Below are 57,671 nucleotides of genomic sequence, written 5' to 3' on the forward strand. Positions count from 1 at the left end.
CCTTTTTTTAATGTTTGTTCACTGTCAGGCGCTTTTTGCATGACAAAAACGTAAGGCGTTGTTATGAAGGCTTCAGCAAATAAAACATTATTTTCTCTATCTTCACTATAAATAGCGGCGGGCAATATATCCCATCCACCGGGGTTAAGCTGTGTCCCCGCATGAATATTGTGTGAAACGGTGATCGGAGAAAAATTTAAACCTGTTTGCAAGGTAATAATATTAAGAATATCACCCATCACGCCCCGAACTGAGCCAGTTTCATCTGTCATAGAATAGGGTGGCGAGTAAGGATTTTCCAGCACCTTTAAATCGGGATGCTGCTTAATCCACTGTTTTTCATGTTCAGTGAGTTCTAATGGTTTGTTCAGAAAGGCCAGGTTTCCTGTATCAAGCCAATTTTGTGATACTTCATAGCGAACTTCATTTGTTAAAGCATCAACAAACCGATTGAGTACTTCATTAAGAACGACTGAATCTTTTCTGGTTAAGAAAAAGTTATATTGACGCGGCGAGTTATAATATTTCACTACATTTAAGGAGTGAGTGAAATAGCGGGAAATCATACTGCTGGTAATAATGTTACTACCAATAAAGTAATCATTCTGTCCGGCTGAGACGGATGCTAATGCCTGATATAAATTTGTAAAAGAGATAATTGTTGCTTTTGGAAATGATTGATGAATTACCTCATCTGGAGGGTAATTTGCTACCCGAGCAATATTTACTGGTTTTGATGAGGTAAGCGGTCTCATTGAATCGTGAAGGGTGGTGACCAGCGCCGGAAAGGTAATTATCAGCGGTTTGGTTGCAGCAATGTCATCATTAAGAGGCGGCGAAGCAACTAAATGTGATAACACTATATCGACTTCCCCTTCTGTAAGCGCGTCCATTGCTTTTTGATGATCTGCGTATTCCCGGAGTGTTAATTTGATATTTAACGCTCTTTTTAAAAGATTTAAATAATCAGCATTAATACCACGAACCCGTTGCTGCGAATCGGTATGCAACAAAGTAGCCGTTTGGGACTTGTGTACTGCAATCACAAGATTTTTTTTGCTCGCTAACCAACGTAATTCCTTGTTGCTCAGACGTAGTGGATCAAGCGTGACACGGTTGTTACTACTGATGCCACGATATTCGATGTAATCTTCGTCTGCGAAACTTATGGTCGACCAAAGACCACAACAGAGAAGAATAATATAGGGTAAAAACTTCATGTGGTTAGCCGATTTTGTTACGTTGTGCGAATGTGTAAAGATCCATCAGTGATTTACATTCTAATTTTTCCATCAGGCGACTTTTATAAGTGCTGACAGTTTTGTTGCTGATGAACATTTTTTCCGCAATGTCATTATTATCCTTGCCATCAAGAATATATCGCATGACACTAATTTCTTGTTTCGATAAGGAGTCGAGTTTTTGCTGGTCGGACGTTAAACTTCCAACAAACCGGTTGAGAGAGAAGGGGAAATAGCAGTAGCCATTTTTTGCAGCTTCAATAGCCGCAATGATATTGTTCATGCCTTCTTTTTTACTCACGAATCCATTAGCGCCAGCATCAGCACAATGTTTCCCGTAAAAATGGTCATTTTTAGCGGAGACGATAATAATAATTCCGCTATATTGGCGCTTCCTCAGCGTTTCTAACACCTGGATACCGTTAACTCCGGGGATATCGACATCAATGATGACGATATCAGGTTTAAGTGTTTCCACCCGCTGAACGGCACTTCCCCCTTCAGTCAACTCCGCTAAGATTTCAATATCGTTTTTGATCAATAAATTACGAATTGCTGCGATAGCAAGAGGATGGTCATCAATAATTATTGCGTTCATAGATTATTCCCTTTGCAATGAAGCATCTCCCTTCTCCCTGTAGTAATACAGACATAAGGCATCATCTCATTTTCTCAATAAAAATAAGAAAATTAGAGCTTCCTTTAAGATAATTCGACAAGTATACCATATAAATAGTCGGCATAAATGAAATGTCAACAATAAAATCAGGGATTGTACCGATGATTTATAGTTTCACATTAGCACTATAAGTCTTCTCACTAATCCTACATGCGTAAGAATTGTATTGCAAAAGCCACGGTTTAGTCCTCTGTTGTTTTTTTTGCACCTCATTTAAATTAGGCCTCCAACGTTCCTGGGACAATGTGCAACACATGCACTGTGTTTGATATGAAGAATGAATACTCTTTTCATTCAATTCATAAATTTCATCTATGCGAAATGAGAGATAATAGTGGAACAGATTAATTCAAATAAAAAACATTCTAACAGAAGAAAATACTTTTCTTTATTGGCGGTAGTTTTATTTATTGCGTTTTCAGGTGCCTATGCCTATTGGTCAATGGAATTAGAAGACATGATTAGTACAGATGATGCCTATGTCACGGGGAATGCAGATCCAATTTCTGCACAAGTTTCAGGCAGCGTCACTGTCGTTAATCATAAAGATACGAACTACGTTCGACAGGGTGACATTTTAGTCTCACTGGATAAGACTGATGCCACTATCGCACTCAATAAAGCTAAAAATAATCTGGCAAATATTGTTCGGCAAACGAATAAACTGTACTTACAGGATAAACAATACAGTGCCGAAGTCGCTTCAGCACGTATTCAGTATCAACAATCTTTAGAAGATTATAACCGTCGTGTACCTTTAGCGAAGCAGGGGGTTATTTCAAAAGAAACGCTGGAGCATACCAAAGATACGTTAATAAGTAGCAAAGCGGCATTGAATGCTGCTATTCAGGCTTATAAAGCGAATAAAGCTTTAGTAATGAACACACCATTAAACCGTCAGCCACAAGTCGTTGAAGCTGCGGATGCAACCAAAGAAGCCTGGTTGGCGCTTAAACGTACGGATATTAAGAGTCCGGTTACCGGCTACATTGCCCAGCGAAGTGTTCAGGTCGGCGAAACAGTGAGTCCCGGACAATCGTTAATGGCTGTCGTACCGGCACGTCAAATGTGGGTTAATGCTAACTTTAAAGAAACACAACTCACGGATGTACGGATTGGTCAATCGGTCAATATTATCAGCGATCTTTATGGTGAAAATGTTGTGTTTCATGGTCGGGTGACAGGGATCAATATGGGAACCGGCAATGCGTTCTCCTTATTACCTGCACAAAATGCGACAGGGAACTGGATCAAAATCGTTCAGCGTGTACCGGTTGAAGTTTCTCTTGATCCAAAAGAACTCATGGAACATCCCTTACGTATTGGTTTATCGATGACAGCAACTATTGATACGAAGAACGAAGACATTGCCGAGATGCCTGAGCTGGCTTCAACCGTGACGTCCATGCCTGCTTATACCAGTAAGGCTTTAGTTATCGATACCAGTCCGATAGAAAAAGAAATTAGCAACATTATTTCGCATAATGGACAACTTTAATGGCAATCACTAAATCAACTCCGGCACCATTAACCGGTGGGACGTTATGGTGCGTCACTATTGCATTGTCATTAGCGACGTTTATGCAAATGTTGGATTCCACTATTTCTAACGTCGCAATACCGACAATATCTGGCTTTCTGGGAGCATCAACAGACGAAGGCACCTGGGTTATCACTTCGTTTGGCGTAGCAAATGCCATTGCGATCCCTGTTACCGGCAGGCTGGCACAAAGAATAGGCGAATTAAGATTATTTTTACTTTCAGTCACTTTTTTTTCGCTGTCTTCCTTAATGTGTAGTTTATCGACCAATCTTGATGTGCTGATATTTTTTAGAGTCGTTCAGGGATTAATGGCGGGGCCGTTAATTCCACTGTCACAGAGTTTATTATTAAGGAATTATCCACCAGAAAAAAGAACATTTGCTCTGGCATTATGGTCTATGACCGTGATTATCGCGCCGATATGTGGGCCGATATTGGGCGGTTATATTTGTGATAACTTTAGCTGGGGTTGGATATTTTTAATCAATGTCCCTATGGGGATTATCGTTCTGACATTATGCTTAACCTTACTTAAAGGAAGAGAAACTGAGACTTCACCGGTCAAAATGAATCTACCAGGACTGACCCTGTTAGTGCTCGGTGTTGGTGGCTTGCAGATAATGCTTGATAAAGGGCGCGATCTGGATTGGTTCAACTCGAGTACAATAATAATACTAACAGTAATGTCAGTTATTTCTCTGATTTCTTTAGTCATTTGGGAGTCGACCTCAGAGAACCCGATTCTTGATCTCAGTTTGTTTAAGTCCCGTAATTTCACCATTGGTATTGTGAGTATCACATGCGCATATTTATTTTACTCTGGGGCGATAGTCCTTATGCCGCAGTTACTCCAGGAAACGATGGGGTATAATGCGATATGGGCCGGACTTGCCTATGCGCCCATCGGCATCATGCCGCTATTAATATCACCTTTGATAGGACGTTATGGCAACAAAATTGATATGCGGTTGTTGGTGACATTTAGTTTTTTAATGTATGCGGTTTGCTATTACTGGCGTTCTGTGACATTTATGCCAACGATTGATTTTACAGGCATCATTTTGCCACAGTTTTTTCAGGGATTCGCCGTCGCCTGTTTCTTTTTACCCTTAACAACGATTTCGTTTTCAGGTTTGCCAGATAATAAATTTGCCAATGCCTCGAGTATGAGTAATTTTTTTCGTACCTTGTCAGGATCAGTTGGTACGTCGTTGACAATGACGCTGTGGGGACGACGCGAATCGTTACACCATAGTCAGTTGACAGCAACCATCGATCAATTTAACCCCGTGTTTAATTCATCGTCACAAATTATGGATAAATACTATGGTTCGCTTTCAGGGGTTCTTAATGAAATTAATAATGAAATAACTCAGCAGTCACTTTCAATTTCTGCAAATGAGATTTTCCGTATGGCGGCTATTGCTTTTATCTTACTTACAGTTTTGGTTTGGTTTGCGAAACCGCCGTTTACAGCGAAAGGCGTTGGGGGATGATAAAAGGAGGGGGTTATAGCAGGTAAGACCAGGGACCTTAAGTCTGCGCCATCGGCAGCATCGCTCACCCAGGGAAAGGATGGCGATGCTGAATTGAAAATTAATTAGCGGCCTTTTGCCAGATATTGCTCCATCTCTTCTTCCGGCACCATTCCACCTCCCGTCGCCCACACCAGATGAGTGGCATTACGCAGTTGTTCTGCGCTGAAACCGTGCATCTGTTGGTAACTTACTGATGCGCACACGCGCTGAGGCCCGGCCATACCCGCCAGTGCCGAAGGTTCAAGACGAATGCCTTCTTCCTGCGCCAGCCAGCCAAGCATGTCATACATGGTTTGATCGCTAAGGGTATAGAAGCCATCCAGTAGACGCTCCATTGCCCGCCCGACAAAGCCTGATGCGCGACCAACTGCAAGGCCATCCGCTGCGGTAAGGTTGTCGATACCAATATCCTGAACAGAAATCTGATCGTGTAATCCTGTATGGACGCCTAACAGCATACAAGGGGAGTGCGTTGGTTCGGCAAAAAAGCAGTGAACATGATCGCCAAATGCCAGTTTAAGCCCGAATGCGACGCCACCAGGACCACCGCCAACACCACACGGCAGATAGACAAACAGAGGGTTATCAGCATCGACGATACGACCTTGCTCGGCAAATTGCGCTTTAAGACGCTGGCCTGCGACGGAATACCCAAGGAACAACGTGCGGGAATTCTCGTCATCAATAAAGAAACAGTTCGGGTCAGACTGCGCTGCGTTACGTCCTTCCTCGACTGCAACACCATAATCTTGCTCATATTCCACGACCGTAACGCCATGGCTGCGCAGTTTCGCTTTTTTCCATGCCCGGGCATCAGCAGACATATGTACTGTCACCTTAAAGCCAATGCGGGCGCTCATAATGCCGATTGATAACCCCAGATTTCCGGTTGAGCCCACAGCAATGCTGTATTGGCTAAAGAACTGTTTAAACTCCGGAGAAAGCAGTTTGCTGTAGTCATCTTCAAGCGTCAGCAACCCCGCTTCCAGAGCCAGTTTTTCTGCATGTGCCAGGACTTCATAAATCCCGCCGCGTGCTTTTATGGAGCCGGAAATGGGCAAATGGCTATCTTTTTTCAGTAGCAGTTGCCCGCTGATCGGTTGTTGATATTCCTTTTCCAGCCGTTTTTGCATAGCCGGAATGGCAACCAGTTCTGATTCAATAATCCCCCCAGTAGCAGCAGTTTCAGGAAATGCTTTTGCCAGATAGGGTGCAAAACGGGATAAGCGCGCATGGGCGTCCTGAACATCCTGTTCGGTCAGGCCAACATAAGGTAAACCTTCAGCCAATGAGGTCGTGCCAGGATTAAACCAGGTGGTTTCTTTAAGAGCAACCAGATCCTTTACCAATGGATACTGGGCGATGAGCGAATTCATTTTAGCGTTTTCCATAGTACGTCTCTTTGCGCTTAGATGATAAATGACAGCAGGAATGTGCCCGCCAGAGCGACGACTGAAGCGATAAATGTCGCTGTCGTATAGTATTTAAATGTTTCATTGAGCGTAGCGCCGCAATATTGCTTCGCCAGCCAGAAAAGCGAGTCCGTAACGATCGTGCAGCCAATCGCACCTGAACCGATAGCAATCGCAATAATTTCCGGGCTGATGTCGGGATACAGCGGCAGCACAATGATCCATATTTATATTTTCTTCTCCAGATTGGCGATGCCAGTTGGCATGTTTTACCTACTTGCCTACATGGTTACTCGTTGGCGAGAACAGAGGCGGAATTGGGTACAATTGTCCGGGAATTATTGTTATTTTTTATTGTATTGCCGTGTCGGGTGATAGGGCGTCGAGAATATCGTTGGATCTCGCCAGTGACGTCTGTTTCTGCTACAGTGCCCGTTTTACGGCAAACGGCTTGGGTATGGCTTCATTAAAGGATGTCGCACGCCTGGCGGGAGTGTCGATGATGACAGTCTCCCGGGTGATGCATAATGCAGAATCTGTGCGTCCTGCAACGCGTGATCGCGTATTGCAGGCAATCCAGACCCTGAATTATGTTCCTGATCTTTCCGCCCGTAAGATGCGCGCTCAAGGACGTAAGCCGTCGACTCTCGCCGTGCTGGCGCAGGACACTGCTACCACTCCTTTCTCTGTTGATATTCTGCTTGCCATTGAGCAAACCGCCAGCGAGTTCGGCTGGAATAGTTTTTTAATCAATATTTTTTCTGAAGATGACGCTGCCCGCGCGGCACGTCAGCTGCTTGCCCACCGTCCGGATGGCATTATCTATACTACAATGGGGCTGCGACATATCACGCTGCCTGAGTCTCTGTATGGTGAAAATATTGTATTGGCGAACTGTGTGGCGGATGACCCAGCGTTACCCAGTTATATCCCTGATGATTACACTGCACAATATGAATCAACACAGCATTTGCTCGCGGCGGGCTATCGTCAACCGTTATGCTTCTGGCTACCGGAAAGTGCGTTGGCAACAGGGTATCGTCGGCAGGGATTTGAGCAGGCCTGGCGTGATGCTGGACGAGATCTGGCTGAGGTGAAACAATTTCACATGGCAACAGGTGATGATCACTACACCGATCTCGCAAGTTTACTCAATGACCACTTCAAATCGGGCAAACCAGATTTTGATGTTCTGATATGTGGTAACGATCGCGCAGCCTTTGTGGCTTATCAGGTTCTTTTGGCGAAGGGGGTACGTATCCCGAAGGATGTCGCCGTAATGGGCTTTGATAATCTGGTTGGCGTCGGGCATCTGTTTTTACCGCCGCTGACCACAATTCAGCTTCCACATGACATTATCGGGCGGGAAGCTGCATTGCATATTATTGAAGGTCGTGAAGGGGGAAGAGTGACGCGGATCCCTTGCCCGCTGTTGATCCGTTGTTCCACCTGATATTATGTTAACCCAGTTGCCAGAGTGCTCCATGTTGCAGCACAGCCACTCCGTGGGAGGCATAGAGCGACAGTTCCCGTTCTTCTGGCTGCGGATATATTCGGCTACTCATCACCGCCTCCCCGTCGTTAATAAATACTTCCACGGATGATGTATCGATAAATATCCTTAGGGCGAGCATGTCACCCTGCGGGAGGGGAATACTACGGTAGCCATCTAAATTCTCGTGTGGGTAATACCGCCACAAAACAAGTCGCTCAGATTGGTTATCAATATACAGCCGCATTCCAGTGCCGAGCTGTAATCCGTAATGTTCGGCATCACTGTTCTTCAGCGCCCACTGCAACTGAATCTCAACTGCTTGCGCGTTTTCCTGCAAAACATATTTATTGCTGATTGTGCGGGGAGAGATAGATTGATGCTGCTGGCGTAACGACTCAGCTTCGTGTACCGGGCGTTGTAGAAGTTTGCCATTGCTCTCTGATAGCTCGCGCGCCAGCGTCATGCAGCCTGCCCAGCCTTCACGTTTTGAGGGCATTGGCGATTCCCACATATCCATCCAGCCGATAACAATACGCCGACCATCCTTCGCTACAAAGCTTTGTGGTGCATAAAAGTCATGCCCGTTATCAAGTTCAGTAAAATGCCCGGATTGTGCAAAAAGTCGTCCTGGCGACCACATTCCGGGTATTACGCCACTTTGAAAGCGATTTCGATAACTGTATCCCTCGGCATTCATTCCCTGCGGGGAAAACATCAGATAATGCTGATCGCCAAGGCTGAAAAAGTCCGGACATTCCCACATATAGCTTTCACCCGCATCAGCGTGGGCCAGTACGCGATCGAAGGTCCATTCACGCAATGAACTGCCGCGATAAAGCAGGATCTGCCCCGTGTTGCCTGGATCTTTCGCCCCGACAACCATCCACCATGTGTCGGCTTCACGCCACACTTTAGGATCGCGGAAGTGCATGATGCCTTCTGGTGGAGTGAGGATCACACCCTGTTTCTCGAAATGAATACCATCCCGACTGGTAGCCAGACATTGTACTTCGCGAATTGCATCGTCATTACCTGCACCATCGAGCCAGACGTGTCCGGTGTAGATAAGTGAGAGGACACCATTGTCATCGACAGCACTACCTGAAAAACACCCGTCTTTGTCATTCTCGTCTCCTGGCGCTAGCGCAATAGGCTCATGCTGCCAGTGGATCATATCGTCGCTGGTGGCATGTCCCCAGTGCATTGGCCCCCAGTGTTCGCTCATCGGGTGATGTTGATAAAACGCGTGATAACGATCGTTAAACCAGATCAGGCCGTTTGGATCGTTCATCCACCCGGCAGGAGGCGCGAGGTGAAAATGGGGATAGAAAGTGTTACCTCGGCGCTCGTGAAGTTTTGCTAGTGCGTTTTGCGCCGCATGTAATCGAGATTGCGTCATTTTTATCATCCTGGTTAAGCAAATTTGGTGAATTGTTAACGTTAACTTTTATAAAAATAAAGTCCCTTACTTTCATAAATGCGATGAATATCACAAATGTTAACGTTAACTATGACGTTTTGTGATCGAATATGCATGTTTTAGTAAATCCATGACGATTTTGCGAAAAAGAGGTTTATCACTATGCGTAAGTCAGATGAATTTAAGGGAAAAAAATGTCAGCCAAAGTATGGGTTTTAGGGGATGCGGTCGTAGATCTCTTGCCAGAATCAGACGGGCGGCTACTGCCTTGTCCTGGCGGCGCGCCAGCTAACGTTGCGGTGGGAATCGCCAGATTAGGCGGAACAAGTGGGTTTATAGGTCGGGTCGGTGATGATCCTTTTGGTGCGTTAATGCAAAGAACGCTGCTAACTGAGGGTGTCGATATCACGTATCTGAAGCAAGATGAATGGCACCGGACATCCACGGTGCTTGTCGATCTGAACGATCAAGGAGAACGTTCATTTACGTTTATGGTCCGCCCCAGTGCCGATCTTTTTTTAGAGACGACAGACTTGCCCTGCTGGCGACATGCCGAATGGTTACATCTCTGTTCAATTGCGTTGTCTGCCGAGCCTTCGCGTACCAGCGCATTTACTGCGATGACGGCGATCCGGCATGCCGGAGGTTTTGTCAGCTTCGATCCCAATATTCGTGAAGATCTATGGCAAGACGAGCATTTGCTCCGCTTGTGTTTGCGGCAGGCGCTACAACTGGCGGATGTCGTCAAGCTCTCGGAAGAAGAATGGCGACTTATCAGTGGAAAAACACAGAACGATCGGGATATATGCGCCCTGGCAAAAGAGTATGAGATCGCCATGCTGTTGGTGACTAAAGGTGCAGAAGGGGTGGTGGTCTGTTATCGAGGACAAGTTCACCATTTTGCTGGAATGTCTGTGAATTGTGTCGATAGCACTGGGGCGGGAGATGCGTTCGTTGCCGGGTTACTCACAGGTCTGTCCTCTACGGGGTTATCTACAGATGAGAGAGAAATGCGACGAATTATCGATCTCGCTCAACGTTGCGGAGCGCTTGCAGTAACAGCGAAAGGGGCAATGACAGCGCTGCCATGTCGACAAGAACTGGAAAGTGAGAAGTAAACGGCGAGGCCGCTCTTATCTCTAAATAGGACATGAATTTTTTAACGACAGGCAGGTAATTATGGCACTGAATATTCCATTCAGAAATGCGTACTATCGTTTTGCATCCAGTTACTCATTTCTCTTTTTTATTTCCTGGTCGCTGTGGTGGTCGTTATACGCTATTTGGCTGAAAGGACATCTAGGATTAACAGGGACGGAATTAGGTACACTTTATTCGGTCAACCAGTTTACCAGCATTCTATTTATGATGTTCTACGGCATCGTTCAGGATAAACTCGGTCTGAAGAAACCGCTCATCTGGTGTATGAGTTTCATTCTGGTCTTGACCGGACCGTTTATGATTTACGTTTATGAACCGTTACTGCAAAGCAATTTTTCTGTAGGTCTAATTCTGGGGGCGCTCTTTTTTGGCCTGGGGTATCTGGCGGGATGCGGTTTGCTTGACAGCTTCACCGAAAAAATGGCGCGAAATTTTCATTTCGAATATGGAACAGCGCGCGCCTGGGGATCTTTTGGCTATGCTATTGGCGCGTTCTTTGCCGGTATATTTTTTAGTATCAGTCCCCATATCAACTTCTGGTTGGTCTCGCTATTTGGCGCTGTATTTATGATGATCAACATGCGTTTTAAAGATAAGGATCACCAGTGCATAGCGGCGGATGCGGGAGGGGTAAAAAAAGAGGATTTTATCGCAGTTTTCAAGGATCGAAACTTCTGGGTTTTTGTCATATTTATTGTGGGGACGTGGTCTTTCTATAACATTTTTGATCAACAACTCTTTCCTGTCTTTTATGCAGGTTTATTCGAATCACACGATGTAGGAACGCGCCTGTATGGTTATCTCAACTCATTCCAGGTGGTACTCGAAGCGCTGTGCATGGCGATTATTCCTTTCTTTGTGAATCGGGTAGGGCCAAAAAATGCATTACTTATCGGTGTTGTGATTATGGCGTTGCGTATCCTTTCCTGCGCGTTGTTCGTTAACCCCTGGATTATTTCATTAGTGAAGCTGTTACATGCCATTGAGGTTCCACTTTGTGTCATATCCGTCTTCAAATACAGCGTGGCAAACTTTGATAAGCGCCTGTCGTCGACGATCTTTCTGATTGGTTTTCAAATTGCCAGTTCGCTTGGGATTGTGCTGCTTTCAACGCCGACTGGGATACTCTTTGACCACGCAGGCTACCAGACAGTTTTCTTCGCAATTTCGGGTATTGTCTGCCTGATGTTGCTATTTGGCATTTTCTTCCTGAGTAAAAAACGCGAGCAAATAGTTATGGAAACGCCTGTACCTTCAGCAATATAGACGTAAACTTTTTCCGGTTGTTGTCGATATCTCCATATCCCTCAACCGGAAAATAATAATACAAAAATGCTTAGCCCAACTAATAATCACCTAATCCAAACGCCTCATTCATGTTCTGGTACAGTCGCTCAAATGTACTCCGGATACGCGGTTCGCTGATTTCCAGGACATTGTCGTCATTCAGCGACCTGTCCCGAGTATCACGGGCCTGCGAATTCATCAAGGAATGCATTGCAGAGTGAAGTATCGAGTCACGCCATATTTCGCTATCAGGATTCTGTATGATGGTTACATCGCCCGGCCCAGGGCTGTTTAGTCATCAGCGCTTTCTGACAGTGCTGAGATTTCAACCTGTTGCAGTAAAAATGAGTAGATATAGGGCAAGTGTGCTGCCAAACCCATCTTTTACGGGGTGAAGGTAGATATTGTTAGAAGGGTATCTGGTGTCCCCTGCAGGAATCGAACCTGCAATTAGCCCTTAGGAGGGGCTCGTTATATCCATTTAACTAAGAGGACAATGCGGCATGAGTATACCCGCTAATGGACTGCGGGGTAAGTACGCTGCCGCTCGATTGCTTAAACCCTCGCCATTTATGCCGGGTTTTTATCATTTTTCTTAATGTTTTCCGCACGTTCTGCTTTTTGGCGTGCTTCTGCTTTGCGCTTGTTGCTCATGTCGTTACGAATCTGTGCATGACTCATTAACGCGAAGATAAAGGTGCCGCCGCAGATGTTCCCCGCTAAAGTAGGTAGTGCGAAGGGCCAGATGAAATCGCTCCAGTGCAGCGTGCCGTTAAACACCAGATAGAGGATTTCTACAGAACCGACAACGATGTGAGTGGTGTCACCCAGTGCAATAAGCCAGGTCATCAATATAATCACCACAATCTTTGCCGCACCCGCTGCAGGAAACATCCATACCATAGTGGCGATCAGCCAGCCGGAAATGATCGCGTTGGCAAACATCTCGCTGGGGGTGTTCTTCATCACATCCATGCCGATTTTGACAAATGCATCGCGAGTTTCTTCATTGAAGATTGGCATATATTCAAATGCCCACGCCGCAATACCTGTCCCGAGAATATTACCCAGCAGCACGACGCCCCATAACCGCATAAGTAAGCCAACGTTGCTCATTGTCGGTTTTTGCATGACGGGTAGTACCGCAGTCACGGTGTTTTCGGTAAATAATTGCTGGCGGGCCATAATGACGATAATAAAACCAAAGGTATAACCGAGATTCTCCAGCAAGAAGCTGCCCGGCACGCCTTCCAGTTCGACATGAAATATCCCTTTTGCCAGTAGCGAAGCGCCCATCGACAGACCCGCCGCAATGGCTGACCACAGTAGCGCCATTGCGTCGCGTTCCAGCTCTTTTTCACCATCCTGGCGGATATGCTCATGAATTGCCATCGCCCGGGAGGGGAGTCGATCTTCATCTATTTCTATTTTTTTGCCGCGCTCTTTTTCTTCGCTCTCAACTTCAATTTCGTCGCTGTGTTGATCAATTTTGTCGTTGTCCATGGTCTCTTCTCTTGAATTAGCACGTATAGCTAAAGCGTAGCGGCTTTTTTGCTCGCAACTGGCGGGAGTTACTCTGAAAATGTAGAAAAGGCCGCGTTTGCCTTTTTCTGTTTCTATAGAATCAAGTAGCCTACAGGGCGGCGATTACCAGGCTATGATCAAATCAGCAAATCAGGGCGTCTGGACATCAGTTGACGTGCTGTTACAATCGCCCACACCTAAACAGGCGGATACGGTATCGTTCCGTCATGGATGGCAAACTGCATAAGCCATAAAAAAACAGGGAGACATTTATGAAGCTTCGCCTGTCGGCGCTTGCTCTGGGAACTACGCTTCTGGTGGGGTGTGCGAGTTCCGGTACAGATCAGCAAGGGCGTTCTGACCCGTTAGAAGGGTTCAACCGCACCATGTACAACTTCAACTTCAATGTATTAGACCCGTATATTGTTCGACCAGTCGCTGTCGCCTGGCGTGATTATGTTCCGCAACCGGCGCGTAACGGTTTGAGCAACTTTACTGGCAACCTTGAAGAACCTGCGGTGATGGTTAACTACTTCTTGCAGGGCGACCCTTATCAGGGGATGGTCCACTTTACCCGCTTTTTCCTGAACACCATTTTGGGGATGGGCGGCTTTATTGATGTTGCAGGGATGGCGAACCCGAAACTGCAACGGACTGAACCTCACCGCTTCGGTAGTACGCTTGGTCATTATGGTGTGGGTTATGGGCCATACGTTCAGTTACCGTTCTACGGTAGCTTCACGCTGCGTGATGACGGTGGTGATATGGCGGATGGTCTTTACCCGGTTCTTTCCTGGTTGACCTGGCCGATGTCTGTGGGTAAATGGACGCTTGAAGGTATCGAAACCCGCGCACAGCTGCTGGATTCCGACGGTCTGCTGCGTCAGTCGTCCGATCCTTACATTATGGTGCGCGAAGCGTACTTCCAGCGTCATGATTTCATCGCTAATGGCGGCGAACTCAAACCGCAGGAAAATCCGAACGCGCAAGCGATTCAGGATGATTTAAAAGATATCGATTCTGAATAAGAAACAAATAAAAAAGGTGAGTCGCAAAACTCACCTTTTTTGTTGTTATCCCTCAATTACCACAAGTAAAAGGAGATAAACCGACAATGACCCGGACGTAATGATGTAAAAATACTGATGTTCGTCATTGACTATTTCAGATATTCAGTCGTTGAAAAATCAAAAAACTGGAAAAATAATTTTAAACATCATCAAAATTAACACCTAACGCAGATAGTTGATTAATTTCATTTTGATATTCCGTCTGGCAATTTTGAAGCCTTTCTTCAATTTTACCTTCGAGTTTCTTATAGTGCACATATATATTTTGAGAATGGTCAGTGTTAACTTCGTTATCGAATAAAGTAGAAACTATTTCTTTTACATTATTGCGTCTATATTTTGCATTGTCCACTTGAAAATTATATCTTATTGCTCGACCATAACGTTTAAAAACTTCGTTTGGTTCTTTCAGTCTTTCCCCGTTGAGTTCGTTTACAACTTGATGATTTATACCTGTTGCAAATAATTCTGCCATGAGAGCTTTATTGCTTTCAAATGACGCTGAAGCATTCCTGGCGTTTTCACTACAATATTGTGTGAGACTATCACCATTAATACGAATTCCTCTTTTAATATGGTAGTTGTCCTGATCGTAGTAACCGAGAGATAAATAATCGTTTCCGTTTGTATTTTTAATTACAATGGCGAGAGTGTTGTATTTTTTATCTTTACCGTGCCAGGTAAATAAGTCCGTTGGTTTGCTTATCCCGTTCTCATCGGATTTTGTTACCGTATGTATGAGGTTACGTGATATTTTATCGAAAATAAAATCAGGATCTCCATTATATATTTCTTTTATTGCGCTGAAGATCATTTTCTTGTTATTGATATCATGAGTATTCTCTACTACATTTTCATTGATGAGGGTTTGGCCGAGTTTTTTTTCATCGTTCGTAGGTGATTTTATTGGTTCTTGATTTTCAATATCAATATCAATATCAAAAGTAATATCGTCTGTATCATTGGAGTCAATGCCAATATCACTACGATCATCAATACCACTAACAATAATACCATCAGTAAATTCAGCATTATTTATATCATCATGAGCCTTCTCAACTATGTTCTCATTAATGATAGTACGGACGAGTTCTTTGTCTTTATAGCTCGCAAGTAATTTTATTGGTTCTTGGTTATCGATACCAATAGTAATATAGTCTGTATCATTGGAATCAATATTAATATAAGTAACTGAGGAATTATTAATATTAAATCTATCAGGATTGTCGTTTACTCGCATGGCGTTTTTTATAAGCTCAAGCAAATGTTTAATACAGGTGCTTATTCCTTCCTTACCATTAAAAAGGTTTTTGAACTCTTGTACTAATCCATTAACTTCATCATTGTTATTTTCATTGATGGATTCTGGGTAAGCTGCGCTGGTATTGTTGATTGAAATAGATGGTAGCATGATTTTATTCCATGTTGATTGATTTGTTACAAATATATATTACCTAATAAAATAGACTATCAAAAAACGCTCATTTATTTAGAGCCTATCTTTAATTTGAGTGTATGAGCGCACAATAGCCAGGGAGGTTGAGTATCCTGGAAATGCAGAAAAGTAAACTCTTTGAGAAGGACGAGCAGAACGCCTGAAAATATGCGTTTCCCTTCAGGTTTGTCTGTGGATACCACTTACTGATTTGAAAGGGCAAGCTGCCATCAGGCTGTTTGCAAAACTCAGGAGGCAAGCAATGAGGAAACTACTTTCGGTGAAGTGGGGGAGTTAAAGTCACCTGCATAGCAGGTGACTTTATCCAGGCGAACGCGTTATCAGAACGCGTAGTTAAAGTTAGTACCGAACAGCCAGGCTTTACCTTCAGACTCGAAGGAATAAGCTGCCGGTCCTTCACCTTCAGTAAACTTCACTTTCTGACCATGCATATAAGATGCGCCAACGTCAATGGATGCATCTTCATTAAATGCGTAGGTTAACCCAGCACTTAACCACAAGCGATCCTGGTCAGGAATGGAAATAGAACGTTTATCTGCCGGAACTGGGCTATCGTCATAGGCGATACCGGTACGGAAGGTCCAGTTTTTATCGTAATAGTAGGTTGTGCCCAACGCGATACGATATGCGTCACGGAATCCTTCATCTTTATAGAACAGAGTCTGGCCACTATCGCCTTTCGCTTTCAACTCCTGGAACTGGCTCCAACTGGTATAGGCCATGCTGTAGTGAATTGCCCACTGCGGCGCAACACGGTTATAACCAGAAATCTCCCACATCTCAGGCAGGTTGAGCGTCAGGGAGCCATTTTGTGTTGCACCCATCGTGCCATACGGTAAGCCCATGCTACCCAAAATATTGTTCAGATTTGGGTTAATGGAACTTTTGTAATCCCCTTCGAAGTCGATTTTAACTTCTGAACGATATGTCAGGCCCCAACGGTTATCTTTATCCAGTTCATAAAGAATACCCGCGTTCCAGCCGAAGCCCCATTCGTCACCTTTCAGATGGGCAATTTGAGAGTCCGGAGTATTAATACCATTGGTTAATGAAGCGGGTACACCCCGGGCAATCAACTGCTGAGACAACATAGGCCCCAGCGAACCGGCGTAACGCTCAATTTTTGCTTTGGCGTAAACCGCATCAAAACCAAGACCAAAACTCCAGCTATTGTTAAGGCGATAAGCCCCGCTAAGGTTAAGGTTGATTGTCTGCAGATCGGTTTTACCGCCATAGATACCAGCAGCGTAGTTGTCGGTAAATTCCGTAGCCAGGCCGTAGTTGGAAGTTATTGACGCTCCCCAACCAAACTGATCGTTGATAGGCGCGACAAAGTGCAGGTTAGGTACCCACGCTGTCGGTGCGATATTTTTAGCATTTGCACTCTGACCGGTTAAATCAGAATGTCCGGTAATATCTACATCCGGATCAATATAAACCGCACCCGCAGAAAATGTCGGGCGGTCAAACATGGTAATCAATGCGGGGTTACGGCTAACGTTACCTGCATCATCGGCAATTGCACCTTCCCCTGAATAAGCCCGGCCCAGGCCAGAGGAAGAAAATTCGTTTAACTGAAAGCCTGCCGACCAGGCCTGGGTGGAGATAAGTGCCACTGCGACTGCGAGAGCAGACTTTGTAAACAGGGTTTTCTGGCTCATGACCATAACCTCAATGATTTATTTTTATACAAACTATGTTACGTGCTGTAACAGGAGCGCGAAGTGTAGGGTCTGAGGTACATCTTAGAAATCAGACCAGTGGCGAGAGTATAGGTCGGACCAGCTGGAATGTTGCAAGTATGTTTCTATCTTTTTTCAAATATGATCTAAGAAACGCGATCCAGCTGGCAAAATTTGGAGGTGGCGCACTCATGGATTCGGGTGAATTTTGTTTTAGATCATTTTTAAGTGTGATTTCGGTCACTTATCCGATTTTGCAGAATTAACAACTGGAGCAGCACTTTCCGGAAGCGTAAAATATCCACAACGTTTATCTGGCACCTTGGGTGCACATACAGAGGAAATCAACGATGAGTAAATGTAGTGCTGATGAAACCCCGGTTTGCTGCTGTATGGATGTTGGCACCATTATGGACAACTCCGACTGCACCGCGTCTTACAGCCGCGTGTTTGCAAACCGCGCAGAAGCAGAACAAACGCTGGCGGCGCTGACTGAAAAAGCCCGTAGCGTGGAATCCGAACCGTGCAAAATCACCCCGACTTTCACTGAAGAGTCTGACGGTGTGCGCCTGGATATCGATTTCACTTTTGCCTGCGAAGCTGAAATGCTGATCTTCCAGCTGGGTCTGCGTTAATTCCTCTCGGGTACGTACGCCCCTGTCAGTTGTTGGCAGGGGCGTTTTATTTTCTCTTCTACTTTTCTCTCTGTGTCATAGCTCCCACTTTCCCTTTTCTCCGCTTGGCTAAATGTAAAAAAATGGTTAAGACTATGATCAGGTCAGACCACTTTATTTATTTTTTTACAGGGGAGTGTTATGGGTCAGGTTTTACCGCTGGTTACCCGCCAGGGCGATCGTATCGCCATTGTTAGCGGTTTACGTACGCCTTTTGCCCGCCAGGCGACGGCTTTTCATGGCATTCCCGCGGTTGATTTAGGGAAGATGGTGGTAGGCGAATTGCTGGCACGCAGCGAGATCCCCGCCGAAGTGATTGAACAACTGGTTTTTGGTCAGGTCGTACAAATGCCGGAAGCCCCCAACATTGCGCGTGAAATTGTTCTCGGTACTGGAATGAATGTGCATACCGATGCTTACAGCGTCAGCCGCGCTTGCGCTACCAGTTTCCAGGCGATTGCAAACGTCGCAGAAAGCCTAATGGCGGGAACTATTCGCGCGGGGATTGCCGGTGGGGCCGATTCCTCTTCCGTATTGCCAATTGGCGTCAGTAAAAAACTGGCGCGCGTGCTGGTTGATGTCAACAAAGCTCGAACCATGAGCCAGCGCCTGAAACTCTTCTCTCGCCTGCGTTTGCGCGACTTAATGCCGGTGCCTCCGGCAGTGGCGGAATACTCTACTGGCTTGCGGATGGGCGACACCGCTGAACAAATGGCGAAAACCTACGGTATTACTCGCGAACAGCAAGATGCATTAGCGCACCGTTCGCATCAGCGAGCCGCTCAGGCGTGGTCAGACGGTAAACTCAAAGAAGAGGTGATGACTGCCTTTATCCCTCCTTATAAACAACCGCTTGTCGAAGACAACAATATTCGCGGTAATTCCTCGCTTGCTGATTACGCAAAGTTGCGTCCGGCGTTTGATCGTAAACACGGGACGGTAACGGCAGCAAACAGTACGCCGCTGACCGATGGCGCAGCGGCGGTGATCCTGATGACCGAATCGCGGGCGAAAGAATTAGGGCTGGTACCGCTGGGGTATCTGCGCAGTTACGCATTTACTGCGATAGATGTCTGGCAGGACATGTTGCTCGGTCCGGCCTGGTCAACGCCGCTGGCGCTGGAACGTGCCGGTTTGACAATGAGCGATCTGACATTGATCGATATGCACGAAGCCTTTGCAGCTCAGACACTGGCGAATATTCAGTTGCTGGGTAGCGAACGTTTTGCTCGTGATGTACTGGGGCGTGCACATGCCACTGGCGAAGTGGACGATAGCAAATTTAACGTGCTTGGCGGTTCGATTGCTTACGGGCATCCCTTCGCGGCGACCGGCGCGCGGATGATTACCCAGACATTGCATGAACTTCGGCGTCGCGGCGGTGGATTTGGATTAGTGACCGCCTGTGCTGCGGGTGGGCTTGGCGCGGCAATGGTTGTGGAGGCGGAATAATGGAAATGGCATCAGCGTTTACCCTTAATGTCCGTCTGGACAACATTGCTGTTATCACCATCGACGTACCGGGTGAGAAAATGAATACCCTGAAGGCGGAGTTTGCCTCGCAGGTGCGCGCCATTATTAAGCAACTCCGTGAAAACAAAGAGTTGCGCGGCGTGGTGTTTATCTCCGCGAAACCAGACAACTTCATTGCTGGCGCAGACATCAACATGATCGCCAACTGCAAAACGGCGCAAGAAGCGGAAGCACTGGCGCGGCAGGGTCAACAGTTAATGGCGGAGATTCATGCTTTGCCCGTTCCGGTTATCGCGGCTATTCATGGCGCTTGCCTGGGCGGTGGGCTGGAGTTGGCGCTGGCGTGCCACGGTCGCATGTGTACTGACGATCCTAAAACGGTGCTCGGTTTGCCTGAAGTACAACTTGGATTATTACCCGGTTCAGGCGGCACCCAGCGTTTACCGCGTCTGATAGGCGTCAGCACAGCATTAGAGATGATCCTCACCGGAAAACAACTTCGGGCGAAACAGGCATTAAAGCTGGGGCTGGTGGATGACGTCGTTCCGCAATCCATTTTACTGGAAGCCGCTGTTGAGCTGGCAAAGCAGGATCGTCCATCTTCACGCCCTCTACCTGTACGCGAGCGTATTCTGGCGGGGCCGTTAGGTCGTGCGCTGCTGTTCAAAATGGTCGGCAAGAAAACAGAACACAAAACTCAGGGTAACTATCCGGCGACAGAACGCATCCTGGAGGTTGTCGAAACGGGATTAGCGCAAGGCACCAGTAGCGGCTATGACGCTGAAGCCCGTGCTTTTGGCGAACTGGCGATGACGCCGCAATCGCAGGCGCTGCGTAGTATCTTTTTTGCCAGTACGGAAGTGAAGAAAGACCCCGGCAGTGATGCGCCGCCTGCGCCATTAAACAGCGTGGGAATTTTAGGTGGTGGCTTGATGGGCGGCGGTATTGCTTACGTCACTGCTTGTAAAGCGGGGCTTCCGGTCAGAATTAAAGATATTAACCCGCAGGGCATAAATCATGCGCTGAAGTACAGTTGGGATCAGCTGGAGGGCAAAGTTCGCCGTCGTCATCTCAAAGCCAGCGAACGTGACAGACAGCTGGCATTAATCTCCGGAACGACGGACTATCGCGGCTTTGCCCATCGCGATCTGATTATTGAAGCGGTGTTTGAAAATCTCGAATTAAAACAACAAATGGTGGCGGAAGTTGAGCAAAATTGCGCCGCTCATACCATCTTTGCTTCGAATACGTCATCTTTACCAATTGGTGATATCGCCGCTCACGCTACGCGACCTGAGCAAGTTATTGGCCTGCATTTCTTCAGTCCGGTGGAAAAAATGCCGCTGGTGGAGATTATTCCTCATGCGGGGACATCGGCGCAAACCATCGCTACCACAGTAAAACTGGCGAAAAAACAGGGTAAAACGGCAATTGTCGTGCGTGACAAAGCCGGGTTTTACGTCAATCGCATTTTAGCGCCTTACATTAATGAAGCTATCCGCATGTTGACCGAAGGTGAACGGGTAGAGCACATTGATGCCGCGCTGGTGAAATTTGGTTTTCCGGTAGGCCCAATCCAACTTTTGGATGAGGTAGGAATCGACACCGGGACTAAAATTATTCCTGTACTGGAAGCCGCTTATGGAGAACGTTTTAGCGCGCCTGCAAATGTTGTTTCTTCAATTTTGAACGACGATCGCAAAGGCAGAAAAAATGGCCGGGGTTTCTATCTTTATGGTCAGAAAGGGCGTAAAAGCAAAAAACAGGTCGATCCCGCCATTTACCCGCTGATTGGCACACAAGGGCAGGGGCGACTCTCCGCACCGCAGGTAGCTGAACGGTGTGTGATGTTGATGCTGAATGAAGCAGTACGTTGTCTGGACGAGCAGGTTATCCGTAGCGTGCGTGACGGAGATATTGGCGCGGTATTTGGCATTGGTTTTCCGCCATTTCTCGGTGGTCCGTTCCGCTACATCGATTCTCTCGGTGCGGGTGAAGTGGTTGCAATAATGCAACGACTGGCCACGCAGTATGGTTCCCGTTTTACCCCTTGCGAGCGTTTAGTCGAGATGAGCAAGCGTGGGGAAAGTTTTTGGAAAACAACTGCAACTGACCTGCAATAAGAAGGTCAAAGCTATATGAATCCGCGCTGAATGGCGGAGTATTGCTCAAAATGTAAACGCATATTGACTATACTTACGCCATTGAGGTAAAAAACAGCGTTTCATTCGGTGAATGGATAAGGCACAATGCCGGCCACCGTTTTCTTTCTCTGGTTTCAGATGAAAGAAAACGGGCGAATCTGGTTAACAAAAGCGGTGCAATATGCAAGTTTTTATCATGCGTCACGGCGACGCAGCCCTCGATGCCGCCAGTGATTCGGTTCGTCCTCTGACTACTAACGGTTGTGACGAATCTCGCCTGATGGCGAACTGGCTGAAAGGTCAAAAAGTGGAAATCGAACGCGTTCTGGTGAGCCCGTTCCTGCGAGCCGAGCAAACACTGGAAGAAGTAGGGGATTGTCTGAACCTGCCTTCCAGTGCAGAAGTTCTGCCGGAGTTAACGCCCTGCGGCGATGTTGGTCTGGTCAGTGCCTATTTACAGGCGTTGACCAATGAAGGTGTTGCTTCGGTACTGGTGATCTCCCACTTACCCTTAGTCGGGTATCTGGTTGCTGAGTTATGTCCGGGCGAAACGCCGCCTATGTTTACCACCTCGGCCATTGCCAGCGTAACGCTTGATGAAAGCGGAAACGGCACATTCAACTGGCAGATGAGCCCGTGTAATCTGAAGATGGCAAAAGCGATTTAATACGCATGCACAAGGCCCGCTGGTGTAATCTATCGGGCCTTTATTTTTTTCTGGCAATGTTGAATTTATGCAATCTTATTGTACTAACAATGATCCGCTTGTGATCGAATGGTCTTTATTTTATACGGCATGACGCTTTTATTTGTAAAAATTTACATATTGAAAGAGAATTTACTTTTATTCATAAATTATTTTTCTGGAAGCATTTTTAGGTAAATAATGACTAAAGTGAAAAATATTATTGGGTCTTGATTTTATATTAATTATAGTGTTTTAATATTATATCGTTGCGAAATTAATATCACAAGATAGTCATCGCCATGTGATTGTTTTTGACTTTAATTTATTCACTGGATTTTTGCATTTGCCGTTTTTTTGAACTTATTCTTCATTATTGAGATGAAAAGTTTCAGTAATTATTATCCCCGCCTATTAATTAAGTTTTTCTAACTTTGAATGTTAGAAAATCTAAATTGCATCAGTCATATTAAAATATCAACATGTTCGGCACGCCAAAGAATATTATATCAAGGAACCTGTTTTTTCAGGAGCTGACAATCTGTTCATTGGCTGCTTAAAAGTCGCTGTAAAAATTGAAGAAGCTCTGTGTCAATATTTCAGTTGGCTTATATTCTAATTATTTATGATTTAAGGACAAATAATGAGTAAGTTTGTAAAAGCAGCAGTTGCCACGGCAATGCTCATGGGGGCGCTGACTTCAGCATCAGTCGTTGCCGCAGGGAACAACGGTACAGTGAGATTTTACGGCACAATTGAAGACTCCCCGTGCTCAATTGTTCCTGACGATCATAAACTGGAAGTGGATATGGGCAGCATCGGTACGGGTTCTTTAACCGGCGGCAAAACAACCACACCAAAAGATTTCCAGATTCGTTTACAGGACTGTAATTTCAATACAGAAACGACAATGGCTACCACATTCACCGGTAATCCGTACTCCACTAACGCAGATAACTATTCTCTGTCTAACATGGATAATGGAACTGAAATTCCAAACGTTAGCCTGGTTATCGGTGACCAGCACGGTACAGGTTATGCACTGGGAGCAGAGATTAAGCAACCTATCGTGAAGGACAGTTCAACGGGAAAAGGCAAGCCTAAACAAACTCTGAACTTTAAAGCATGGTTAGTGGGTGAAACGGATGCTGTAACACCAACACCGGCACCGTTTGAAACGCTGACGACGTTCCAGATCACGTATCTCTAATGTATTTCCCCCATAGCTGCAAAGTTATGGGGTTTATAACTACCAAATAACTAAATTATAAAAAATCATGGATGGATACGCCGATGCCAGAACATTCTTTTCTCCGTTTACGGGGGCTTTCGTGGTGGATTGCTCTGGCAATTTCTGGAAGTCCATTTAATGCCCTGGCAGACGATACCATTCAGTTTGATGGCCGATTTCTTGATTTAAAAGGCAATACCAAAATTGATTTGGGCCGTTTTTCGCAAAAAGGCTATGTAGAACCGGGAAAATATAACTTACGCGTTCATGTAAATAATCAGCCGTTACCTGACGACTACGATATCTACTGGTACGCAACTGAAAACGATCCGAATAAATCATATGCCTGCTTATCGCCAGAGCTGGTTGCCCAGTTTGGTCTGAAGGAAGATATTGCAAAGAATTTGCAATGGATCCGCGATGGTCAGTGTCTGAATACGGCACTTTTAGCAGGTACAGAAATTAGCGGCGATTTAGGCCAGTCTGCACTCCTTGTTTCTGTACCGCAGGCTTATCTGGAATATACCGACAGCGAGTGGGACCCGCCTTCGCGCTGGGATGACGGTATCCCTGGGCTTATTGCCGATTACAGTATCAACGCGCAAACCCGACATGAAAATGGGGGTGATGACACTAACGACATCAGCGGTAATGGTACGGTCGGCGTTAACGTTGGGCCGTGGCGCTTACGAGCTGACTGGCAGAGCGATTATCAGCATACCCGCAGTAACGATGACGGCGACACTGACGATAGCGGTACGCAAAAAAACTGGGAGTGGAGTCGTTACTACGCCTGGCGCGCCTTGCCGTCATTAAAAGCCAAACTTTCGCTGGGCGAAGATTATCTCAACTCCGATATTTTTGATGGCTTCAGTTACATTGGCGGCAGCATCAGTACCGATGATCAAATGTTACCGCCAAACCTGCGCGGCTACGCCCCCGATATTTCAGGTGTTGCACACACTACCGCTAAAGTGACTGTAACCCAAATGGGCCGTGTCATTTACGAAACCCAGGTACCCGCAGGTCCATTCCGCATTCAGGATATTGGCGACTCCGTCTCTGGCACGCTGCATGTCCGCATTGAAGAACAAAACGGCCAGGTACAAGAATACGACGTCAGCACGGCGTCCATGCCGTTCCTGACTCGCCCCGGCCAGGTGCGTTATAAAGTGACAATGGGGCGTCCACAAAACTGGGACCATCAGGTTGCAGGTAGCTTCTTCTCGGGCGGCGAGGCGTCGTGGGGGATAGCCAATGGCTGGTCGCTCTACGGCGGTGCGTTAGCCGATGAAAACTACCAGTCGGCGGCGCTGGGCCTCGGTCGTGACCTGGCGCTGTTAGGCGCGTTAGCGTTTGATGTCACTCACTCTCGTGTTCAACTCGACGATAACAGCGTGTATGGCAACAAAACGCTGGACGGCAACTCTTATCGCGTCAGCTATGCCAAAGATTTTGATGAACTCAACAGTCGGGTGACGTTTGCTGGATACCGCTTCTCTGAAAAAAACTACATGACCATGAGCGAGTATCTGGATGCGAACGACGACGACCGGGCGCGCACCGGTAACGACAAAGAGATGTATACGGTCACCTATAACCAGAACTTCACGGATGCGCGCGTTTCGGTCTATCTCAATTATTCCCACCATACCTACTGGGATCGCCAGGATCAAACCAACTACAACATGATGCTTTCTCATTATTTCAATTTAGGAAGCCTTCGTAACTTGAGCGTTTCTCTGACTGGTTATCGCTACGAATACGATAAAAGTGCCGACAAGGGTGTTTATCTGTCCTTAAGTTTGCCGTGGGGCGACAACAGCACCATCAGTTACAACGGCAACTATGGCAGCGGTGCCGACAGCAATCAGGTGAGCCTGTACCACCGCATTGATGACGCCAGCCACTACACGTTAAGCGCCGGAACCAGCGAAAACCACAGCAGCGTGGATGGCTACTACAGCCACGATGGCACTCTGGCAAAAGTTGATCTCAGTGCTAACTACCATGAAGGGCAATACACCTCAGCAGGGATCTCTTTACAGGGCGGGGCAACGTTGACCGCTCATGGCGGGGCACTGCATCGTACACAAAATATGGGCGGCACACGTCTGTTAATCGACGCTGATGGTGTTGCTAATGTACCGGTTGAAGGTAATGGTTCCGCCGTTTATACCAACATGTTCGGCAAAGCGGTGGTGGCAGATGTGAATGATTACTACCGCAACCAGGCTTATATCGATTTGAACAAACTGCCGGAAAACGCCGAAGCTACAAAATCAGTGGTTCAGGCAACGCTGACGGAAGGCGCTATTGGCTACCGTAAATTTGCGGTAATCAGCGGTGAGAAGGCGATGGCAGTGCTGCGCTTGCAGGATGGCAGCCATCCGCCATTTGGGGCGGAAGTAAAAAACGATAATCAACAACAAGTAGGGTTGGTTGATGACGAAGGTAATGTTTATCTGGCAGGCGTTAAACCGGGTGAACATATGACCGTTTTCTGGGAGGGTGAATCTCACTGCGATATCAGCCTGCCAGACCCGTTACCGAATGACCTGTTCAATGGCTTGTTGTTGCCATGCCAGCAAAAGGGGGGAAGTTCTCCCGTCATACCGCATGATATTCAACCCGTCATTCAGGAACAGACACAACAGGTGACACCAATGGAACCGCCGATGTCTGTTTCATCGAACCAATAACGTGATTAAGGAATGATCCATGACTAAATATCTCTCTGCCAAAACATTGACAACGGTACTGTCGTTACTGGCAGCAACGGTAAGTTTTTCTGCTCAGGCATCAGTAACGCCCGATCGTACTCGCCTGATTTTTAATGAAAGCGATAAATCTATCAGCGTGACGCTGCGTAATAACGACCCCAAACTGCCTTATCTGGCGCAAAGCTGGATTGAAGATGAAAAGGGCGTCAAAATCAGCTCGCCGCTGGCGGTATTGCCGCCTGTACAGCGCATTGAAGCAATGATGAATGGCCAGGTTAAAATTCAGGGCCTGCCGGATATTCATAAATTACCTGCCGATCGGGAATCGATGTTCTATTTCAACGTGCGCGAAATTCCGCCGAAATCGAACAAATCCAACACGCTACAAATCGCTCTTCAGACGCGTATCAAACTTTTCTGGCGACCGAAAGCTCTGGAAAAAAACACCACGCAAAACCCGTGGCAGCATAAAGTGACCTTAACCCGCAACGGTCAGGAATTTACTGTCAATAACCCGACGCCGTATTACGTCATTTTCAGTAATGCCAGCGCACAGAAAAATGGCAATCCGGCAGCCGGTTTCTCGCCTATAGTGATGTCGCCGAAAACCTCTGCACCGCTGAATGTGAAGATGGGGAGTGTGCCGGTACTGACCTATGTCAACGACTATGGCGCTCGGATGCCGCTCTTTTTCACCTGCAACGGCAATAGTTGCCAGGTTGATGAAGAGCAGAGCCGCAAAGGCTAATGACGGGAGAGCCAGTATGAAAGGATCTTGTTCTGTCTGGGCGGTAACTGGGTTACTGATATGTTGTGTTGGTAGCGGCTTTGCAGTTGCAGCGAGTAAGTCAGTAAGTATGAATTTACGGGTACTTGTTGATGCCCCTCCTCCTTGTACGGTAAATGGTGCGGCAGTTGAGTTTGGTAATGTATTCATTAATAAGATCGATGGGGTGAGTTATAACCGTCCCATTGACTACTCGCTTGTTTGCAACAATTTGGCAATGGATGACTTGCGTTTACAGATGCAGGCGACAACGGTCGTGATTAACGGTGAAACAGTTATCAGCACAGGTATTCCAGGGTTTGGTATTCGGGTTCAAAAAAGTAGTGATCACTCAATACTCGACTTAACGTCTGGTTCATGGTTGCCGTTTAATTTTTCCTCGGGCATCCCTGCACTTGAAGCCGTGCCGGTGAAACAGAGTGGTACAACCTTAGCGGCAGCGGAATTTAACGCCAGCGCCACAATTGTGGTGGATTATCAATGAAACGGATCTCACTTCTTGTGCTGTGGGGCTTTTGCTCGATGGCACTCTCAAATGTCTCTTTTCACGGCTATTTAGTGCAGCCGCCTAACTGCACTATTAGCAACGCTCAAACCATAGAAATCACCTTTCAGGATGTGTTTGTTGATGACATTAATGGCAGTAATTATGAGCAAACGGTGCCGTATTCAATTACCTGTGATACGGCGGTTCGCGACCCATCAATGGAAATGACCTTGAGCTGGAGTGGCACACAAAGCGATTTTGATGATGCCGCAGTAAGCAGCAATATCACTGGATTAGGTATTCAGCTTAAACAGGCTGGGCAGCGTTTTAGGATCAATACGCCACTCGTGGTGAATGAAACCGATTTACCGGTGTTAACGGCTGTGCCAGTAAAAAAGAGTGGTGTTGATCTGCCTGAGGCGGACTTTGAAGCCTGGGCCACGTTACAGGTGGATTATCAATGAAGAAAAAGTGTGCGTTGATTTTTATCAATAGCCTGCTGTTGCTGAACAGCGGCACCACAACAGCGGTAGATAATCTGCACTTTACCGGCAATTTAATCAGTAAATCGTGTACACCAGTGATCAACGGTAGCCAGTTGGCAGAGGTACATTTTACTGCCATTGCCGCCAGCGATTTAATGAACATTGGGCAGTCAGAGCGAGTGCCGTTGGTCATTCAATTGAAGGATTGTCAAAGTTCTACATCGCTGAGTGTCAGAGTCACGTTAACGGGAACAGAAGATAGTGAACTGCCCGGATTTCTGGCTTTTGACGCCTCGTCTTCTGCGTCCGGCGCTGGGATTGGAATTGAAACAGCGGCAGGTATACCAGTGCCAGTCAACAATACAACAGGCGTCACGCTCCCGCTGACTCAGGGAAATAACAGCCTAAATTTTAATGCCTGGTTACAGGCGAAGAGCGGGCGAAATGTAACGTCCGGTGACTTTAACGCCACTGTGACGGCAACCTTTGAGTATTTATAACATGAAAAAATGGACCCTATTTTTCGCGAGCCTGATGCTGCTTGTCCTGAATGTTGTCGGCACACCCAGGAGCTATGCTGGGGATAAACTTATGAGTTCAAGTTTCGACAGTGTGAGAGTTTATTATGCGATGGACACGGTAACAGGGGTGGCCGCGAGTATCGTTTTCAATGTTACGGTGTTAACACCAGGGGAGGTCGCGTATGGGAAATATAATTCTATTGGGCGTAAAGGAGATACTCTGAGGCTGATTTCCTGGACGGGTTCGGGCCCGGCACCAACTCTGGTTATAACGGATTATGATACGATTAATAATTCACATTGCCCCGGTATTGATACGGATCTTTTCCGTTGTGCATATATGACATTTAAAGTCACCGTTGCATCTGATAATTATGGTTGCCCGTGGATCGCGTCCTTTTATTCATATACAAACTTACCCGGATATTTTGATGGAAGCTACACGAGCCCGACTGTGCATAACTCAATATGCCCAACGATACCGGTCGCCTCCTATGATATCTCCTGGAGTGAAAATTATGTCAGTCATAATAAAGCGCTACAGCTACAGTCCACGGGGTCGACAATTACCACCACGCTTTCGACCTACCTGATGGAAAACGGCAAACTCTGTGACGGCAGCGTTTTTGATAGTAGAGGTGCATACTGCCGTGCGGTATCAGAACTGTTAACCTTTACCTCTTATGGCTGCGACAAATCAACGGTAACGGTGACCCCCACACGTCATCCGGTAACCGATAAAGAGTTACATGATATCGTGGTGAAGGTGAATACCAGCAGTCGGCAACCGATTGATTCTACGTGTCGTTTTCAGTATGTATTGAATGAGTTATAGCTCGTCGTTGTGCACTGATGCCTGATGTGACGCCGACTGAAATGAATCACAATTTATTGAATTATCACATTTTTATCGGCCGGATAAGGCATTCACGCCGCATCCGGCATTCGATGCCAGCATTCACGGTAATTCCGGCGGCAACCACTCATCCACTTCAATCAACACCAGCAATGCCGCATCACCACCGTACTCTTTTGGTGCCTGGTGAAATGCCATCACATGCGGATGTTGCGCCAGCCACAGCGGCGTTTGCTGCTTCAAAATATGCTTCCCATGACCATGCATCACGCAGGCACAAAACACATGTTCGCGGCGACAGGCGGCAATCAATGCGCCTAACTCCTGCTTGGCTTGCAGCTGCGTCAAACCGTGCAAATCCAAAAACAGCTCCGGTGAATAATCGCCACGGCGTAACTTCTTCGCCTCAAAATGGCTTACATCCGGGCGAACATATTTCACCGGACCTTCGGTATTCAATAACGGCTGAAATTCATCGGAAAAATAATGGCTGGCATCGGCCTGCTCCTGAATCAACCGTTTCACCGGCACTTCGCTGATTTTCTTACGCTGCGGTCGGTGGACAATCGTGTCCTGCTTAATCTTGCGAGTCCCCGCCATCAACTGGCGAAACAGAGCCTGGTCCTCCTCGCTAAGTGTTGTTTTCTTTTTCATTTATCTGTCTCTATTTCTAATTTTCCTACAGTTTACCCGACTCGTAGCGCAATCGATCGTTTTAAACGTATTTTTCCTCACTCACCGCGCGTGAATGCTGATTTATCGTCATCTTCATGGCAAACTAGCCGCCGAAATTATTGCGATCATGCCCTGGAGGAATACGTGGATAAAATTTTCGTTGATGAAGCAGTAAATGAGCTGCAAACCATTCAGGACATGTTGCGCTGGTCGGTGAGCCGCTTCAGCGCGGCGAATATCTGGTACGGTCACGGCACTGACAACCCGTGGGATGAAGCCGTACAGCTGGTGTTGCCTTCGCTCTACCTGCCGCTGGATATCCCGGAAGATATGCGCACCGCGCGTCTGACCTCCAGCGAAAAACACCGTATTGTTGAACGCGTGATCCGCCGCGTCAATGAACGCATTCCGGTGGCTTACCTGACCAACAAAGCGTGGTTCTGCGGTCATGAATTTTACGTCGATGAACGTGTGCTGGTGCCGCGCTCGCCGATTGGTGAACTGATTAACAATAAATTTGCCGGACTCATAAGCAAGCAACCGCAGCATATTTTAGATATGTGTACCGGTAGCGGCTGCATCGCCATTGCTTGTGCTTATGCCTTCCCGGATGCGGAAGTTGACGCGGTGGATATCTCTCCCGACGCGCTGGCGGTTGCTGAACAGAACATCGAAGAACACGGTCTGATCCACAACGTCATTCCGATTCGCTCTGATCTGTTCCGTGATTTACCGAAAGTGCAGTACGACCTGATTGTCACTAACCCGCCGTATGTCGATGCGGAAGATATGTCCGACCTGCCAAATGAGTACCGTCACGAGCCGGAACTGGGCCTGGCATCTGGCACCGACGGCCTGAAACTGACGCGTCGCATTCTCGGAAACGCGGCAGATTACCTCGCTGATGATGGCGTGCTGATTTGTGAAGTGGGCAACAGCATGGTACATCTTATGGAACAATATCCGGATGTTCCGTTCACCTGGCTGGAGTTTGATAACGGCGGCGATGGTGTGTTTATGCTCACCAAAGAGCAGCTGCTGGCGGCCCGTGAACATTTCGCGATTTATAAAGATTAAGTAAACACGCAAACACAACAATAACGGAGCCGTGATGGCTGGAAACACAATTGGACAACTCTTTCGCGTAACCACCTTCGGCGAATCGCACGGGCTGGCGCTCGGCTGCATCGTCGATGGTGTTCCGCCAGGCATTCCGCTGACGGAAGCGGACCTGCAACATGACCTTGATCGTCGTCGCCCTGGGACATCGCGCTATACCACCCAGCGCCGCGAGCCGGATCAGGTCAAAATACTCTCCGGTGTTTTTGAAGGTGTTACTACTGGCACCAGCATTGGCTTGTTGATCGAAAATACCGACCAGCGTTCTCAGGATTACAGCGCCATTAAAGACGTTTTCCGTCCAGGCCATGCCGATTACACCTACGAACAAAAATACGGTCTGCGCGATTATCGCGGCGGCGGGCGCTCTTCCGCCCGCGAAACCGCCATGCGCGTGGCGGCAGGGGCGATTGCCAAAAAATATCTCGCCGAGAAATTTGGCATTGAGATTCGCGGCTGCCTGACCCAGATGGGTGACATTCCGCTGGAAATCAAAGACTGGTCGCAGGTCGAGCAAAATCCGTTTTTCTGCCCGGACCCGGACAAAATCGACGCGTTAGATGAACTGATGCGCGCGCTGAAAAAAGAGGGCGACTCCATCGGTGCGAAAGTCACCGTTGTTGCCAGTGGCGTCCCCGCCGGACTTGGCGAGCCGGTCTTTGACCGCCTGGATGCCGACATCGCCCATGCGCTGATGAGCATCAACGCGGTGAAAGGCGTAGAAATTGGTGATGGTTTTGAAGTGGTAGCGCTGCGTGGCAGCCAGAACCGCGACGAAATCACCAAAGACGGTTTCCAGAGCAACCATGCGGGCGGCATTCTTGGCGGTATCAGCAGCGGGCAGCAAATCATTGCCCATATGGCGCTGAAGCCAACCTCCAGCATTACCGTGCCAGGGCGCACAATCAACCGCTTTGGCGAAGAAGTTGAGATGATCACCAAAGGCCGTCACGATCCTTGTGTCGGGATCCGAGCGGTGCCGATCGCAGAAGCGATGCTGGCGATCGTTTTAATGGATCACCTGTTACGGCAGCGGGCGCAAAATGCCGATGTGAAGACTGATATTCCACGCTGGTAAAAAATGAACAAAACCGCGATTGCGCTGCTGGCCCTGCTTGCCAGTAGCGCCAGCCTGGCAGCGACGCCGTGGCAAAAAATAACCCAACCTGTGCCGGGTAGCGCACAATCGATAGGCAGTTTTTCTAATGGTTGTATCGTCGGCGCTGACACGCTGCCGATACAGTCCGAACATTATCAGGTCATGCGTACCGATCAGCGTCGCTATTTCGGACATCCGGATCTGGTGATGTTTATCCAGCGTCTGAGTAGCCAGGTGAGCAATCTGGGCTTGGGCACGGTGCTGATTGGCGATATGGGGATGCCTGCTGGTGGTCGTTTCAACGGCGGTCACGCCAGCCACCAGACCGGACTGGATGTGGACATCTTCCTGCAACTGCCAAAAACACGCTGGACCTCCGCGCAGCTCTTGCGCCCGCAAGCGTTAGATTTAGTTTCCCGCGACGGTAAACACGTTGTTCCGACGCTGTGGAAGCCAGAAATTTTCAGCTTGATCAAACTCGCCGCCCAGGACAAAGACGTCACGCGCATTTTTGTTAATCCGGCGATTAAACAACAACTTTGCCTTGATGCGGGCACCGATCGCGACTGGTTGCGCAAAGTGCGACCCTGGTTCCAGCATCGCGCGCATATGCATGTACGATTACGTTGTCCTGCCGATAGTCTGAAGTGTGAAGATCAACCTTTACCGCCACCAGGCGATGGTTGCGGGGCAGAACTGCAAAGCTGGTTTGAACCTCCAAAACCGGGAACAACAAAGCCTGAGAAGAAGACACCGCCTCCGTTGCCGCCTTCCTGCCAGGCGCTACTGGATGAGCACGTGATCTAATGGAAACGTTTAATAGCCTGTTTATGGTTTCCCCGCTGTTGCTGGGAGTTCTCTTTTTTGTCGCCATGCTGGCGGGATTTATCGACTCGATTGCCGGTGGCGGTGGGTTACTCACCATTCCGGCATTGATGGCGGCGGGGATGTCTCCCGCTAACGCGCTGGCAACCAATAAACTGCAAGCCTGCGGTGGCTCTATTTCCGCCACTATCTACTTTATTCGCCGCAAAGTGGTTAGTTTAAGCGATCAGAAACTCAATATCGCCATGACCTTTGTCGGCTCAATGAGCGGCGCATTGCTGGTGCAGTATGTTCAGGCTGATGTCTTACGGCAGATTTTGCCCATTCTGGTGATTTGTATCGGCCTCTATTTCTTGCTGATGCCAAAGCTGGGTGAAGAAGATCGCCAGCGCCGGATGTACGGTTTACCCTTCGCGTTAATTGCCGGTGGCTGCGTCGGTTTTTATGACGGCTTCTTTGGTCCGGCAGCGGGATCGTTTTACGCGCTGGCCTTTGTTACGCTGTGCGGATTCAACCTCGCCAAAGCCACGGCTCACGCCAAATTACTCAACGCAACGTCAAATATCGGCGGTTTACTGCTGTTTATTCTCGGTGGCAAAGTGATTTGGGCGACAGGATTCGTGATGCTGGTGGGGCAGTTCCTCGGCGCGCGCATGGGTTCACGACTGGTGTTGAGCAAAGGACAAAAGCTGATCCGCCCGATGATTGTTATTGTCTCAGCGGTGATGAGTGCCAAATTACTTTACGATAGCCACGGACAGGAGATCCTCCACTGGTTGGGGATGAACTAATGAACAGTACACACCACTATGAGCAGTTGATTGAAATTTTTAATAGCTGCTTTGCCGATGATTTTAATACCCGTCTGATTAAAGGCGACGACGAACCGATCTATCTTCCTGCTGATGCGGAAGTACCGTATAACCGAATCGTCTTTGCTCATGGCTTTTATGCCAGCGCAATTCATGAGATTTCGCACTGGTGTATTGCCGGAAAAGCGCGCCGTGAGCTGGTTGATTTCGGCTACTGGTATTGCCCGGACGGTCGCGATGCCCAAACGCAAAGCCAGTTTGAAGATGTTGAAGTGAAGCCGCAGGCGCTCGACTGGTTGTTCTGCGTGGCGGCGGGATATCCGTTTAACGTCAGTTGCGACAATCTGGAAGGCGACTTCGAACCGGATCGTGTGGTGTTTCAACGGCGGGTACATGCACAGGTGATGGATTATCTGGAAAACGGCATTCCTGAACGCCCGGCACGCTTCATTAAAGCATTACAAAATTATTATCACACGCCGGAACTTACGGCGGAACAGTTCCCGTGGCCGGAAGCGCTCAACTAAAGCCAGCGCCACGTTTTACAATGAGGAAAGAAGATGATCGCGGAGTTTGAATCACGCATTCTGGCATTAATCGACGGTATGGTTGACCATGCCAGTGATGATGAGTTGTTTGCCAGTGGGTATTTGCGTGGCCACCTGACATTAGCCATCGCAGAACTGGAAAGTGGTGATGACCACTCCGCCCAGGCGGTACATACGACCGTTAGCCAGAGTCTGGAAAAAGCCATTGGTGCCGGTGAGTTGTCGCCGCGTGACCAGGCGCTGGTGACCGATATGTGGGAAAACCTGTTTCAGCAGGCGTCACAGCAGTAAGTTGCGGCGTCTGGAGCACCATGCCTGATGCGACGCTTATCGCGTCTTATCAGGCCTACACGTCACACGTAGGTCGGATAAGGCGTTCACGCCGCATCCGACAAACAATGCCAAAGCTGGTTACCCAGCCTTAACTGCTTTACCCTTCAACAATTTCCGCACCCATAACCTATTCGGATTTAACGCCGCCAGCGTACTGGCATCCATCGGAATCGGTTCTTCACTCATCTGTGCCGCCAGAATCTCTGCGCACAGTGGGGCAGAACACAAACCACGCGAACCCAAAGCAGCAAGCATAAAGAGATCGTCATAAACCGGCGCGCTTACCGCCTTATCTTTCTGCTCCGCCAGCGACGCATATTCCACGAGTGTTGCCTCATAATCGGGAACATTACCTACCATTGGCAGATGATCGCGGGTGGCACAACGCACACCGCAGCGCGCCTCTTTATCACTGACATCAACCTCTTTTGCCCACTGTGCCTGCGGGAAACAATCAATCAACCGCTGGCGATTCTGTTGCTGATCGTCCTCACTGTACGCCGTATCTTCGCTGCCGCGATGATAACTGGCACCAATACAATGGTGCTGATTCGCCGGATTTTGTGGCGTGAGATAACCGTCATAGCACAGCACCTGTTTCAGCTTTGCCAGTTCCGGCGTTGTCGGAATATGGCTGACCTGACCAGCAACTGAATACACTGGAAGAGACGACGTTTGGCTGAAACCGCTGATTTGATGCCCGTTCGCCAGTACCACTACATTGTGTGTTGCTTGCTGATCTCCTGCAAAATTCAGCAACCAACAGTCATCCTTACGGGATAAATCCTGCAACTGATATTGATAATGAATCTGTAAACCTTGCTGTTGCGCCAGTTCCAGGACATTACAGGTCAGTTCTGCTGGACACAGCCATCCACCTTGCGGATATGTAATACCGCCACAATTTGTTACTACACCTGTAACGCCTTCAACCTCATTCGCCCCGACCGCAACAGCCAGTTCTGTGGGTAAATCCATCGACAGCATCTGTGCGATTTTATGCTGGCTTTTCTCATCCCAGCCTAACTGCGTGACGCCGCACCAGTCATGCTCAAATTTGACGGGCAATAAATCGTAAAGCCGACGAGCAAAAGTAAACGCATTAGAGAAAAAGCGGTTTAGCGCCTCATCGTGTTTGCTTAATAACGGATACAGCGCCCCCTGACGATTGCCGGAAGCACCCAGCGCGGGGGCTTCATCCGCGCAATAAAGCGTTACCTGCCAGCCGCGACGCAATAGCGCCAGCGACAACAACGCGCTGGCAATACCGCCGCCGATAATCGCCACTTCCCGTTTGTTGCTGCCCGTGCGGTTAAACCACGGCGTGGAGCAGGGGAGGGGTAATGTTTGTTCCATCACCCCACAAAGCATTTCCCGTTTGCGCCCAAAGCCCTTACGTTTTTGCATCGTGAAGCCGGCTTCCTGTAAACCACGGCGGACAAAACCGGCAGACGTAAATGTCGCCAGCGTGCCGCCCGGACGCGCCAACCTTGCCATGGCGTTAAACAGATTTTGCGTCCACATATCCGGGTTTTTCGCTGGCGCAAAGCCGTCCAGAAACCAGGCATCTACTTTTTGATTTAGCGAATCGTCCAGTTTGCTGGTCAGTTCATTAATATCGCCAAACCATAAATCCAGCGTCACGCGGCCTTCATCGAGTAATAAACGATGGCAACCGGGCAAGGGCATTGGCCACTGCGCCTGAAGTTGTTCCGCCCACGGAGCCAGTTCCGGCCAGTGTTGATGCGCTAAGGCTAAATCAGTACGGGTGAGGGGAAATTTCTCAAAACTGATGAAATGTAAGCGTTGTAATTGCGCTTGCGGATGTGCTTCGCGAAACTGAACAAATGCCTGCCATAGCGTCAGGAAGTTTAATCCGGTGCCGAAGCCGCTCTCTGCTACCACAAACAGAGGATGTGGATGCTCAGGAAAGCGTGCCTCTAATTGGTTACCTCCGAGAAAAACATAGCGTGTCTCTTCCAGTCCGTTATCGTTGGAAAAATATACATCGTCAAAATCTCGGGAAACAGGTGTACCCTCAGCATTAAATTCGAGGTTGGCAGGTTGTATGGCGTTGTGTTTCACGTAAGTTACTCGTCTTACAGGCGGTGCCTCGATCTTAGCGATGTGTGTCAGGCTGCGCAAATTTCTCTATTAATTGGCTGATCGGACTTGTTCGGCGTACAAGTGTACGCTATTGTGCATTCGAAACTTACTCTATGTGCGACTTACAGAGGTATTGAATGAAACGTGCAGTGATTACTGGCCTGGGCATTGTTTCCAGCATCGGTAATAACCAGCAGGAAGTCCTGGCATCTCTGCGTGAAGGACGTTCAGGGATCACTTTCTCTCAGGAGCTGAAGGATTCCGGCATGCGTAGCCACGTCTGGGGCAACGTAAAACTGGATACCACTGGCCTCATTGACCGCAAAGTTGTGCGCTTTATGAGCGACGCATCCATTTATGCATTCCTTTCTATGGAGCAGGCAATTGCAGATGCTGGCCTCTCCCCGGAAGCTTACCAGAATAACCCGCGCGTTGGCCTGATTGCAGGTTCCGGCGGCGGCTCCCCGCGTTTCCAGGTGTTCGGCGCTGACGCAATGCGCGGCCCGCGCGGCCTGAAAGCGGTAGGCCCGTATGTGGTCACCAAAGCGATGGCATCCGGCGTTTCTGCCTGCCTCGCCACGCCGTTTAAAATTCACGGTGTAAACTACTCCATCAGCTCCGCGTGTGCGACCTCCGCACACTGTATCGGTAACGCAGTAGAGCAGATCCAACTGGGCAAACAGGACATCGTGTTTGCTGGCGGCGGCGAAGAGCTGTGCTGGGAAATGGCCTGCGAATTCGACGCAATGGGTGCGCTGTCTACCAAATACAACGACACCCCGGAAAAAGCCTCCCGTACTTATGACGCTCACCGTGACGGTTTCGTTATCGCTGGCGGCGGCGGTATGGTGGTGGTCGAAGAACTGGAACACGCGTTGGCACGTGGTGCTCATATCTACGCTGAAATCGTTGGCTACGGCGCAACGTCTGATGGCGCAGACATGGTTGCTCCGTCTGGCGAAGGCGCAGTGCGTTGCATGAAGATGGCGATGCACGGTGTTGATACCCCAATCGACTACCTGAACTCCCACGGTACTTCGACTCCGGTTGGCGACGTGAAAGAGCTGGCGGCTATCCGTGAAGTGTTCGGCGATAAGAGCCCGGCGATTTCTGCAACCAAAGCAATGACCGGTCACTCTCTGGGCGCTGCTGGCGTACAGGAAGCTATCTACTCTCTGCTGATGCTGGAACACGGCTTTATCGCCCCGAGCATCAACATTGAAGAGCTGGACGAGCAGGCTGCGGGTCTGAACATCGTGACCGAAACGACCGATCGCGAACTGACCACCGTTATGTCTAACAGCTTCGGCTTCGGCGGCACCAACGCCACGCTGGTAATGCGCAAGCTGAAAGATTAATTCGCAGTAGGTCGGATAAGACGCGCCAGCGTCGCCTCCGACATTACGCGCCAATGCGGCCTCCGGCACTAACGCCAAAGGGAACCCGATGGTTCCCTTTTTCACATTATTGACAATCGCCGCCTGTTCCAGGCAAACTTCCCGCTTTGTCGATTTCCTTCTGAAAAGACGTACGCGTTAAATCCTGCCAACGCACCGTAACCCTGAAAACCAGAGAGATGAGACGGGGAGACTCCTCGCCTTGCGCTGCATTCTGGAGTAATGCATGACTGCTGTAAGCCAAACAGAAACACGATCTTCTGCCAATTTTTCGCTCTTCCGCATCGCTTTTGCGGTTTTTCTCACCTACATGACCGTAGGGCTGCCGTTGCCGGTTATCCCGCTGTTTGTTCATCATGAACTGGGCTATGGCAACACCATGGTCGGGATTGCCGTCGGCATTCAGTTTCTGGCTACGGTGCTGACGCGTGGCTATGCCGGGCGACTGGCCGATCAATATGGCGCAAAACGTTCGGCGCTTCAGGGAATGTTAGCTTGTGGTCTGGCGGGCGGCGCGCTGCTGTTGGCGGCGATTTTGCCCGTCTCCGCACCGTTCAAATTTGCCCTGCTGGTCGTCGGGCGTTTGATTCTTGGCTTTGGTGAAAGCCAGTTACTGACGGGCGCTCTGACCTGGGGATTAGGCATCGTTGGGCCAAAACATTCCGGCAAAGTGATGTCATGGAACGGAATGGCGATTTACGGTGCCCTCGCTGTTGGTGCGCCGCTTGGCCTATTGATTCATAGCCATTACGGTTTTGCCGCACTGGCGCTCACCACAATGGCATTACCCTTACTGGCGTGGGCCTGTAACGGCACAGTGCGCAAAGTACCGGCCCTGGCGGGAGAACGTCCATCGCTGTGGAGTGTTGTCGGGCTTATCTGGAAACCTGGGTTAGGTCTGGCACTACAAGGCGTTGGTTTTGCGGTTATCGGGACTTTCGTTTCGCTCTACTTTGCCAGCAAAGGATGGGCGATGGCGGGCTTTACTCTTACCGCGTTTGGCGGCGCATTTGTCGTGATGCGTGTCATGTTTGGCTGGATGCCGGACCGTTTTGGCGGCGTGAAAGTGGCGATTGTCTCTCTGCTTGTAGAAACGGTGGGCTTGTTGCTGCTCTGGCAAGCCCCTGGTGCGTGGGTCGCATTAGCGGGCGCGGCGTTAACCGGAGCCGGATGTTCGCTTATCTTTCCTGCGCTGGGCGTGGAGGTGGTTAAACGCGTCCCCTCACAAGTTCGCGGCACCGCATTGGGCGGTTACGCCGCGTTTCAGGATATCGCCCTCGGCGTCTCCGGGCCGCTGGCGGGAATGCTGGCGACCACGTTTGGTTACTCTTCGGTATTTCTTGCCGGGGCGATCTCTGCGGTGCTGGGAATTATTGTCACGATACTGTCGTTTCGTCGGGGTTAACGAACCAGCCAGACCAGCATCAGGATAATCGCGACTAACAGTATCCACAGCGCGGGACGCGTTGCCATATTTTGCAACGTGTCCATCATCGGTGGAAAAGGATTAAGCAGCGGTTGCATATCACGCGGATCAATCCCTTTAACCCGCCGTTGATAAAGCTGATTAAGAATATCCTCGGCCTGGGCTGAAGAAAGCGATGATTGCGCAGAAAGACCATATTTTTGCTGGATATATGCCGATAACGCCGCCAGTTCACTGGCATCTAAAGGTTGTTTCAGCGCCATCTGTAGTGATTCCAGCGTCGGCGTATTTTGCTGGCTTAGCGTCTGACGCGCCTGCAGCCAGGTCACCAGATGGTTAAACAGTTTCGCTGGAATTAACTCACCATCTTTCACCCCGGAAAGTTCCAGCATCGATTGCCAGATCTGCTTGCTGGGTTCTCCCGTTGCCGCCGCAAGTTTGGTCACCAGCTGTTTAAGCGCATTGTGCTCCGCCGGTAATAAAGGACGGTCGGTCGCCTCGCGCTGCTGCGGTTGCGGAATAACCATCTTCCCTTCCTGCAACAGGGTGAGAATGTTTTTTAATTGCTCCGGTGAGAGCTGATTCAGCGGCGTCTGACCAAAGTTATGACGGATATAATCCGTGACCGCCTGACGATTATTCCCCAGACGTAAATACTCCCCTAATTGCGCTAAAAGCTGGCGGGCAGAATGGCTTTTTTGCGCGGCCAGCAGACGTTGCGCCAGATTGTGCTCAGCGGCAGGGAAGTGACGCGAAAGCAGCGGTGAATCTCCCGACAGACCAATATCGTGCCTGATACCCGCCCACAGTTCTGCTCTTTGCTGTTGCGTCAGTGAGGTCACTTTCGTCATTAAGCTTTCCAGCGAAGTACGTTGCTGACTGGATAAAGGCTGATTGCCCGCGCCAGACGGCAGGTTATCTCCCTGACCTGGTGGTTGCCCAGGAGGAGGGCCGGAAATAGGTTGTATCATTACGTATCCTTATACCTGAAATCTTCGCAAGTATGCCTGGCCGCGAGATTATGGCACACTTGTCCGGTTAACTCTCGTCTCATACAGGTAACACAAACGTGAAAATCCTTGTTGATGAAAATATGCCTTATGCCCGCGACTTATTTAGCCGTTTGGGTGAGGTGACCGCGGTTCCCGGGCGTCCAATCCCCGTCGCTCAACTGGCAGACGCGGATGCGCTGATGGTGCGTTCGGTCACGAAAGTGAATGAATCTTTGCTGGCAGGAAGACCCATTAAATTTGTTGGCACTGCCACCGCGGGGACCGACCATGTCGATGAAGCGTGGTTAAAGCAGGCGGGAATTGGTTTTTCCGCGGCACCTGGCTGTAATGCGATTGCGGTGGTGGAATATGTTTTCTCCTCACTGCTGATGCTTGCCGAACGTGATGGATTTTCACTGCACGAGCGTACCGTGGGGATCGTGGGCGTTGGTAACGTTGGTCGCCGTTTACAGGCGCGACTGGAAGCGTTAGGGATTACAACCTTGCTTTGCGATCCGCCTCGCGCCGACCGTGGGGATGAGGGGGATTTCCGCTCGCTGGATGAATTAGTTCAGCATGCGGATATTCTGACTTTCCATACGCCACTCTTTAAAGATGGTCCGTACAAAACGCTGCATCTGGCGGATGAAAAACTGATCCGTAGCCTGAAACCAGGAGCGATTCTGATTAACGCCTGCCGTGGCGCAGTCGTCGATAATACTGCCCTATTGACCTGCCTGAACGAAGGCCAGAAGTTAAGCGTAGTGCTGGATGTCTGGGAAGGCGAACCGGAACTTAACGTGGAATTGCTGAAAAAAGTGGATATCGGCACGCCGCATATCGCAGGCTATACCCTGGAAGGTAAAGCACGCGGTACTACGCAAGTGTTTGAAGCTTATAGCAAGTTTATTGGGCATGAACAGCACGTTGCGCTGGATACATTACTGCCCGCGCCAGAGTTTGGTCGCATTACGCTGCATGGCCCGCTCGATCAGCCAACGCTGAAAAGGCTGGTGCATTTGGTGTATGATGTGCGCCGCGATGACGCACCGCTGCGTAAAGTCGCCGGGATACCGGGTGAGTTCGATAAACTGCGCAAAAACTATCTTGAGCGCCGTGAATGGTCATCTCTGTATGTGATTTGTGATGACGCCAGCGCGGCATCATTGCTGTGTAAACTGGGTTTTAACGCCGTTCATCATCCGGCACGTTAATCTCTTCTTCATGCTCTCTGCTGTAATATTGGCAGGGAGCTTTGCTATTTCTGGAGTAAACCACCATGTCTGAAGGCTGGAACATTGCCGTCCTGGGCGCAACTGGCGCTGTGGGCGAAGCCCTGCTTGAAACGCTGGCTGAACGTCAGTTCCCGGTTGGGGAAATTTATGCACTGGCACGTAACGAAAGCGCAGGCGAACAACTGCGCTTTGGTGGTAAGACAATCACCGTGCAGGATGCCGCTGAATTCGACTGGACGCAGGCGCAGCTGGCGTTTTTTGTCGCAGGCAAAGAAGCTACCGCTGCCTGGGTTGAAGAAGCGACCAACTCAGGTTGCCTGGTGATCGATAGCAGCGGATTGTTTGCTCTCGAACCTGACGTACCGCTGGTGGTGCCGGAAGTAAACCCGTTTGTACTGACCGATTACCGCAACCGGAATGTCATCGCCGTACCGGACAGTCTGACCAGCCAACTGCTGGCGGCACTGAAACCGTTAATCGATCAGGGCGGTTTGTCGCGTATCAGCGTTACCAGCCTGATTTCAGCCTCCGCCCAGGGTAAAAAAGCGGTCGATGCGTTAGCGGGGCAGAGTGCTAAATTGCTCAACGGCATTCCGATTGATGAAGAAGATTTCTTCGGGCGTCAGCTGGCGTTCAACATGCTGCCGTTACTGCCGGATAGCGAAGGTAGCGTGCGTGAAGAACGTCGTATCGTTGACGAAGTACGCAAAATCCTGCAGGACGAAGGGCTGATGATTTCGGCAAGCGTCGTCCAGGCACCGGTATTCTACGGTCATGCCCAGATGGTCAACTTTGAAGCACTGCGTCCGCTGGCAGCAGAAGAAGCGCGTGATGCGTTTGCTCAGGGCGAAGATATTGTGCTCTCTGAAGAGAACGAATTCCCGACTCAGGTGGGGGATGCTTCTGGTACGCCGCATCTTTCCGTTGGCTGCGTACGTAATGACTACGGTATGCCGGAGCAAGTTCAGTTCTGGTCGGTGGCCGATAACGTTCGCTTTGGCGGCGCGCTGATGGCAGTAAAAATCGCCGAGAAACTGGTGCAGGAGTATCTGTACTAATGTCCGACCAGCAACAACCGCCAGTTTATAAAATTGCGCTGGGCATTGAGTACGACGGCAGTAAGTATTACGGCTGGCAACGGCAGAACGAAGTCCGCAGTGTGCAGGAGAAGCTGGAAAAGGCGCTCTCCCAGGTGGCGAACGAACCCATCACCGTCTTCTGCGCCGGGCGTACTGACGCAGGTGTACACGGCACCGGGCAGGTTGTGCATTTCGAAACGACCGCGCAGCGCAAAGACGCTGCGTGGACGTTGGGCGTAAATGCGAATTTACCTGGTGACATCGCCGTGCGTTGGGTTAAAGCTGTACCTGATGATTTTCATGCCCGATTTAGCGCCACGGCTCGCCGTTATCGCTACATCATCTACAATCATCGGCTGCGCCCGGCGGTACTGAGTAAAGGGGTAACCCATTTTTACGAACCGCTGGACGCTGAACGGATGCATCGGGCCGCGCAATGCTTGCTGGGCGAGAATGATTTCACCTCGTTCCGTGCGGTGCAGTGCCAGTCCCGAACCCCGTGGCGCAACGTTATGCATATTAATGTCACGCGTCACGGTCCTTATGTGGTGGTAGATATCAAAGCGAATGCCTTTGTACATCATATGGTCAGGAATATTGTCGGCAGCCTGATGGAAGTCGGTGCCCACAACCAGCCGGAGAGCTGGATAGCAGAGTTGCTGGCGGCAAAGGACAGAACGCTGGCGGCAGCAACGGCAAAAGCGGAAGGGCTGTATCTGGTCGCGGTGGATTACCCTGACCGGTATGATCTTCCAAAACCGCCAATGGGCCCGCTATTTCTGGCGGACTAACAAGAATAATGCTCGGAACATTTCAGGCTGTAGCCAACGTAGTTACAGCCTGTAAGATGACGAGTACAAGGCATAGGCTAATATGGACCTGATTTATTTCCTCATCGATTTTATCCTGCACATTGACGTGCATCTGGCAGAACTGGTCGCGGAGTATGGCGTCTGGGTTTATGCCATTTTGTTCTTAATTTTGTTCTGTGAAACCGGTCTGGTGGTAACGCCGTTTTTACCGGGTGATTCATTGCTGTTTGTTGCCGGTGCGTTGGCATCACTGGAAACCAACGATCTCAACGTCCATATGATGGTGGTGCTGATGCTGATCGCCGCGATTGTGGGTGACGCGGTGAACTACACCATTGGACGGTTATTTGGTGACAAACTGTTCAGTAATCCGGATTCGAAAATCTTTCGTCGCAGTTATCTTGATAAGACTCATCAGTTTTACGAGAAACATGGCGGCAAAACGATTATTCTCGCCCGTTTTGTGCCGATCGTCAGAACGTTCGCGCCGTTCGTTGCGGGAATGGGCCACATGTCGTATCGTCATTTCGCCGCTTTTAACGTCATCGGCGCGTTGCTATGGGTACTGATTTTTACCTACGCGGGTTATTTCTTCGGAACGCTCCCCTTCATTCAGAGCAACCTTAAACTGATGATTGTTGGCATTATTTTTGTTTCAATATTGCCAGGTGTTTTCGAATTTATTCGCCACAAACGCGCTGCGGCACGCGCCGCAAAATAAAAAGTAACTCCGCGGTTCGACCACTTTTTTATCCAAAGTTTCGGGCTGTTATGTTTTAATGTGCAACATTCATGGTCTGTTGGGGGCAAAAATGGCATTATGCGTCCCCAAAGATAAAACTGGCATCGAACCAGGTTCAGACAGAAAGGTCCCTAATGAGCTGGATTGAACGAATTAAAAGCAACATTACTCCCACCCGCAAGGCGAGCATTCCTGAAGGGGTGTGGACTAAGTGTGATAGCTGCGGTCAGGTTTTATACCGCGCTGAGCTGGAACGTAATCTTGAGGTCTGTCCGAAGTGTGACCATCACATGCGTATGACAGCGCGTAATCGCCTGCATAGCCTGTTAGATGAAGGAAGCCTTGTGGAGCTGGGTAGCGAGCTTGAGCCGAAAGATGTGCTGAAGTTTCGTGACTCCAAGAAGTATAAAGACCGTCTGGCATCTGCGCAGAAAGAAACCGGCGAAAAAGATGCGCTGGTGGTGATGAAAGGCACCCTGTATGGAATGCCAGTTGTCGCTGCGGCATTCGAGTTCGCCTTTATGGGCGGTTCCATGGGGTCTGTGGTAGGTGCACGTTTCGTGCGTGCCGTTGAGCAGGCGCTGGAAGATAACTGCCCACTGATCTGCTTCTCCGCCTCTGGTGGCGCACGTATGCAGGAAGCACTGATGTCGCTGATGCAGATGGCGAAAACCTCTGCGGCGCTGGCAAAAATGCAGGAGCGCGGCTTGCCGTACATCTCCGTGCTGACCGACCCGACCATGGGTGGTGTTTCTGCAAGTTTCGCCATGCTGGGCGATCTCAACATCGCTGAACCGAAAGCGTTAATCGGCTTTGCCGGTCCGCGTGTTATCGAACAGACCGTTCGCGAAAAACTGCCGCCAGGATTCCAGCGCAGTGAATTCCTGATCGAGAAGGGCGCGATCGACATGATCGTCCGTCGTCCGGAAATGCGCCTGAAACTGGCGAGTATTCTGGCGAAGTTGATGAATCTGCCAGCGCCGAATCCTGAAGCGCCGCGTGAAGGCGTAGTGGTGCCACCGGTACCAGATCAGGAACCTGAGGCCTGATAACTGATAAGGGCAGGGCCACTGGCTCTGCCCTTTTGCTATTCTCACCGTAACGAATCAGCGGATACCATGATTATCAAACGCACTCCTCAAGCCGCGTCGCCTCTGGCTTCGTGGCTTTCTTATCTGGAAAACCTGCACAGTAAAACTATCGATCTCGGCCTTGAGCGCGTGAGCCAGGTCGCGGCGCGTCTTGGCGTTCTGAAACCAGCGCCATTTGTGTTTACCGTTGCGGGTACGAATGGCAAAGGCACCACCTGCCGTACGCTGGAGTCGATTCTGATGGCGGCAGGGTACAAAGTGGGCGTCTACAGTTCACCGCATCTGGTGCGTTATACCGAGCGCGTACGTGTGCAGGGTCAGGAATTGCCGGAATCGGCCCACACCGCCTCTTTTGCGGAGATTGAATCGGCACGCGGTGATATTTCCCTGACCTATTTCGAGTACGGTACGCTGTCGGCGTTGTGGCTGTTCAAGCAGGCACAACTTGACGTGGTGATTCTGGAAGTAGGGCTGGGTGGTCGTCTGGACGCAACCAATATTGTCGATGCCGATGTCGCGGTTGTAACCAGCATTGCGCTGGATCATACCGACTGGCTGGGGCCAGATCGCGAAAGCATTGGTCGCGAGAAAGCAGGCATCTTCCGCAGCGAAAAACCGGCAATTGTCGGTGAGCCGGAAATGCCTTCTACCATTGCTGATGTGGCGCAGGAAAAAAGTGCACTGTTACAACGTCGGGGCGTTGAGTGGAACTATTCCGTCACCGATCATGACTGGACGTTTAGCGATGCTCACGGCACGCTGGAAAATCTGCCGTTGCCGCTTGTCCCGCAACCGAATGCCGCAACGGCGCTGGCGGCACTGCGTGCCAGCGGGCTGGAGGTCAGTGAAAATGCCATTCGCGACGGGATTGCCAGCGCAATTTTGCCGGGACGTTTCCAGATTGTGAGCGAGTCGCCACGTGTTATTTTTGATGTCGCGCATAATCCACATGCGGCGGAATATCTCACCGGGCGTATGAAAGCGCTACCGAAAAACGGGCGCGTGCTGGCGGTTATCGGTATGCTACATGATAAAGATATTGCCGGAACTCTGGCCTGGTTGAAAAGCGTGGTTGATGACTGGTATTGTGCGCCACTGGAAGGGCCGCGCGGTGCCACGGCAGAACAACTGCTTGAGCATTTGGGTAACGGCAAATCATTTGATAGCGTGGCGCAGGCATGGGATGCCGCAATGGCGGACGCTAAAGCGGAAGATACCGTGCTGGTGTGTGGTTCGTTCCACACGGTCGCACATGTCATGGAAGTGATTGACGCGAGGAGAAGCGGTGGCAAGTAAGTTTCAGAATCGGTTAGTGGGCACGATCGTGCTGGTGGCGCTGGGGGTGATTGTACTTCCAGGGCTGCTGGACGGGCAGAAAAAACATTATCAGGATGAGTTCGCGGCTATCCCGCTGGTGCCAAAAGCGGGCGATCGCGATGAGCCTGATATGATGCCAGCCGCCACCCAGGCGCTGCCGACGCAGCCGCCGGAAGGCGCAGCGGAAGAGGTGCGGGCAGGTGATGCCGCAGCACCGTCGCTCGATCCGGCCACTATTGCAGCCAATAACACCGAGTTTGAACCGGAACCTGCACCGGTCGCCCCACCGAAGCCGAAACCGGTGGAGTCGCCTAAACCGAAGGTTGAAGCACCACCTGCGCCGAAGCCAGAACCGAAGCCGGTCGTGGAAGAAAAAGCAGCGCCAACGGGTAAAGCTTATGTTGTGCAACTGGGCGCGCTGAAAAATGCCGATAAAGTGAATGAGATTGTCGGTAAGCTGCGCGGTGCCGGTTATCGGGTTTATACGTCGCCATCCACGCCAGTGCAGGGTAAAATTACCCGTATTCTGGTTGGGCCTGATGCTTCCAAAGAGAAGCTGAAAGGATCGCTGGGTGAGCTCAAGCAGCTTTCTGGCTTAAGTGGCGTGGTAATGGGCTATACGCCGAATTAATACGGTCTTGCCCGATGCCGCAAAGGCATAAAAAGTCGATGGCGTTGAATATTTTTTCAGCGCCATTTTTATTGATGCGTGGGAAGGAAATCCCTACGCAAACGTTTTCTTTTTCTGTTAGAATGCGCCCCGAACAGGATGACAGGGCGTAAAATCGTGGGACACATATGGTCTGGATTGATTACGCCATAATCGCGGTGATTGCTTTTTCCTCTCTGGTTAGCCTGATCCGCGGCTTTGTTCGTGAAGCGTTATCGCTGGTGACATGGGGTTGTGCTTTCTTTGTTGCCAGTCATTACTACACTTACCTGTCAGTCTGGTTTACGGGCTTTGAAGACGAACTGGTTCGAAATGGGATTGCCATCGCGGTACTGTTTATCGCTACCCTGATTGTTGGTGCTATCGTGAACTTCGTGATAGGCCAGTTGGTGGAGAAAACGGGGTTGTCAGGCACCGATCGGGTGCTGGGCGTCTGTTTCGGTGCGTTGCGCGGTGTGTTGATTGTTGCCGCCATTCTCTTCTTTCTCGACTCCTTTACCGGGGTGTCGAAAAGCGAAGACTGGAGCAAATCACAGCTGATCCCGCAGTTCAGTTTTATCATCAGATGGTTTTTTGATTATCTGCAAAGCTCGTCAAGTTTCTTGCCCAGAGCGTAAGTGCTCTGAGATGTGGCTTAACGAGGAAAAAGACGTATGTGCGGTATTGTCGGTATCGCCGGTGTTATGCCGGTTAACCAGTCGATTTATGATGCCTTAACGGTGCTTCAGCATCGCGGTCAGGATGCCGCCGGCATCATCACCATAGATGCCAATAACTGCTTCCGTTTGCGTAAAGCGAACGGGCTGGTGAGCGATGTATTTGAAGCTCGCCATATGCAGCGTTTGCAGGGCAATATGGGCATTGGTCATGTGCGTTACCCTACGGCTGGCAGCTCCAGCGCCTCTGAAGCGCAGCCGTTTTACGTTAACTCTCCGTATGGCATTACGCTTGCCCACAACGGCAATCTGACCAATGCTCACGAGTTACGTAAAAAACTGTTTGAAGAAAAACGCCGCCACATCAACACCACTTCCGACTCGGAAATTCTGCTTAATATCTTCGCCAGCGAGCTGGACAACTTCCGCCACTACCCGCTGGAAGCCGACAATATTTTCGCTGCCATTGCTGCCACAAACCGCTTAATCCGCGGCGCGTATGCCTGCGTGGCGATGATTATCGGCCATGGTATGGTTGCTTTCCGCGATCCAAACGGGATTCGTCCGCTGGTACTGGGAAAACGTGATATTGACGAGAACCGCACAGAATATATGGTCGCTTCCGAAAGCGTTGCGCTCGATACACTAGGCTTTGATTTCCTGCGTGACGTCGCGCCTGGCGAAGCGATTTACATCACTGAAGAAGGGCAGTTGTTTACCCGTCAATGTGCTGACAATCCGGTCAGCAATCCGTGCCTGTTTGAGTATGTATACTTTGCTCGCCCGGACTCGTTCATCGACAAAATTTCCGTTTACAGCGCCCGCGTGAATATGGGCACGAAACTGGGCGAGAAAATTGCCCGCGAATGGGAAGATCTGGATATCGACGTGGTGATCCCGATCCCGGAAACCTCTTGTGATATCGCGCTGGAAATCGCGCGTATTCTGGGCAAACCGTACCGTCAGGGCTTCGTTAAAAACCGCTATGTAGGCCGTACCTTCATCATGCCGGGTCAGCAGCTGCGTCGTAAGTCCGTGCGCCGTAAACTGAACGCCAACCGCGCCGAGTTCCGCGATAAAAACGTCCTGCTGGTCGACGACTCCATCGTCCGTGGCACCACTTCTGAGCAGATTATCGAGATGGCACGCGAAGCCGGAGCGAAGAAAGTGTATCTCGCTTCTGCGGCACCGGAAATTCGCTTCCCGAACGTTTATGGTATTGATATGCCGAGCGCCACGGAACTGATCGCTCACGGTCGCGAAGTAGATGAAATTCGCCAGATCATCGGTGCTGACGGGTTGATTTTCCAGGATCTGAACGATCTGATCGAAGCCGTTCGCGCTGAAAACCCGGATATCCAGCAGTTTGAATGCTCGGTGTTCAACGGCGTCTACGTCACCAAAGATGTTGATCAGGGCTACCTCGATTTCCTTGATACTTTACGTAATGATGACGCCAAAGCCGTGCAACGTCAGAACGAAGTGGAAAATCTCGAAATGCATAACGAAGGATGATGCCTTCGCTCAGGGTGCCGGTCTGGCACCCTGACTTGCAACTCCCGCCGAAATCCTGCAAAGTCTGCCTGCAAGTCTGACAGGGCAACTATTTATGAAACGACTTATTGTGGGCATCAGCGGTGCCAGCGGCGCGATTTATGGCGTGCGCTTATTACAGGTTCTGCGCGATGTCGCAGATGTTGAAACGCATCTGGTAATGAGCCAGGCCGCGCGCCAGACCTTATCTCTTGAAACGGATTTTTCCCTGCGCGAAGTGCAGGCGTTAGCTGATGTGACGCACGATGCGCGCGATATTGCTGCCAGCATCTCTTCTGGTTCTTTCCAGACGCTGGGGATGGTGATTTTACCCTGTTCGATCAAAACCCTGTCCGGCATTGTCCATAGCTATACTGATGGCTTACTGACCCGTGCGGCAGATGTTGTGCTGAAAGAGCGTCGCCCGCTGGTGCTCTGCGTGCGTGAAACACCATTGCACTTAGGCCATCTGCGTTTAATGACTCAGGCAGCAGAAATCGGTGCGGTGATTATGCCTCCCGTTCCGGCGTTTTATCATCGCCCGCAATCCCTTGATGATGTGATAAATCAGACGGTTAACCGTGTACTCGATCAATTCGCCATAACGCTTCCTGAAGATCTCTTTGCCCGCTGGCAGGGCGCATAACTCCGCTGTTGCCCTGTTTCAGGGCAATTTTGCAACCGCGATCAAATCCTCGACATTTTGTTTCTGCCATTCAATCGAAACGCTGCGATTCAACCGCTATACCTGCTATCTTCAACTTCAGGACAATAATGCAACGTCTTATTAACATATTTAACGTTGAATGTTACTGTTGTCGTCAAGATGGCATAAGACCTGCATGAAAGAGCCTGCAAACACACAACACAATACACAACATAAAAAAGCCATTTTCACTTGAGGGTTATGTATGAAGAAGTCGATTCTCGCTCTGTCTTTGTTAGTCGGTCTCTCCGCAGCGGCTTCCAGCTATGCGGCGCTACCGGAGACGGTACGTATCGGAACTGATACCACCTATGCGCCGTTCTCATCGAAAGATGCTAAAGGTGATTTTGTTGGCTTTGATATCGATCTCGGTAACGAGATGTGCAAACGGATGCAGGTGAAATGTACCTGGGTTGCCAGTGACTTTGACGCGCTGATCCCCTCACTGAAAGCGAAAAAAATCGACGCCATTATTTCGTCGCTTTCCATTACCGATAAACGTCAGCAGGAGATTGCTTTCTCCGACAAGCTGTACGCCGCAGATTCTCGTTTGATTGCCGCCAAAGGTTCGCCGATTCAGCCAACGCTGGATTCACTGAAAGGTAAACATGTTGGTGTGCTGCAGGGATCAACCCAGGAAGCTTACGCTAACGAGACCTGGCGTAGCAAAGGTGTGGATGTGGTGGCCTATGCCAACCAGGATTTGGTCTATTCCGATCTGGCTGCAGGACGTCTGGATGCTGCGTTACAAGATGAAGTTGCTGCCAGCGAAGGATTCCTCAAGCAACCTGCTGGTAAAGACTTCGCCTTTGCTGGCTCATCAGTGAAAGACAAAAAATACTTCGGTGACGGCACCGGTGTAGGGCTACGTAAAGATGATGCTGAACTGACGGCTGCCTTCAATAAGGCGCTTGGTGAGCTGCGTCAGGACGGCACCTACGACAAGATGGCGAAAAAGTATTTTGACTTTAATGTCTACGGTGACTGATACGTCGCAGGGAAGCTGTACCTGATGGAATGATCATCATGGTGCACGCCAGGTTTGTTGCACTATCGTGGTGCATTGAAATGCATACTTAAGCATTTTTAATGAAAAATAATACGTCTAACGGGGCGGGATATTTTGCCTTGATGGTCAATTTTATGGCACGATAAGTGTAACAAACCTGTAAATATTCCCTATAAAAAGACTGTCAGTTGAGGACATTATGAAAAAACTGGTGCTATCGCTCTCTCTGGTTCTGGCCTTCTCCAGCGCAACTGTGGCGTTTGCTGCGATTCCGCAAAACATCCGCATCGGTACCGACCCGACCTATGCGCCATTTGAATCAAAAAATTCACAAGGCGAACTGGTTGGCTTCGATATCGATCTGGCGAAGGAGTTGTGCAAACGCATCAATACGCAATGTACGTTTGTCGAAAACCCACTGGATGCGTTAATCCCGTCCTTAAAAGCGAAGAAGATTGACGCCATCATGTCATCGCTTTCCATTACGGAAAAACGTCAGCAAGAAATAGCCTTCACCGACAAACTGTACGCTGCCGATTCTCGTCTGGTGGTGGCGAAAAATTCCGACATTCAGCCGACAGTCGAGTCGCTGAAAGGCAAACGGGTAGGCGTATTGCAGGGCACCACCCAGGAGACGTTCGGTAACGAACACTGGGCACCAAAAGGCATTGAAATCGTTTCTTATCAAGGGCAGGACAATATTTATTCTGACCTGACTGCCGGACGTATTGATGCCGCGTTCCAGGATGAGGTCGCTGCCAGCGAAGGTTTCCTCAAACAACCCGTCGGTAAAGATTACAAATTCGGTGGCCCGTCTGTTAAAGATGAAAAACTGTTTGGCGTAGGGACCGGCATGGGCCTGCGTAAAGAAGATAACGAACTGCGCGAGGCACTGAACAAAGCCTTTGCCGAAATGCGCGCTGACGGTACTTACGAGAAATTAGCGAAAAAGTACTTCGATTTTGATGTTTATGGTGGTTAATCGCCATCGGTGAAAGAAAGTCCGCTCCCTTCGGGTAACCGGAGGGAGACAAGAGGCGGTAATTCACCACACACGACAGGACAGGCAGCATGTTGTATGGGTTTTCAGGTGTTATTTTACAGGGTGCGCTCGTCACGCTGGAGCTGGCTATCAGCTCTGTAGTGCTCGCTGTAATCATCGGTTTAATTGGCGCTGGCGGTAAGCTCTCGCAAAATCGGCTTTCGGGGCTGATTTTCGAAGGGTACACCACGCTGATTCGAGGCGTGCCGGACTTGGTGTTGATGCTGCTAATTTTCTACGGTTTGCAGATTGCACTAAACACGGTGACGGAGGCGATGGGCGTCGGGCAGATTGATATCGATCCGATGGTCGCTGGTATTATTACTCTCGGTTTTATCTACGGTGCTTATTTTACCGAAACGTTCCGTGGCGCTTTTATGGCAGTGCCGAAAGGACATATAGAGGCGGCGACGGCGTTCGGTTTCACTCGTGGGCAAGTGTTTCGGCGGATCATGTTTCCGGCGATGATGCGTTACGCCCTGCCAGGCATTGGCAACAACTGGCAGGTGATCCTCAAATCTACCGCACTCGTTTCGTTACTCGGCCTGGAAGATGTGGTCAAAGCCACGCAGCTGGCAGGCAAAAGTACCTGGGAACCGTTCTATTTCGCCATCGTCTGTGGCGTGATTTACCTGGTTTTCACCACTGTTTCCAATGGTGTGCTGCTGTTCCTTGAGCGCCGCTACTCCGTGGGTGTGAAGAGGGCTGACCTGTGATCGAAATCTTACATGAATACTGGAAACCGCTGCTGTGGACTGACGGTTATCGCTTTACTGGCGTGGCGATCACCCTGTGGCTGCTGATTTTGTCGGTAGTGATAGGCGGAGTCATGGCGCTGTTTCTGGCGATTGGTCGCGTCTCAAGTAATAAATACATCCAGTTTCCAATCTGGTTATTTACGTATATTTTTCGCGGTACGCCGCTGTATGTTCAGTTGCTGGTGTTCTATTCCGGCATGTACACGCTGGAAATTGTTAAGGGAACCGAGTTCCTTAACGCCTTTTTTCGCAGTGGCCTGAACTGTACCGTGCTGGCGCTGACGCTCAACACCTGCGCTTACACTACCGAGATTTTTGCCGGAGCGATCCGTTCAGTGCCGCATGGGGAAATCGAAGCCGCCAGAGCCTATGGCTTCTCGACCTTTAAAATGTATCGCTGCATTATTTTGCCATCGGCGCTGCGTATTGCGTTACCGGCCTACAGCAACGAAGTGATCCTGATGCTGCACTCTACTGCGCTGGCTTTCACCGCTACTGTGCCGGATCTGCTGAAAATAGCCCGCGATATTAACGCCGCCACGTATCAACCTTTTACCGCCTTCGGCATTGCCGCGGTGCTCTATTTAATCATCTCTTATGTCCTGATCAGCCTCTTTCGCAGAGCGGAAAAACGCTGGTTGCAGCATGTGAAACCTTCTTCAACGCACTGAGAATACGATGTCCGAGAATAAATTAAACGTTATCGATTTGCACAAACGCTACGGCGAACACGAAGTGCTGAAAGGGGTCTCACTGCAAGCGAATGCCGGAGATGTCATAAGCATCATCGGATCGTCGGGATCGGGGAAAAGTACCTTTCTGCGCTGCATTAACTTCCTCGAAAAACCGAGTGAAGGATCGATCGTGGTCAATGGCCAGACGATCAATCTGGTGCGCGACAAAGACGGTCAACTCAAAGTCGCCGATAAAAATCAGCTGCGCTTACTGCGCACACGCCTGACGATGGTATTCCAGCACTTCAATCTCTGGAGCCATATGACGGTGCTGGAAAACGTCATGGAAGCGCCGATTCAGGTGTTGGGCCTGAGCAAGCAGGAAGCGCGCGAGCGGGCGGTGAAGTATCTGGCAAAAGTTGGGATAGACGAACGTGCGCAGGGGAAATACCCGGTGCATCTGTCCGGTGGTCAGCAACAGCGTGTTTCCATCGCAAGGGCGCTGGCAATGGAACCGGAAGTTTTACTGTTTGATGAACCTACCTCGGCGCTCGATCCTGAACTGGTAGGCGAGGTGTTACGTATTATGCAGCAACTGGCAGAAGAGGGGAAAACCATGGTGGTAGTGACTCACGAAATGGGCTTTGCTCGCCATGTTTCTACTCACGTCATTTTCCTCCATCAGGGGAAAATAGAAGAAGAGGGTGCGCCAGAACAGTTATTTGGTAACCCGCAAAGCCCTCGTCTGCAACAGTTCCTTAAGGGATCGCTGAAATAATTCCCCCTCCGGTGGCTAACGCTGCCGGAGTATTTTCAAGGGGAATTTGCGAGTCAGCTTCCGCTGAAATGTAAAAGTTGCAGTCCGCTAAAAATAGTTCTGAATTCGCTGTCCAAAGATAAAAACAGCCTGCTGCATTGGGTGTTAATCGTGGTTATTGTCGCGTTATCTTAAATTTGAGGGGTGACGGAACGCCATGACAATATCGACAACTTCCACGCCGCATGATGCGGTATTTAAATCTTTTTTACGCCATCCAGACACCGCGCGGGATTTTATTGATATTCATCTTCCCGCGCCGCTGCGCAAACTGTGTGATTTAACAACGCTTAAACTGGAACCAAACAGTTTTATTGATGAAGACCTGCGGCAATATTATTCCGACCTCTTGTGGTCTGTGAAAACGCAGGAGGGAGCGGGTTATATTTATGTAGTGATAGAGCACCAAAGTAAGCCGGAAGAATTAATGGCTTTTCGCATGATGCGCTATTCCATTGCGGCGATGCAAAACCATCTTGATGCAGGCTATAAAGAGCTTCCATTGGTGATCCCGATGCTGTTTTATCATGGTTGCAGAAGTCCTTATCCTTATTCACTCTGCTGGCTTGATGAATTTGCCGAGCCTGCTATAGCCCGCAAAATATATTCATCGGCTTTTCCGCTGGTGGATATTACCGTGGTGCCGGATGACGAGATTATGCAACATCGCAAAATGGCGCTGTTGGAGTTAATTCAGAAACATATTCGTCAGCGCGATCTGTTGGGATTAGTCGACCAAATTGTTTCGCTGCTAGTTACAGGAAACACTAATGACAGGCAGCTAAAAGCCCTGTTTAATTATGTATTACAAACGGGAGATGCCCAGCGTTTCCGTGCATTTATTGGTGAGATAGCGGAACGCGCACCACAAGAAAAGGAGAAACTGATGACTATTGCTGACAGATTACGTGAAGAAGGCGCAATGCAGGGCAAACACGAAGAAGCCCTGCGTATTGCTCAGGAGATGCTGGAGAGAGGTTTAGACAGAGAGTTAGTTATGATGGTGACCCGACTTTCACCAGACGATCTTATCGCGCAAAGCCACTAATTCTGTAACACCAGGAGTTAACTGGCGGATGTTTGCAGTAAACCACATCAGCGAACAACATCCGCCAGCGCCTCTTCTAAATCGTACCAGCGAAACGCAAAACCCGCTTCTTCCAGCCGTTTAGGCAGCGCGCGTTGTCCACCTAATACCAGTACTGAAGATTCGCCCATTAACAGTCGAATGGCGGTCGCGGGGACGCGCAAAATGGCCGGGCGATGCAGCGCATGACCGAGCGCATGGGCAAATTGTTCATTGCGTACCGGGTAGGGCGAAACCATATTAAATGGTCCACGCAGCTCGTTATCCAGCAGCCAGAGAATGCCGTTGACCATATCATCAATATGAATCCAGGCCAGATACTGCCGACCGGAGCCAATCGGCCCGCCCAGACCAAGACGAAACGGCGGCAGCATTTTACCGAGAATACCGCCATCCGGTGCCAACACTACGCCGGTACGCAGCAGGCACACTCGCGTTTTGTCACTTTGTGCCCGGCAGGCAATTTCTTCCCAGCGGGCGCAGAGTTTATGGGTAAATTCGTTATGCGGCGGTTCCTCTTCGGTAACCACCACTTCACCTAAGTCGCCATAATAGCCCGTTGCCGAGCCGGAAATGAGTACCGACGGTGGCGTGTCGCTGGCATTAATCAAATCGACCAGTTTTTGCGTGATATTCCAGCGGCTTTGGCAGAGACGCTCTTTTTGCTCGTGAGTCCAGCGTTTATCAGCAATCGGTTCTCCGGCCAGATTGATTACCGCATCAACGCCGTTGAGGTTGCTTTGATCGGCAAGCCCTTGCCATAGTGTCACCCGAGGGCCGAGAACGGAACTGGCTTTCTGCGGGTTACGCGTCATTACCGTGATTTGATGGCCCAGCTCCAGCAAACGTGGAATCAAATGGCGACCAATTAATCCCGTCCCTCCGGTGATCACTATGTTCATGCAGCCTCCCGATATGGCGGTTAACGCTGCCAGCTTAAGGTCATGGATACCGAATCAGCGTAGCGCAGCGCGTGCAGTTTATCGATCTCCACTTCAGCATACGTCACCCAGTGATGTTCACGTGCGATATCGAGCACATCCTGAGTTAATTTTTCCAGCAAAGAGAAACGGTTATTCTCTACATGCTGAATAATGTTTTTCGTTACGGTGCGATAATTCAGCGCATCGTTGATATCTTCGCTAGTGCGCGCTTTATCGGCGGGGTAGTGGATCGTCACATTGATAACAATATCCTGACGGTTGTTAATTTCTTCTTCCTTAATTCCGATAAACGTACGTAAACGAAGGTTCTTTATACGAATAATAGCGGCAGGTTGTGCCATTGCAGGTTCTCCGTTGTTTTACTTAGAATGAAATAATACACGAGAACCTGTTTCTGTTAACTATCCGAACGCTCATCACCGAGTTGTGCTTTTAGCAGTGCCTGACCGGTGGCAGGGCGCGAACGGATCCGCTCATGCCAGTTCTTGACTGCCGGATACATTGCAAGGTCAATTCGCTGGCGAGTCCAGGCATTAACCCACGGCCAGCAGGCAATATCCGCAATGCTGTAGTTCTCACCTCCCAGCCAGGGC

General features: G+C 49.4%; 55 protein-coding genes, 1 tRNA gene and 1 pseudogene (2 of these 57 running past the window's edge). 41 read left to right on the forward strand and 16 right to left on the reverse strand.

Annotation, left to right across the window (positions count from 1 at the left end; translation table 11 throughout):
• Both evgS and evgA read right to left on the reverse strand, forming a co-directional pair.
• Nucleotides 1-1,220 carry the start of an acid-sensing system histidine kinase EvgS gene (gene evgS, locus ACJHYD_RS01080; protein ID WP_001551418.1) on the reverse strand. 2,374 nt of this gene lie to the left of the window's left edge, so 1,220 of the gene's 3,594 nt are visible here — the first part of the coding sequence; it begins with the start codon at nt 1,218-1,220; its stop codon lies beyond the left edge, outside the window.
• A gap of 4 nt (nt 1,221-1,224) precedes the next feature.
• Complete coding sequence (evgA, locus tag ACJHYD_RS01085; protein WP_000991370.1) at nt 1,225-1,839, reverse strand: acid-sensing system DNA-binding response regulator EvgA; 615 nt, start codon at nt 1,837-1,839, stop codon at nt 1,225-1,227.
• Between the two features lie 415 nt (nt 1,840-2,254).
• On the opposite strand from evgA, the gene emrK reads away from it, so the two are divergent.
• Nucleotides 2,255-3,418 (forward strand): multidrug efflux MFS transporter periplasmic adaptor subunit EmrK, encoded by a 1,164-nt coding sequence (emrK, locus tag ACJHYD_RS01090; RefSeq protein WP_000435167.1) that lies wholly within the window; start codon nt 2,255-2,257, stop codon nt 3,416-3,418.
• Entirely contained in the window at nt 3,418-4,959 is a 1,542-nt protein-coding gene (gene emrY, locus ACJHYD_RS01095) for a multidrug efflux MFS transporter permease subunit EmrY (protein ID WP_109553721.1), read from the forward strand. The genes emrK and emrY overlap by 1 nt, the downstream gene beginning before the upstream one ends.
• A 104-nt stretch (nt 4,960-5,063) precedes the next feature.
• Here the strand turns inward: emrY and dsdA are convergent, their stop codons facing one another.
• Both dsdA and ACJHYD_RS01105 read right to left on the reverse strand, forming a co-directional pair.
• Nucleotides 5,064-6,392, reverse strand: a complete 1,329-nt coding sequence (dsdA, locus tag ACJHYD_RS01100) for a D-serine ammonia-lyase (protein ID WP_001552112.1) — start codon at nt 6,390-6,392, stop codon at nt 5,064-5,066.
• Between the two features lie 17 nt (nt 6,393-6,409).
• Nucleotides 6,410-6,628: pseudogene (locus tag ACJHYD_RS01105) on the reverse strand (D-serine transporter DsdX); the annotation flags it as partial.
• Nucleotides 6,629-6,870: 242 nt separating this feature from the next.
• On the opposite strand from ACJHYD_RS01105, the gene ACJHYD_RS01110 reads away from it, so the two are divergent.
• Nucleotides 6,871-7,866: a LacI family DNA-binding transcriptional regulator gene (locus tag ACJHYD_RS01110; protein ID WP_019842307.1), complete on the forward strand. Its 996-nt coding sequence runs from the start codon at nt 6,871-6,873 to the stop codon at nt 7,864-7,866.
• A 7-nt stretch (nt 7,867-7,873) separates the two neighbouring features.
• Here ACJHYD_RS01110 and cscA read toward each other — a convergent pair whose 3' ends face one another.
• A complete protein-coding gene (gene cscA, locus ACJHYD_RS01115; RefSeq protein WP_001551412.1) occupies nt 7,874-9,307 on the reverse strand; it encodes a sucrose-6-phosphate hydrolase in 1,434 nt (477 codons plus the stop codon).
• 215 nt (nt 9,308-9,522) lie between these two features.
• Between cscA and ACJHYD_RS01120 the strand changes: the two genes are divergently transcribed.
• Nucleotides 9,523-10,446 carry an aminoimidazole riboside kinase gene (locus tag ACJHYD_RS01120; RefSeq protein WP_001551411.1) on the forward strand — a complete coding sequence of 308 codons (924 nt, stop codon included), beginning with the start codon at nt 9,523-9,525 and terminating at the stop codon, nt 10,444-10,446.
• Between the two features lie 61 nt (nt 10,447-10,507).
• Nucleotides 10,508-11,755 carry an MFS transporter gene (locus ACJHYD_RS01125; RefSeq protein WP_001197021.1) on the forward strand — a complete coding sequence of 416 codons (1,248 nt, stop codon included), beginning with the start codon at nt 10,508-10,510 and terminating at the stop codon, nt 11,753-11,755.
• A gap of 79 nt (nt 11,756-11,834) precedes the next feature.
• On the opposite strand, the gene ACJHYD_RS01130 is transcribed toward ACJHYD_RS01125, so the two are convergent.
• The 3 genes from ACJHYD_RS01130 to ACJHYD_RS01140 form a co-directional block, all read right to left on the reverse strand.
• Nucleotides 11,835-12,017 (reverse strand): DUF4942 domain-containing protein, encoded by a 183-nt coding sequence (locus tag ACJHYD_RS01130; RefSeq protein ID WP_223362157.1) that lies wholly within the window; start codon nt 12,015-12,017, stop codon nt 11,835-11,837.
• Nucleotides 12,018-12,196: 179 nt separating this feature from the next.
• Nucleotides 12,197-12,271 (reverse strand) — tRNA-Arg (locus ACJHYD_RS01135).
• A gap of 75 nt (nt 12,272-12,346) precedes the next feature.
• Nucleotides 12,347-13,279 (reverse strand): formate/nitrite transporter family protein, encoded by a 933-nt coding sequence (locus tag ACJHYD_RS01140; RefSeq protein WP_000368131.1) that lies wholly within the window; start codon nt 13,277-13,279, stop codon nt 12,347-12,349.
• Nucleotides 13,280-13,572: 293 nt separating this feature from the next.
• Here ACJHYD_RS01140 and mlaA point away from each other — a divergent pair, with 293 nt between their 5' ends.
• Nucleotides 13,573-14,328, forward strand: a complete 756-nt coding sequence (gene mlaA, locus ACJHYD_RS01145) for a phospholipid-binding lipoprotein MlaA (protein ID WP_000776768.1) — start codon at nt 13,573-13,575, stop codon at nt 14,326-14,328.
• Nucleotides 14,329-14,509: 181 nt separating this feature from the next.
• On the opposite strand, the gene ACJHYD_RS01150 is transcribed toward mlaA, so the two are convergent.
• Both ACJHYD_RS01150 and fadL read right to left on the reverse strand, forming a co-directional pair.
• Complete coding sequence (locus ACJHYD_RS01150; protein ID WP_001551410.1) at nt 14,510-15,781, reverse strand: hypothetical protein; 1,272 nt, start codon at nt 15,779-15,781, stop codon at nt 14,510-14,512.
• A gap of 365 nt (nt 15,782-16,146) precedes the next feature.
• Nucleotides 16,147-17,487, reverse strand: a complete 1,341-nt coding sequence (gene fadL, locus ACJHYD_RS01155) for a long-chain fatty acid transporter FadL (RefSeq protein ID WP_001389840.1) — start codon at nt 17,485-17,487, stop codon at nt 16,147-16,149.
• 371 nt (nt 17,488-17,858) lie between these two features.
• On the opposite strand from fadL, the gene ACJHYD_RS01160 reads away from it, so the two are divergent.
• From ACJHYD_RS01160 to ACJHYD_RS01210, 11 genes are all read left to right on the forward strand, one after another.
• Complete coding sequence (locus tag ACJHYD_RS01160) at nt 17,859-18,143, forward strand: YfcZ/YiiS family protein (protein WP_001296261.1); 285 nt, start codon at nt 17,859-17,861, stop codon at nt 18,141-18,143.
• 180 nt (nt 18,144-18,323) lie between these two features.
• Nucleotides 18,324-19,634 carry an acetyl-CoA C-acyltransferase FadI gene (gene fadI / locus ACJHYD_RS01165; RefSeq protein ID WP_000531924.1) on the forward strand — a complete coding sequence of 437 codons (1,311 nt, stop codon included), beginning with the start codon at nt 18,324-18,326 and terminating at the stop codon, nt 19,632-19,634.
• Nucleotides 19,634-21,778 (forward strand): fatty acid oxidation complex subunit alpha FadJ, encoded by a 2,145-nt coding sequence (gene fadJ, locus ACJHYD_RS01170; protein ID WP_001544761.1) that lies wholly within the window; start codon nt 19,634-19,636, stop codon nt 21,776-21,778. The genes fadI and fadJ overlap by 1 nt, the downstream gene beginning before the upstream one ends.
• A 202-nt stretch (nt 21,779-21,980) precedes the next feature.
• Nucleotides 21,981-22,466, forward strand: coding sequence for a phosphohistidine phosphatase SixA (gene sixA, locus ACJHYD_RS01175; protein WP_001195819.1), 486 nt, complete (start codon nt 21,981-21,983; stop codon nt 22,464-22,466).
• A gap of 661 nt (nt 22,467-23,127) precedes the next feature.
• Nucleotides 23,128-23,694, forward strand: coding sequence for a fimbrial protein (locus ACJHYD_RS01180; RefSeq protein WP_000033306.1), 567 nt, complete (start codon nt 23,128-23,130; stop codon nt 23,692-23,694).
• Between the two features lie 83 nt (nt 23,695-23,777).
• Complete coding sequence (locus ACJHYD_RS01185; protein WP_001114066.1) at nt 23,778-26,417, forward strand: fimbrial biogenesis outer membrane usher protein; 2,640 nt, start codon at nt 23,778-23,780, stop codon at nt 26,415-26,417.
• A gap of 19 nt (nt 26,418-26,436) precedes the next feature.
• A complete protein-coding gene (locus tag ACJHYD_RS01190) occupies nt 26,437-27,186 on the forward strand; it encodes a fimbria/pilus periplasmic chaperone (protein ID WP_000170518.1) in 750 nt (249 codons plus the stop codon).
• Nucleotides 27,161-27,709 carry a fimbrial protein gene (locus ACJHYD_RS01195; protein WP_023156814.1) on the forward strand — a complete coding sequence of 183 codons (549 nt, stop codon included), beginning with the start codon at nt 27,161-27,163 and terminating at the stop codon, nt 27,707-27,709. Before ACJHYD_RS01190 ends, ACJHYD_RS01195 begins: the two co-directional genes overlap by 26 nt.
• On the forward strand, nt 27,706-28,176 hold the full coding sequence (locus ACJHYD_RS01200) for a fimbrial protein (RefSeq protein WP_000822673.1): 471 nt from the start codon (nt 27,706-27,708) through the stop codon (nt 28,174-28,176). Before ACJHYD_RS01195 ends, ACJHYD_RS01200 begins: the two co-directional genes overlap by 4 nt.
• Nucleotides 28,173-28,697: a fimbrial protein gene (locus tag ACJHYD_RS01205; RefSeq protein ID WP_001551409.1), complete on the forward strand. Its 525-nt coding sequence runs from the start codon at nt 28,173-28,175 to the stop codon at nt 28,695-28,697. The genes ACJHYD_RS01200 and ACJHYD_RS01205 overlap by 4 nt, the downstream gene beginning before the upstream one ends.
• Before the next feature lies 1 nt (nt 28,698).
• Entirely contained in the window at nt 28,699-29,553 is an 855-nt protein-coding gene (locus ACJHYD_RS01210) for a StfH/YfcO family fimbrial adhesin (protein WP_001551408.1), read from the forward strand.
• A gap of 123 nt (nt 29,554-29,676) precedes the next feature.
• On the opposite strand, the gene smrB is transcribed toward ACJHYD_RS01210, so the two are convergent.
• Nucleotides 29,677-30,228 carry an endonuclease SmrB gene (gene smrB, locus ACJHYD_RS01215; protein ID WP_000730805.1) on the reverse strand — a complete coding sequence of 184 codons (552 nt, stop codon included), beginning with the start codon at nt 30,226-30,228 and terminating at the stop codon, nt 29,677-29,679.
• Between the two features lie 165 nt (nt 30,229-30,393).
• On the opposite strand from smrB, the gene prmB reads away from it, so the two are divergent.
• The 6 genes from prmB to ACJHYD_RS01245 are packed head-to-tail and all read left to right on the forward strand — an operon-like array spanning nt 30,394 to nt 34,943.
• Nucleotides 30,394-31,326, forward strand: a complete 933-nt coding sequence (prmB, locus tag ACJHYD_RS01220; RefSeq protein WP_001309606.1) for a 50S ribosomal protein L3 N(5)-glutamine methyltransferase — start codon at nt 30,394-30,396, stop codon at nt 31,324-31,326.
• 34 nt (nt 31,327-31,360) lie between these two features.
• Entirely contained in the window at nt 31,361-32,446 is a 1,086-nt protein-coding gene (gene aroC, locus ACJHYD_RS01225) for a chorismate synthase (RefSeq protein WP_001551407.1), read from the forward strand.
• 3 nt (nt 32,447-32,449) lie between these two features.
• Nucleotides 32,450-33,274 (forward strand): penicillin-insensitive murein endopeptidase, encoded by an 825-nt coding sequence (mepA, locus tag ACJHYD_RS01230; RefSeq protein ID WP_001551406.1) that lies wholly within the window; start codon nt 32,450-32,452, stop codon nt 33,272-33,274.
• Entirely contained in the window at nt 33,274-34,083 is an 810-nt protein-coding gene (locus tag ACJHYD_RS01235) for a sulfite exporter TauE/SafE family protein (RefSeq protein WP_000447361.1), read from the forward strand. Before mepA ends, ACJHYD_RS01235 begins: the two co-directional genes overlap by 1 nt.
• Nucleotides 34,083-34,631 carry an elongation factor P hydroxylase gene (gene epmC / locus ACJHYD_RS01240; protein WP_001089220.1) on the forward strand — a complete coding sequence of 183 codons (549 nt, stop codon included), beginning with the start codon at nt 34,083-34,085 and terminating at the stop codon, nt 34,629-34,631. The genes ACJHYD_RS01235 and epmC overlap by 1 nt, the downstream gene beginning before the upstream one ends.
• A gap of 33 nt (nt 34,632-34,664) precedes the next feature.
• Complete coding sequence (locus tag ACJHYD_RS01245; RefSeq protein WP_000559764.1) at nt 34,665-34,943, forward strand: YfcL family protein; 279 nt, start codon at nt 34,665-34,667, stop codon at nt 34,941-34,943.
• Between the two features lie 120 nt (nt 34,944-35,063).
• On the opposite strand, the gene mnmC is transcribed toward ACJHYD_RS01245, so the two are convergent.
• A complete protein-coding gene (gene mnmC / locus ACJHYD_RS01250; RefSeq protein WP_001551405.1) occupies nt 35,064-37,070 on the reverse strand; it encodes a bifunctional tRNA (5-methylaminomethyl-2-thiouridine)(34)-methyltransferase MnmD/FAD-dependent 5-carboxymethylaminomethyl-2-thiouridine(34) oxidoreductase MnmC in 2,007 nt (668 codons plus the stop codon).
• Nucleotides 37,071-37,228: 158 nt separating this feature from the next.
• Here mnmC and fabB point away from each other — a divergent pair, with 158 nt between their 5' ends.
• Together fabB and ACJHYD_RS01260 are read left to right on the forward strand one after the other, a co-directional pair.
• Complete coding sequence (fabB, locus tag ACJHYD_RS01255; RefSeq protein WP_000817178.1) at nt 37,229-38,449, forward strand: beta-ketoacyl-ACP synthase I; 1,221 nt, start codon at nt 37,229-37,231, stop codon at nt 38,447-38,449.
• A gap of 265 nt (nt 38,450-38,714) precedes the next feature.
• A complete protein-coding gene (locus tag ACJHYD_RS01260) occupies nt 38,715-39,893 on the forward strand; it encodes an arabinose transporter (RefSeq protein ID WP_000127789.1) in 1,179 nt (392 codons plus the stop codon).
• On the opposite strand, the gene flk is transcribed toward ACJHYD_RS01260, so the two are convergent.
• The gene (gene flk / locus ACJHYD_RS01265; RefSeq protein WP_001551404.1) at nt 39,890-40,885 is read right to left on the reverse strand and encodes a flagella biosynthesis regulator Flk; all 996 of its coding nucleotides are present in this window, start codon (nt 40,883-40,885) and stop codon (nt 39,890-39,892) included. The genes ACJHYD_RS01260 and flk overlap by 4 nt on opposite strands.
• A gap of 98 nt (nt 40,886-40,983) precedes the next feature.
• Here flk and pdxB point away from each other — a divergent pair, with 98 nt between their 5' ends.
• The 16 genes from pdxB (at nt 40,984) to rpnB (ending at nt 56,095) form a co-directional block, all read left to right on the forward strand.
• On the forward strand, nt 40,984-42,120 hold the full coding sequence (gene pdxB, locus ACJHYD_RS01270; RefSeq protein WP_001551402.1) for a 4-phosphoerythronate dehydrogenase PdxB: 1,137 nt from the start codon (nt 40,984-40,986) through the stop codon (nt 42,118-42,120).
• A 65-nt stretch (nt 42,121-42,185) separates the two neighbouring features.
• On the forward strand, nt 42,186-43,199 hold the full coding sequence (locus ACJHYD_RS01275; RefSeq protein WP_001289165.1) for an aspartate-semialdehyde dehydrogenase: 1,014 nt from the start codon (nt 42,186-42,188) through the stop codon (nt 43,197-43,199).
• Nucleotides 43,199-44,011, forward strand: coding sequence for a tRNA pseudouridine(38-40) synthase TruA (gene truA / locus ACJHYD_RS01280; protein ID WP_001283590.1), 813 nt, complete (start codon nt 43,199-43,201; stop codon nt 44,009-44,011). The genes ACJHYD_RS01275 and truA overlap by 1 nt, the downstream gene beginning before the upstream one ends.
• An 82-nt stretch (nt 44,012-44,093) precedes the next feature.
• Entirely contained in the window at nt 44,094-44,753 is a 660-nt protein-coding gene (locus ACJHYD_RS01285; RefSeq protein ID WP_000364327.1) for a DedA family protein, read from the forward strand.
• A 155-nt stretch (nt 44,754-44,908) separates the two neighbouring features.
• Nucleotides 44,909-45,823 (forward strand): acetyl-CoA carboxylase, carboxyltransferase subunit beta, encoded by a 915-nt coding sequence (gene accD / locus ACJHYD_RS01290; protein ID WP_000118404.1) that lies wholly within the window; start codon nt 44,909-44,911, stop codon nt 45,821-45,823.
• A gap of 69 nt (nt 45,824-45,892) precedes the next feature.
• A complete protein-coding gene (gene folC / locus ACJHYD_RS01295) occupies nt 45,893-47,161 on the forward strand; it encodes a bifunctional tetrahydrofolate synthase/dihydrofolate synthase (RefSeq protein WP_001525140.1) in 1,269 nt (422 codons plus the stop codon).
• Nucleotides 47,151-47,813, forward strand: coding sequence for a cell division protein DedD (gene dedD / locus ACJHYD_RS01300; protein WP_001551400.1), 663 nt, complete (start codon nt 47,151-47,153; stop codon nt 47,811-47,813). Before folC ends, dedD begins: the two co-directional genes overlap by 11 nt.
• Before the next feature lie 167 nt (nt 47,814-47,980).
• On the forward strand, nt 47,981-48,469 hold the full coding sequence (gene cvpA, locus ACJHYD_RS01305; protein ID WP_000262113.1) for a colicin V production protein: 489 nt from the start codon (nt 47,981-47,983) through the stop codon (nt 48,467-48,469).
• A 36-nt stretch (nt 48,470-48,505) separates the two neighbouring features.
• Complete coding sequence (gene purF / locus ACJHYD_RS01310; protein WP_000334221.1) at nt 48,506-50,023, forward strand: amidophosphoribosyltransferase; 1,518 nt, start codon at nt 48,506-48,508, stop codon at nt 50,021-50,023.
• Between the two features lie 94 nt (nt 50,024-50,117).
• On the forward strand, nt 50,118-50,687 hold the full coding sequence (ubiX, locus tag ACJHYD_RS01315; RefSeq protein ID WP_000825691.1) for a flavin prenyltransferase UbiX: 570 nt from the start codon (nt 50,118-50,120) through the stop codon (nt 50,685-50,687).
• Between the two features lie 265 nt (nt 50,688-50,952).
• Nucleotides 50,953-51,735: a lysine/arginine/ornithine ABC transporter substrate-binding protein ArgT gene (gene argT, locus ACJHYD_RS01320; RefSeq protein WP_000748261.1), complete on the forward strand. Its 783-nt coding sequence runs from the start codon at nt 50,953-50,955 to the stop codon at nt 51,733-51,735.
• Nucleotides 51,736-51,955: 220 nt separating this feature from the next.
• Nucleotides 51,956-52,738: a histidine ABC transporter substrate-binding protein HisJ gene (gene hisJ, locus ACJHYD_RS01325; protein ID WP_000737631.1), complete on the forward strand. Its 783-nt coding sequence runs from the start codon at nt 51,956-51,958 to the stop codon at nt 52,736-52,738.
• An 89-nt stretch (nt 52,739-52,827) separates the two neighbouring features.
• Nucleotides 52,828-53,514: a histidine ABC transporter permease HisQ gene (gene hisQ / locus ACJHYD_RS01330; RefSeq protein ID WP_000965518.1), complete on the forward strand. Its 687-nt coding sequence runs from the start codon at nt 52,828-52,830 to the stop codon at nt 53,512-53,514.
• Complete coding sequence (locus ACJHYD_RS01335) at nt 53,511-54,227, forward strand: ABC transporter permease (RefSeq protein WP_000569963.1); 717 nt, start codon at nt 53,511-53,513, stop codon at nt 54,225-54,227. The genes hisQ and ACJHYD_RS01335 overlap by 4 nt, the downstream gene beginning before the upstream one ends.
• A gap of 7 nt (nt 54,228-54,234) precedes the next feature.
• Nucleotides 54,235-55,008, forward strand: coding sequence for a histidine ABC transporter ATP-binding protein HisP (hisP, locus tag ACJHYD_RS01340; protein WP_001293612.1), 774 nt, complete (start codon nt 54,235-54,237; stop codon nt 55,006-55,008).
• A 196-nt stretch (nt 55,009-55,204) separates the two neighbouring features.
• Nucleotides 55,205-56,095, forward strand: coding sequence for a recombination-promoting nuclease RpnB (gene rpnB / locus ACJHYD_RS01345; RefSeq protein ID WP_000156122.1), 891 nt, complete (start codon nt 55,205-55,207; stop codon nt 56,093-56,095).
• Nucleotides 56,096-56,142: 47 nt separating this feature from the next.
• On the opposite strand, the gene ACJHYD_RS01350 is transcribed toward rpnB, so the two are convergent.
• The 3 genes in view from ACJHYD_RS01350 to yfcG are tightly spaced (at most 56 nt apart) and all read right to left on the reverse strand, a layout consistent with a single transcriptional unit that may run on beyond the window.
• Nucleotides 56,143-57,036 (reverse strand): TIGR01777 family oxidoreductase, encoded by an 894-nt coding sequence (locus ACJHYD_RS01350; RefSeq protein ID WP_001551399.1) that lies wholly within the window; start codon nt 57,034-57,036, stop codon nt 56,143-56,145.
• A gap of 20 nt (nt 57,037-57,056) precedes the next feature.
• Nucleotides 57,057-57,419 carry a dihydroneopterin triphosphate 2'-epimerase gene (gene folX, locus ACJHYD_RS01355; protein ID WP_000068457.1) on the reverse strand — a complete coding sequence of 121 codons (363 nt, stop codon included), beginning with the start codon at nt 57,417-57,419 and terminating at the stop codon, nt 57,057-57,059.
• 56 nt (nt 57,420-57,475) lie between these two features.
• Nucleotides 57,476-57,671, reverse strand: the 3' portion of a protein-coding gene (yfcG, locus tag ACJHYD_RS01360; RefSeq protein WP_001551398.1) for a GSH-dependent disulfide bond oxidoreductase. 452 nt of this gene lie beyond the right edge of the window; only the last 196 of its 648 coding nucleotides appear in the window; its start codon lies off the right edge, out of view; it ends in the stop codon at nt 57,476-57,478.

The organism is Escherichia sp. WS1368 (assembly GCF_046487485.1).
GTDB classification, from domain to species: domain Bacteria; phylum Pseudomonadota; class Gammaproteobacteria; order Enterobacterales; family Enterobacteriaceae; genus Escherichia; species Escherichia coli.

Excerpts from the sequence above, each read along its gene's own strand:
- evgA (WP_000991370.1), bottom strand. The coding sequence starts at position 1,839 with ATGAACGCAATAATTATTGATGACCATCCTCTTGCTATCGCAGCAATT.
- emrY (WP_109553721.1), top strand. The coding sequence starts at position 3,418 with ATGGCAATCACTAAATCAACTCCGGCACCATTAACCGGTGGGACGTTA.
- dsdA (WP_001552112.1), bottom strand. The coding sequence starts at position 6,392 with ATGGAAAACGCTAAAATGAATTCGCTCATCGCCCAGTATCCATTGGTA.
- ACJHYD_RS01110 (WP_019842307.1), top strand. The coding sequence starts at position 6,871 with ATGGCTTCATTAAAGGATGTCGCACGCCTGGCGGGAGTGTCGATGATG.
- cscA (WP_001551412.1), bottom strand. The coding sequence starts at position 9,307 with ATGACGCAATCTCGATTACATGCGGCGCAAAACGCACTAGCAAAACTT.
- ACJHYD_RS01120 (WP_001551411.1), top strand. The coding sequence starts at position 9,523 with ATGTCAGCCAAAGTATGGGTTTTAGGGGATGCGGTCGTAGATCTCTTG.
- ACJHYD_RS01125 (WP_001197021.1), top strand. The coding sequence starts at position 10,508 with ATGGCACTGAATATTCCATTCAGAAATGCGTACTATCGTTTTGCATCC.
- ACJHYD_RS01140 (WP_000368131.1), bottom strand. The coding sequence starts at position 13,279 with ATGGACAACGACAAAATTGATCAACACAGCGACGAAATTGAAGTTGAG.
- mlaA (WP_000776768.1), top strand. The coding sequence starts at position 13,573 with ATGAAGCTTCGCCTGTCGGCGCTTGCTCTGGGAACTACGCTTCTGGTG.
- ACJHYD_RS01150 (WP_001551410.1), bottom strand. The coding sequence starts at position 15,781 with ATGCTACCATCTATTTCAATCAACAATACCAGCGCAGCTTACCCAGAA.
- fadL (WP_001389840.1), bottom strand. The coding sequence starts at position 17,487 with ATGAGCCAGAAAACCCTGTTTACAAAGTCTGCTCTCGCAGTCGCAGTG.
- ACJHYD_RS01160 (WP_001296261.1), top strand. The coding sequence starts at position 17,859 with ATGAGTAAATGTAGTGCTGATGAAACCCCGGTTTGCTGCTGTATGGAT.
- fadI (WP_000531924.1), top strand. The coding sequence starts at position 18,324 with ATGGGTCAGGTTTTACCGCTGGTTACCCGCCAGGGCGATCGTATCGCC.
- fadJ (WP_001544761.1), top strand. The coding sequence starts at position 19,634 with ATGGAAATGGCATCAGCGTTTACCCTTAATGTCCGTCTGGACAACATT.
- sixA (WP_001195819.1), top strand. The coding sequence starts at position 21,981 with ATGCAAGTTTTTATCATGCGTCACGGCGACGCAGCCCTCGATGCCGCC.
- ACJHYD_RS01180 (WP_000033306.1), top strand. The coding sequence starts at position 23,128 with ATGAGTAAGTTTGTAAAAGCAGCAGTTGCCACGGCAATGCTCATGGGG.
- ACJHYD_RS01185 (WP_001114066.1), top strand. The coding sequence starts at position 23,778 with ATGCCAGAACATTCTTTTCTCCGTTTACGGGGGCTTTCGTGGTGGATT.
- ACJHYD_RS01190 (WP_000170518.1), top strand. The coding sequence starts at position 26,437 with ATGACTAAATATCTCTCTGCCAAAACATTGACAACGGTACTGTCGTTA.
- ACJHYD_RS01195 (WP_023156814.1), top strand. The coding sequence starts at position 27,161 with ATGAAGAGCAGAGCCGCAAAGGCTAATGACGGGAGAGCCAGTATGAAA.
- ACJHYD_RS01200 (WP_000822673.1), top strand. The coding sequence starts at position 27,706 with ATGAAACGGATCTCACTTCTTGTGCTGTGGGGCTTTTGCTCGATGGCA.
- ACJHYD_RS01205 (WP_001551409.1), top strand. The coding sequence starts at position 28,173 with ATGAAGAAAAAGTGTGCGTTGATTTTTATCAATAGCCTGCTGTTGCTG.
- ACJHYD_RS01210 (WP_001551408.1), top strand. The coding sequence starts at position 28,699 with ATGAAAAAATGGACCCTATTTTTCGCGAGCCTGATGCTGCTTGTCCTG.
- smrB (WP_000730805.1), bottom strand. The coding sequence starts at position 30,228 with ATGAAAAAGAAAACAACACTTAGCGAGGAGGACCAGGCTCTGTTTCGC.
- aroC (WP_001551407.1), top strand. The coding sequence starts at position 31,361 with ATGGCTGGAAACACAATTGGACAACTCTTTCGCGTAACCACCTTCGGC.
- mepA (WP_001551406.1), top strand. The coding sequence starts at position 32,450 with ATGAACAAAACCGCGATTGCGCTGCTGGCCCTGCTTGCCAGTAGCGCC.
- ACJHYD_RS01235 (WP_000447361.1), top strand. The coding sequence starts at position 33,274 with ATGGAAACGTTTAATAGCCTGTTTATGGTTTCCCCGCTGTTGCTGGGA.
- epmC (WP_001089220.1), top strand. The coding sequence starts at position 34,083 with ATGAACAGTACACACCACTATGAGCAGTTGATTGAAATTTTTAATAGC.
- ACJHYD_RS01245 (WP_000559764.1), top strand. The coding sequence starts at position 34,665 with ATGATCGCGGAGTTTGAATCACGCATTCTGGCATTAATCGACGGTATG.
- fabB (WP_000817178.1), top strand. The coding sequence starts at position 37,229 with ATGAAACGTGCAGTGATTACTGGCCTGGGCATTGTTTCCAGCATCGGT.
- ACJHYD_RS01260 (WP_000127789.1), top strand. The coding sequence starts at position 38,715 with ATGACTGCTGTAAGCCAAACAGAAACACGATCTTCTGCCAATTTTTCG.
- flk (WP_001551404.1), bottom strand. The coding sequence starts at position 40,885 with ATGATACAACCTATTTCCGGCCCTCCTCCTGGGCAACCACCAGGTCAG.
- ACJHYD_RS01275 (WP_001289165.1), top strand. The coding sequence starts at position 42,186 with ATGTCTGAAGGCTGGAACATTGCCGTCCTGGGCGCAACTGGCGCTGTG.
- truA (WP_001283590.1), top strand. The coding sequence starts at position 43,199 with ATGTCCGACCAGCAACAACCGCCAGTTTATAAAATTGCGCTGGGCATT.
- ACJHYD_RS01285 (WP_000364327.1), top strand. The coding sequence starts at position 44,094 with ATGGACCTGATTTATTTCCTCATCGATTTTATCCTGCACATTGACGTG.
- accD (WP_000118404.1), top strand. The coding sequence starts at position 44,909 with ATGAGCTGGATTGAACGAATTAAAAGCAACATTACTCCCACCCGCAAG.
- folC (WP_001525140.1), top strand. The coding sequence starts at position 45,893 with ATGATTATCAAACGCACTCCTCAAGCCGCGTCGCCTCTGGCTTCGTGG.
- cvpA (WP_000262113.1), top strand. The coding sequence starts at position 47,981 with ATGGTCTGGATTGATTACGCCATAATCGCGGTGATTGCTTTTTCCTCT.
- purF (WP_000334221.1), top strand. The coding sequence starts at position 48,506 with ATGTGCGGTATTGTCGGTATCGCCGGTGTTATGCCGGTTAACCAGTCG.
- ubiX (WP_000825691.1), top strand. The coding sequence starts at position 50,118 with ATGAAACGACTTATTGTGGGCATCAGCGGTGCCAGCGGCGCGATTTAT.
- argT (WP_000748261.1), top strand. The coding sequence starts at position 50,953 with ATGAAGAAGTCGATTCTCGCTCTGTCTTTGTTAGTCGGTCTCTCCGCA.
- hisJ (WP_000737631.1), top strand. The coding sequence starts at position 51,956 with ATGAAAAAACTGGTGCTATCGCTCTCTCTGGTTCTGGCCTTCTCCAGC.
- hisQ (WP_000965518.1), top strand. The coding sequence starts at position 52,828 with ATGTTGTATGGGTTTTCAGGTGTTATTTTACAGGGTGCGCTCGTCACG.
- hisP (WP_001293612.1), top strand. The coding sequence starts at position 54,235 with ATGTCCGAGAATAAATTAAACGTTATCGATTTGCACAAACGCTACGGC.
- rpnB (WP_000156122.1), top strand. The coding sequence starts at position 55,205 with ATGACAATATCGACAACTTCCACGCCGCATGATGCGGTATTTAAATCT.
- ACJHYD_RS01350 (WP_001551399.1), bottom strand. The coding sequence starts at position 57,036 with ATGAACATAGTGATCACCGGAGGGACGGGATTAATTGGTCGCCATTTG.
- folX (WP_000068457.1), bottom strand. The coding sequence starts at position 57,419 with ATGGCACAACCTGCCGCTATTATTCGTATAAAGAACCTTCGTTTACGT.